The sequence below is a fragment of the Methanolinea sp. genome, from assembly GCA_030055515.1.
In the GTDB taxonomy this organism is placed as follows: domain Archaea; phylum Halobacteriota; class Methanomicrobia; order Methanomicrobiales; family Methanospirillaceae; genus Methanolinea_A.
In genome coordinates this window covers 109,382-165,078 of the sequence record JASFYI010000003.1, presented here as the reverse complement: position 1 = coordinate 165,078, position 55,697 = coordinate 109,382, and the positions used below count along the sequence as shown (strand labels likewise).

The 55,697-nt window shown below is 64.3% G+C and carries 59 protein-coding genes and 1 tRNA gene (2 of these 60 running past the window's edge); 23 read left to right on the top strand and 37 right to left on the bottom strand.

Going from position 1 to position 55,697, the window contains the following annotated elements; all coding sequences use genetic code 11:
* On the bottom strand, nt 1-96 hold the 5' portion of the coding sequence (ftsA, locus tag QFX32_07100; GenBank protein MDI9633808.1) for a coenzyme F390 synthetase. 1,254 nt of this gene lie to the left of the window's left edge; 96 of the gene's 1,350 nt are visible here — the first part of the coding sequence; it begins with the start codon at nt 94-96; the stop codon falls past the left edge of the window.
* Nucleotides 97-279: 183 nt separating this feature from the next.
* Between ftsA and QFX32_07095 the strand changes: the two genes are divergently transcribed.
* Nucleotides 280-687 (top strand): rubredoxin, encoded by a 408-nt coding sequence (locus QFX32_07095; GenBank protein MDI9633807.1) that lies wholly within the window; start codon nt 280-282, stop codon nt 685-687.
* A gap of 37 nt (nt 688-724) precedes the next feature.
* On the opposite strand, the gene QFX32_07090 is transcribed toward QFX32_07095, so the two are convergent.
* Nucleotides 725-979: a hypothetical protein gene (locus QFX32_07090; GenBank protein MDI9633806.1), complete on the bottom strand. Its 255-nt coding sequence runs from the start codon at nt 977-979 to the stop codon at nt 725-727.
* A 125-nt stretch (nt 980-1,104) separates the two neighbouring features.
* Between QFX32_07090 and QFX32_07085 the strand changes: the two genes are divergently transcribed.
* Nucleotides 1,105-2,280, top strand: a complete 1,176-nt coding sequence (locus QFX32_07085) for a TIGR04083 family peptide-modifying radical SAM enzyme (GenBank protein MDI9633805.1) — start codon at nt 1,105-1,107, stop codon at nt 2,278-2,280.
* Between the two features lie 654 nt (nt 2,281-2,934).
* Here QFX32_07085 and mtrH read toward each other — a convergent pair.
* The 23 genes from mtrH to QFX32_06970 form a co-directional block, all read right to left on the bottom strand.
* On the bottom strand, nt 2,935-3,972 hold the full coding sequence (gene mtrH / locus QFX32_07080; protein ID MDI9633804.1) for a tetrahydromethanopterin S-methyltransferase subunit H: 1,038 nt from the start codon (nt 3,970-3,972) through the stop codon (nt 2,935-2,937).
* A gap of 18 nt (nt 3,973-3,990) precedes the next feature.
* On the bottom strand, nt 3,991-4,731 hold the full coding sequence (gene mtrA, locus QFX32_07075) for a tetrahydromethanopterin S-methyltransferase subunit A (GenBank protein ID MDI9633803.1): 741 nt from the start codon (nt 4,729-4,731) through the stop codon (nt 3,991-3,993).
* 5 nt (nt 4,732-4,736) lie between these two features.
* Nucleotides 4,737-4,943 (bottom strand): tetrahydromethanopterin S-methyltransferase subunit F, encoded by a 207-nt coding sequence (locus QFX32_07070; GenBank protein ID MDI9633802.1) that lies wholly within the window; start codon nt 4,941-4,943, stop codon nt 4,737-4,739.
* A 7-nt stretch (nt 4,944-4,950) separates the two neighbouring features.
* Entirely contained in the window at nt 4,951-5,676 is a 726-nt protein-coding gene (gene mtrA, locus QFX32_07065; protein MDI9633801.1) for a tetrahydromethanopterin S-methyltransferase subunit A, read from the bottom strand.
* A 10-nt stretch (nt 5,677-5,686) separates the two neighbouring features.
* Entirely contained in the window at nt 5,687-5,968 is a 282-nt protein-coding gene (mtrB, locus tag QFX32_07060) for a tetrahydromethanopterin S-methyltransferase subunit B (protein MDI9633800.1), read from the bottom strand.
* Nucleotides 5,969-6,817, bottom strand: coding sequence for a tetrahydromethanopterin S-methyltransferase subunit C (mtrC, locus tag QFX32_07055; protein MDI9633799.1), 849 nt, complete (start codon nt 6,815-6,817; stop codon nt 5,969-5,971).
* A 10-nt stretch (nt 6,818-6,827) separates the two neighbouring features.
* Nucleotides 6,828-7,664: a tetrahydromethanopterin S-methyltransferase subunit D gene (gene mtrD, locus QFX32_07050; protein ID MDI9633798.1), complete on the bottom strand. Its 837-nt coding sequence runs from the start codon at nt 7,662-7,664 to the stop codon at nt 6,828-6,830.
* 4 nt (nt 7,665-7,668) lie between these two features.
* Nucleotides 7,669-8,568 carry a tetrahydromethanopterin S-methyltransferase subunit E gene (mtrE, locus tag QFX32_07045; GenBank protein MDI9633797.1) on the bottom strand — a complete coding sequence of 300 codons (900 nt, stop codon included), beginning with the start codon at nt 8,566-8,568 and terminating at the stop codon, nt 7,669-7,671.
* Between the two features lie 304 nt (nt 8,569-8,872).
* Complete coding sequence (mcrA, locus tag QFX32_07040) at nt 8,873-10,576, bottom strand: coenzyme-B sulfoethylthiotransferase subunit alpha (GenBank protein ID MDI9633796.1); 1,704 nt, start codon at nt 10,574-10,576, stop codon at nt 8,873-8,875.
* Nucleotides 10,577-10,582: 6 nt separating this feature from the next.
* On the bottom strand, nt 10,583-11,347 hold the full coding sequence (gene mcrG, locus QFX32_07035; GenBank protein MDI9633795.1) for a coenzyme-B sulfoethylthiotransferase subunit gamma: 765 nt from the start codon (nt 11,345-11,347) through the stop codon (nt 10,583-10,585).
* A 13-nt stretch (nt 11,348-11,360) separates the two neighbouring features.
* On the bottom strand, nt 11,361-11,981 hold the full coding sequence (gene mcrC, locus QFX32_07030; GenBank protein MDI9633794.1) for a methyl-coenzyme M reductase I operon protein C: 621 nt from the start codon (nt 11,979-11,981) through the stop codon (nt 11,361-11,363).
* 3 nt (nt 11,982-11,984) lie between these two features.
* On the bottom strand, nt 11,985-12,455 hold the full coding sequence (gene mcrD, locus QFX32_07025) for a methyl-coenzyme M reductase operon protein D (GenBank protein ID MDI9633793.1): 471 nt from the start codon (nt 12,453-12,455) through the stop codon (nt 11,985-11,987).
* A 13-nt stretch (nt 12,456-12,468) separates the two neighbouring features.
* Nucleotides 12,469-13,782 carry a coenzyme-B sulfoethylthiotransferase subunit beta gene (gene mcrB / locus QFX32_07020; GenBank protein ID MDI9633792.1) on the bottom strand — a complete coding sequence of 438 codons (1,314 nt, stop codon included), beginning with the start codon at nt 13,780-13,782 and terminating at the stop codon, nt 12,469-12,471.
* 369 nt (nt 13,783-14,151) lie between these two features.
* Nucleotides 14,152-14,952 carry a formylmethanofuran dehydrogenase subunit C gene (locus tag QFX32_07015; protein MDI9633791.1) on the bottom strand — a complete coding sequence of 267 codons (801 nt, stop codon included), beginning with the start codon at nt 14,950-14,952 and terminating at the stop codon, nt 14,152-14,154.
* A gap of 12 nt (nt 14,953-14,964) precedes the next feature.
* Nucleotides 14,965-16,674 (bottom strand): formylmethanofuran dehydrogenase subunit A, encoded by a 1,710-nt coding sequence (locus QFX32_07010; protein MDI9633790.1) that lies wholly within the window; start codon nt 16,672-16,674, stop codon nt 14,965-14,967.
* On the bottom strand, nt 16,675-17,994 hold the full coding sequence (locus QFX32_07005) for a formylmethanofuran dehydrogenase subunit B (protein ID MDI9633789.1): 1,320 nt from the start codon (nt 17,992-17,994) through the stop codon (nt 16,675-16,677).
* Nucleotides 17,995-18,396, bottom strand: a complete 402-nt coding sequence (locus QFX32_07000) for a molybdopterin dinucleotide binding domain-containing protein (protein ID MDI9633788.1) — start codon at nt 18,394-18,396, stop codon at nt 17,995-17,997.
* Between the two features lie 19 nt (nt 18,397-18,415).
* The gene (locus QFX32_06995; protein ID MDI9633787.1) at nt 18,416-18,841 is read right to left on the bottom strand and encodes a hydrogenase iron-sulfur subunit; all 426 of its coding nucleotides are present in this window, start codon (nt 18,839-18,841) and stop codon (nt 18,416-18,418) included.
* Nucleotides 18,841-20,946, bottom strand: coding sequence for a CoB--CoM heterodisulfide reductase iron-sulfur subunit A family protein (locus QFX32_06990; protein ID MDI9633786.1), 2,106 nt, complete (start codon nt 20,944-20,946; stop codon nt 18,841-18,843). The genes QFX32_06995 and QFX32_06990 overlap by 1 nt, the downstream gene beginning before the upstream one ends.
* A gap of 13 nt (nt 20,947-20,959) precedes the next feature.
* Entirely contained in the window at nt 20,960-21,850 is an 891-nt protein-coding gene (gene hdrB, locus QFX32_06985; protein MDI9633785.1) for a CoB--CoM heterodisulfide reductase subunit B, read from the bottom strand.
* Nucleotides 21,851-21,856: 6 nt separating this feature from the next.
* Nucleotides 21,857-22,438 (bottom strand): CoB--CoM heterodisulfide reductase subunit C, encoded by a 582-nt coding sequence (gene hdrC / locus QFX32_06980; protein ID MDI9633784.1) that lies wholly within the window; start codon nt 22,436-22,438, stop codon nt 21,857-21,859.
* A gap of 10 nt (nt 22,439-22,448) precedes the next feature.
* Nucleotides 22,449-23,612, bottom strand: coding sequence for a 4Fe-4S binding protein (locus QFX32_06975; GenBank protein ID MDI9633783.1), 1,164 nt, complete (start codon nt 23,610-23,612; stop codon nt 22,449-22,451).
* A 34-nt stretch (nt 23,613-23,646) separates the two neighbouring features.
* Entirely contained in the window at nt 23,647-23,910 is a 264-nt protein-coding gene (locus QFX32_06970; protein MDI9633782.1) for a 4Fe-4S binding protein, read from the bottom strand.
* A gap of 411 nt (nt 23,911-24,321) precedes the next feature.
* Here QFX32_06970 and fhcD point away from each other — a divergent pair, with 411 nt between their 5' ends.
* The 15 genes from fhcD to pheT all read left to right on the top strand — a co-directional run bounded on the left by fhcD (nt 24,322) and on the right by pheT (nt 40,025).
* The gene (gene fhcD / locus QFX32_06965) at nt 24,322-25,206 is read left to right on the top strand and encodes a formylmethanofuran--tetrahydromethanopterin N-formyltransferase (protein ID MDI9633781.1); all 885 of its coding nucleotides are present in this window, start codon (nt 24,322-24,324) and stop codon (nt 25,204-25,206) included.
* A gap of 222 nt (nt 25,207-25,428) precedes the next feature.
* Complete coding sequence (locus tag QFX32_06960; protein MDI9633780.1) at nt 25,429-26,340, top strand: DUF1743 domain-containing protein; 912 nt, start codon at nt 25,429-25,431, stop codon at nt 26,338-26,340.
* Nucleotides 26,322-27,296: a radical SAM protein gene (locus tag QFX32_06955; GenBank protein ID MDI9633779.1), complete on the top strand. Its 975-nt coding sequence runs from the start codon at nt 26,322-26,324 to the stop codon at nt 27,294-27,296. The genes QFX32_06960 and QFX32_06955 overlap by 19 nt, the downstream gene beginning before the upstream one ends.
* On the top strand, nt 27,293-28,579 hold the full coding sequence (locus QFX32_06950) for a thiamine pyrophosphate-dependent enzyme (protein ID MDI9633778.1): 1,287 nt from the start codon (nt 27,293-27,295) through the stop codon (nt 28,577-28,579). The genes QFX32_06955 and QFX32_06950 overlap by 4 nt, the downstream gene beginning before the upstream one ends.
* Nucleotides 28,551-29,681, top strand: a complete 1,131-nt coding sequence (locus QFX32_06945) for a homocitrate synthase family protein (protein ID MDI9633777.1) — start codon at nt 28,551-28,553, stop codon at nt 29,679-29,681. Before QFX32_06950 ends, QFX32_06945 begins: the two co-directional genes overlap by 29 nt.
* Complete coding sequence (locus QFX32_06940; GenBank protein MDI9633776.1) at nt 29,678-30,892, top strand: aconitase/3-isopropylmalate dehydratase large subunit family protein; 1,215 nt, start codon at nt 29,678-29,680, stop codon at nt 30,890-30,892. The genes QFX32_06945 and QFX32_06940 overlap by 4 nt, the downstream gene beginning before the upstream one ends.
* Nucleotides 30,889-31,359, top strand: a complete 471-nt coding sequence (locus QFX32_06935) for a 3-isopropylmalate dehydratase (GenBank protein ID MDI9633775.1) — start codon at nt 30,889-30,891, stop codon at nt 31,357-31,359. Before QFX32_06940 ends, QFX32_06935 begins: the two co-directional genes overlap by 4 nt.
* Nucleotides 31,356-32,162, top strand: coding sequence for a hypothetical protein (locus tag QFX32_06930; GenBank protein ID MDI9633774.1), 807 nt, complete (start codon nt 31,356-31,358; stop codon nt 32,160-32,162). The genes QFX32_06935 and QFX32_06930 overlap by 4 nt, the downstream gene beginning before the upstream one ends.
* On the top strand, nt 32,159-33,130 hold the full coding sequence (locus QFX32_06925; protein MDI9633773.1) for an isocitrate/isopropylmalate dehydrogenase family protein: 972 nt from the start codon (nt 32,159-32,161) through the stop codon (nt 33,128-33,130). Before QFX32_06930 ends, QFX32_06925 begins: the two co-directional genes overlap by 4 nt.
* A 59-nt stretch (nt 33,131-33,189) precedes the next feature.
* Nucleotides 33,190-33,561, top strand: coding sequence for a response regulator (locus QFX32_06920; GenBank protein ID MDI9633772.1), 372 nt, complete (start codon nt 33,190-33,192; stop codon nt 33,559-33,561).
* 149 nt (nt 33,562-33,710) lie between these two features.
* Nucleotides 33,711-34,553, top strand: a complete 843-nt coding sequence (locus QFX32_06915; protein ID MDI9633771.1) for a deoxyribonuclease IV — start codon at nt 33,711-33,713, stop codon at nt 34,551-34,553.
* Nucleotides 34,554-34,646: 93 nt separating this feature from the next.
* Nucleotides 34,647-35,648 (top strand): tRNA-intron lyase, encoded by a 1,002-nt coding sequence (gene endA / locus QFX32_06910; GenBank protein MDI9633770.1) that lies wholly within the window; start codon nt 34,647-34,649, stop codon nt 35,646-35,648.
* Nucleotides 35,649-35,660: 12 nt separating this feature from the next.
* Complete coding sequence (locus QFX32_06905; GenBank protein MDI9633769.1) at nt 35,661-36,917, top strand: tryptophan--tRNA ligase; 1,257 nt, start codon at nt 35,661-35,663, stop codon at nt 36,915-36,917.
* Nucleotide 36,918: 1 nt separating this feature from the next.
* Nucleotides 36,919-38,379 carry a phenylalanine--tRNA ligase subunit alpha gene (locus QFX32_06900; protein ID MDI9633768.1) on the top strand — a complete coding sequence of 487 codons (1,461 nt, stop codon included), beginning with the start codon at nt 36,919-36,921 and terminating at the stop codon, nt 38,377-38,379.
* On the top strand, nt 38,370-40,025 hold the full coding sequence (pheT, locus tag QFX32_06895) for a phenylalanine--tRNA ligase subunit beta (GenBank protein ID MDI9633767.1): 1,656 nt from the start codon (nt 38,370-38,372) through the stop codon (nt 40,023-40,025). Before QFX32_06900 ends, pheT begins: the two co-directional genes overlap by 10 nt.
* Here the strand turns inward: pheT and hisF are convergent.
* Nucleotides 39,967-40,773, bottom strand: coding sequence for an imidazole glycerol phosphate synthase subunit HisF (gene hisF / locus QFX32_06890; protein ID MDI9633766.1), 807 nt, complete (start codon nt 40,771-40,773; stop codon nt 39,967-39,969). The two genes, pheT and hisF, sit on opposite strands and share 59 nt — an antisense overlap.
* 130 nt (nt 40,774-40,903) lie before the next feature.
* Here hisF and QFX32_06885 point away from each other — a divergent pair, with 130 nt between their 5' ends.
* Complete coding sequence (locus QFX32_06885) at nt 40,904-42,130, top strand: adenosylhomocysteinase (protein MDI9633765.1); 1,227 nt, start codon at nt 40,904-40,906, stop codon at nt 42,128-42,130.
* Nucleotides 42,131-42,146: 16 nt separating this feature from the next.
* Here QFX32_06885 and QFX32_06880 read toward each other — a convergent pair whose 3' ends face one another.
* Nucleotides 42,147-43,016 carry a DNA glycosylase gene (locus QFX32_06880; protein ID MDI9633764.1) on the bottom strand — a complete coding sequence of 290 codons (870 nt, stop codon included), beginning with the start codon at nt 43,014-43,016 and terminating at the stop codon, nt 42,147-42,149.
* A gap of 135 nt (nt 43,017-43,151) precedes the next feature.
* Between QFX32_06880 and QFX32_06875 the strand changes: the two genes are divergently transcribed.
* Both QFX32_06875 and QFX32_06870 read left to right on the top strand, forming a co-directional pair.
* Nucleotides 43,152-43,478, top strand: a complete 327-nt coding sequence (locus QFX32_06875; GenBank protein ID MDI9633763.1) for a hypothetical protein — start codon at nt 43,152-43,154, stop codon at nt 43,476-43,478.
* Nucleotides 43,479-43,648: 170 nt separating this feature from the next.
* Nucleotides 43,649-44,140 carry a hypothetical protein gene (locus QFX32_06870; protein ID MDI9633762.1) on the top strand — a complete coding sequence of 164 codons (492 nt, stop codon included), beginning with the start codon at nt 43,649-43,651 and terminating at the stop codon, nt 44,138-44,140.
* A gap of 85 nt (nt 44,141-44,225) precedes the next feature.
* Here QFX32_06870 and nifB read toward each other — a convergent pair whose 3' ends face one another.
* Nucleotides 44,226-45,119 carry a nitrogenase cofactor biosynthesis protein NifB gene (gene nifB / locus QFX32_06865; protein MDI9633761.1) on the bottom strand — a complete coding sequence of 298 codons (894 nt, stop codon included), beginning with the start codon at nt 45,117-45,119 and terminating at the stop codon, nt 44,226-44,228.
* Nucleotides 45,120-45,289: 170 nt separating this feature from the next.
* Here nifB and QFX32_06860 point away from each other — a divergent pair, with 170 nt between their 5' ends.
* Nucleotides 45,290-45,901, top strand: a complete 612-nt coding sequence (locus tag QFX32_06860) for an FKBP-type peptidyl-prolyl cis-trans isomerase (protein MDI9633760.1) — start codon at nt 45,290-45,292, stop codon at nt 45,899-45,901.
* Nucleotides 45,902-46,672: 771 nt separating this feature from the next.
* Here QFX32_06860 and QFX32_06855 read toward each other — a convergent pair.
* The 9 genes from QFX32_06855 to QFX32_06815 all read right to left on the bottom strand — a co-directional run bounded on the left by QFX32_06855 (nt 46,673) and on the right by QFX32_06815 (nt 54,601).
* Nucleotides 46,673-46,747, bottom strand: a tRNA-Val gene (locus tag QFX32_06855).
* A 103-nt stretch (nt 46,748-46,850) separates the two neighbouring features.
* Nucleotides 46,851-47,534, bottom strand: a complete 684-nt coding sequence (locus QFX32_06850; GenBank protein ID MDI9633759.1) for a class I SAM-dependent methyltransferase — start codon at nt 47,532-47,534, stop codon at nt 46,851-46,853.
* A gap of 127 nt (nt 47,535-47,661) precedes the next feature.
* A complete protein-coding gene (gene mch / locus QFX32_06845) occupies nt 47,662-48,606 on the bottom strand; it encodes a methenyltetrahydromethanopterin cyclohydrolase (GenBank protein ID MDI9633758.1) in 945 nt (314 codons plus the stop codon).
* 76 nt (nt 48,607-48,682) lie between these two features.
* Nucleotides 48,683-49,816, bottom strand: a complete 1,134-nt coding sequence (locus tag QFX32_06840) for an ORC1-type DNA replication protein (protein MDI9633757.1) — start codon at nt 49,814-49,816, stop codon at nt 48,683-48,685.
* A gap of 34 nt (nt 49,817-49,850) precedes the next feature.
* Complete coding sequence (locus tag QFX32_06835; GenBank protein MDI9633756.1) at nt 49,851-50,318, bottom strand: hypothetical protein; 468 nt, start codon at nt 50,316-50,318, stop codon at nt 49,851-49,853.
* A 101-nt stretch (nt 50,319-50,419) separates the two neighbouring features.
* Nucleotides 50,420-51,952, bottom strand: a complete 1,533-nt coding sequence (locus QFX32_06830) for a beta-ribofuranosylaminobenzene 5'-phosphate synthase (GenBank protein ID MDI9633755.1) — start codon at nt 51,950-51,952, stop codon at nt 50,420-50,422.
* Nucleotides 51,953-52,020: 68 nt separating this feature from the next.
* A complete protein-coding gene (locus tag QFX32_06825; protein ID MDI9633754.1) occupies nt 52,021-53,193 on the bottom strand; it encodes a cofactor-independent phosphoglycerate mutase in 1,173 nt (390 codons plus the stop codon).
* A gap of 7 nt (nt 53,194-53,200) precedes the next feature.
* On the bottom strand, nt 53,201-53,668 hold the full coding sequence (locus QFX32_06820; protein ID MDI9633753.1) for a small multi-drug export protein: 468 nt from the start codon (nt 53,666-53,668) through the stop codon (nt 53,201-53,203).
* A 3-nt stretch (nt 53,669-53,671) separates the two neighbouring features.
* A complete protein-coding gene (locus QFX32_06815) occupies nt 53,672-54,601 on the bottom strand; it encodes an NAD-dependent epimerase/dehydratase family protein (GenBank protein ID MDI9633752.1) in 930 nt (309 codons plus the stop codon).
* A gap of 42 nt (nt 54,602-54,643) precedes the next feature.
* On the opposite strand from QFX32_06815, the gene QFX32_06810 reads away from it, so the two are divergent.
* Entirely contained in the window at nt 54,644-55,525 is an 882-nt protein-coding gene (locus QFX32_06810) for a methanogenesis marker 12 protein (GenBank protein ID MDI9633751.1), read from the top strand.
* 59 nt (nt 55,526-55,584) lie between these two features.
* Nucleotides 55,585-55,697: the 5' end (the start) of a pyruvate ferredoxin oxidoreductase subunit gamma gene (locus tag QFX32_06805; GenBank protein ID MDI9633750.1), read on the top strand. Its footprint extends 430 nt past the window's final position; only the first 113 of its 543 coding nucleotides appear in the window; it begins with the start codon at nt 55,585-55,587; its stop codon lies off the right edge, out of view.

The window sequence follows — 55,697 nt, the reverse complement described above, 5'->3', positions numbered from 1 at the left end:
CGAGACGGTGTAGCGGACGCGCTCGTCGATGAGGGCATCGAGGTCCCCGCGGGACATGGTCTCGATGGCAGGGTCGAAGAATCTGCCCTTCTCCATGGAGTGTGTGTATGGTCGCCGGGGCTCATGAGGCTCGCGGTCCCCGTGTTCTTGCACGCGGGGAGGACCGGAGTTCACGCACGAGGCCGGGCGGCTCGGTGTACCCGCATTCCGGGAGAAATACTATTAACATCTCGCAGGGGGACTTTCGTAGTTGTCGGATTCGACGGACGTGGCAAGACCATGGCAAAGAGCAAGGAACCGGAAAAGAGAGTGAAGAGGTACAAGTGCCGGATCTGCGGGTACATCTACTCCCCCCTCCGCGGGGAGCCGCACAACGGGATCCCGGCGGGAACGCCCTTCGAAGATCTCCCCGAGACGTACGTCTGCCCCATCTGCGGGATGGAGGGGAAGGGGAAGATCGGGAAGTGGGGTTTCGAGGAGTGGGTCCCGACGAAGTACATCTGCTCTGTCTGCGGGTACGTCTATGACCAGGCGAGGGGGGAACCGCACAGGGGGATCAAGCCGGGGACCCCGTTCGAGGACCTCCCCGACGACTACACCTGCCCGATCTGCAACCTCGACCCGAAGATCTCGCTCCAGTTCGGGAAGGTGTACAAGCAGGGATTCGAGCCCCTCGACCTCCCCTGAAGATCCCGGGCAGGGGAGGAGGCGATGCCGGGGAGGATCACTCCCCCTTCTCTTCTTGGCGTTTCACGAGCTCGACGAGGAGGGAGAAGACTGCCGCCTCGAGGGGATCCCTGATGTGGGGCATCCTGTCCGTGGCGTGCGCCCGTATCATCGCGGCGAGGCGCTCTGCGTGCGGCCTGTCCGCGGCGGGGAGGGCCCGCGCCGCCCGGAGCCACCGGTCCGCCGTCTCGTGGATGTCCTCCCGCCCTTTCCTCCTCTCTCCCTCCCTGTTTGGCACGGTGCTGCCTGTCACCCTTTCCTCGCCTCCTCCCGGGATGTGCGCGTCCCCCCTGATGAAGGTGGGGCAGGAGGCGTGAAAGTGGGGGGGACCGGGCGGGGTAACCCTTAACTCGGACGTTGCGAAAGAGACAGGTACGCATGAAGAATCCGTTCCACGTGATGCTCGTCCCCACCCTCGGGTGCCCCGCGCGGTGCAGGTACTGCTGGAGCTCGGAGCCGGGCTCCGCCCGCATGGACATCGCGACAGTGAGCGACGTCGCGGAGTGGGTCTCTTCCCTCGGGAGGGACCGGGTCACGTTCACGTTCCACGGCGGGGAACCCCTCCTCGCCGGCGCGGCCTTCTACCGGGAGGCGCTCCCCATCCTCGCGGGGAGCACCGGTCGATCGAGGCCCGAGTTTGCGATGCAGTCCAACCTCTGGCTCCTCACCGACGAGATCGCGGAGATCCTCGCCGAGTTCAACGTTCCCATCGGGACGAGCATCGACGGGCCCCAGCCGATCTGCGATGCCCAGAGGGGCGAAGGGTACTTCGAGAAGACGATGAGGGGGTACAGGATCGCCCGGGATCACGGGCTGCGGGTGAGCTTCATCTGCACGTTCACATCCCAGTCCATCGGGAAGAAGGAGGAGATCGTCCGTTTCTTCAGGGAGAACGGGTTCGTGCTGAAGCTCCACCCCGCGCTCCCCTCCCTGCGGAACGACAATCCCGAGCCCTGGGTCCTCGATCCTGCCGACTACGGCGAGCTCCTCGTGTACCTCCTCGATGTCTCCCTCGAGAACCTCGGGACCTTCGAGATCATGAACATCAATGACCTCTGCAAGTGCGTCATCTTCCGGCACGGGACGGTCTGCACCTACGTGGACTGCATGGGGAGCACGTTTGCCGTGGGCCCGGACGGGACCATCTACCCCTGCTACCGGTTCGTGGGGATGCCGGAGTACGCGATGGGGCACGTTGCCGACCGCCCGTCCATCGCGCAGCTCGCGGATTCGCCCGTCGGCAGGCGGATGCAGGAATTCCGGGACCTCGTCGACAGGGCGTGCGCGGACTGCCCCCACATCCGGTACTGCAGGGGGGGATGCCCCTACAACGCGATGGTCCCAAACGGGGGCGAGATCGCGGGCGTCGATCCCTACTGCACCGCGTACGCGAGGATATTCGACGAGATCTCCGGGCGCCTCGAGAGGGAGATGCTTGAAAATCCCTTCTATGAGATGTTTGTGCCGGGACGGGGGCACAGGAAGGAGGGGAAACCCGGGATCATGGCGCTCGTGCGGTTCCTCGCAACGAGGGAGGGCAGGGGGAGGGGATAACGGGGGCAGCCCGGATCAGGGACACGAATCCGGCTCCCCTGCCCCTTTTCCCGATCGATCCGTTGCGGGTGTACCCGGGGAAGTGCACGGCCTGGACGAGTCCCCGGCTCCTCACCGCAAATAAATAACGTCACCGCTTTTTTTCCTCGCAAAACTTTTACACGGGGTTCTCCCGCGCCGGCAACGCGTGTCTTCCCCACGTCCCCGCGGTGGATTCACCGCCCGCGGCGCGGAGGGTCCAGTTCTTGCATATCGCATTATACAGTTTATAAAAGATTCCAGACCCTGGAACCACGGGTCCACGCGGCATTCCCCCGCTTCGCCTCCCACATCGCGCCCGGGACGGGGGGACGACAACCTGTTTTCTCCAGATGTTTTCTCCCGCTTGCCCGGAACAAGGGGAACATCCCGGCACGCGTGGCAGGGGCATGGAGAGCAGGCCGCGCGGGGGGACAGGGAGTGTCCGTCTTATCGAACGGGAATGCACTGGGGGGCCGAGGGAGGATTGCCAATCCAAGTGCTGTCTTTCCGCGGGAGGAATCGCCGCGTGGTCCGGGTTACCCTCGAGACCTCCGGGGAGAGGGGGAAGGGCGCACGAAGCGAAGCTTCAATCGAATGTGCCCGGGGTTTTCCGTGACCGCGGGAAAAAAAGGTTTAGATGAGTTTGAAGAACGGGTGGTTCTCGGACTTGCACTCGATTCCCAGCGGCCGCATCGCCTCGAGCGTGACGATGTCCATGTATGCCTGGGCAGTGATCATCGGCTCGACGTTCTCGATCGGGCCGTACATGATGAGGTCTGCGCCGAGCGTGCTCGCGACGAGGTTGCACCCGATGTCGGGGGCTGACCATGCCGCCTGGACAACTCCCTCGAGACCGCCGAGGTAGTGGTGGAGGAGCTGCTTCACGTAGATGTCCTTGCCCTTCAGGGACTCGAGGAGCTGGGACGGGTTCTTCTTCGATCCCTTCCAGCGCTTGAGCCAGGTCCACGCGACCGTCATGTTGTGGTACGCACCGCCGGTCGGGAGCCCGTGGATCGCCTTGCAGGCGAGGATCTCGCGGTACGCGCTCCCGGACCCGAGCCCGAGCGGGGTTGCCGCGGTGTCGAGGATGGGCCTCGTGATCCCGCACTCCTCTGCGATCTGGAGCATCCCCTTCGCCTGCCCGGCGACACCGCCCTCGACGAGGACCTTCTCCCTCCCCTGAACGGTCGGGTCCGCGGGGTTGAACGCGAGGACGATCGCGGCATCGACGTCGCTGTTCTTGAGGGCCTCGATGTTCTCCGGCAGGATCGACCCGTTAATCGAGTTGTAGATCGCGCGGTGCGCGAGGCCCACCTCGGTCACGAACTTGCAGGCGTGCGCGAGGCACTGGGGAACGGACGAGTCCATGAGGAACGCCGTCTTGTTGTCGATGCTGTCAAACCACGTGAAGTAGCTCTCGAACGCCTGCGGGTACTCGGCGAGGATCTGGATGAAGTGCGGGATACCCACCATGTCGGAGAGCTCCTGGCACCTGTTCCAGAGCGCCTCCGCAGCCGCTTTGTCGATCTTTCCGGTCTTCTCGTCAAGCACGATCTCGTGCTTGTTGTAGAAGATTGAGCACGCAAGTACGGTCGGGTACTCTCCAGGCTGACCACCAATCTTGGTGCCGTTGAAGTCCCAGACTTTCTGTTCTTTCTCAAACCTGAACATTCGAATTCACACCTCCTTTCAGATCATCATATTCAGCTTCGGGAGCAGGACGAGCAGCATCACGAACACGGTCAGTCCGGCGACCAGTCCGTAGAGGATGCCGATGTCCCTTCCGATCTTCCTTCCCACGCGCTGCGCAATCTCGGCATCGGCAAACTCGATCTTCTTCTCGATCTTGTCCAGCCTCTTCTCGATCTCGAGGAACTGCGGGTTGACACCCGCGGCCGCGACCTCGACGCCGCCGGCTGCAGCTTCCTTGACCTCGACGACCATCGGGTCCGCGGGGAAGGCGCCCGGGTCGCGGGCCTTGAGTTCCGCGATCTTGGCCTTGATGGTCCCGAGGTCCTCGGTCTCCATGATGTTGACCAGTTCGACCTGCTCCTGGAAGCGCTTGATGGCGTCGTCCTTGAGGTTCTCGATGAAGGGGATTGCACCCTCAGCACCGACGACCCTCCCGTCCTTGACGCCGTTCTTGTGGAGTGCAGCCATCGTCTGGCCCGCGAGGTGGCCCTTCACCTCGGTCCCGCAGAGCAGGAGGAACCGGATGTTGGGGTTGGAGATGATGTTCGCGATGACCTTCTCGAGGCCGAGGTTCTCGGTCTTGCAGGACCCCGCGATGGCGGCTCCGCCTTCGCAGATGGCCTTCTCGTCGAGGTGCGACCCGCATGTCATGACCGCGACCGGGCTCTGGGGGTCCCCCGCGTGGAAGTCTCCCTGGACGACCGGCCACCCGCTCGCTGGTGATTTCTTCTCTCCCATCTCTCTCACCTCATGACAAGGGCAGGCACCACGATCAGGACCAGCGCGGTCAGCAATCCCGCGGCGAACCCGACGAGGCCCATGCCGAGGATCGCGGAGTCGTACTTGTTCGACCTCGCGATCAACTGCGCCTTGTACCGGATGTTCTCCATCATGTTCTCGATGGCGACCATCCGGATCGGTCCTGCCATTTTCTGTCCTTCTTCTGCCATTCTTCCCTCACCCCATCAGCATGAAACCGAGGACGGTGAACGACACGATCAGGCCGATCATGATCCCCTCGATCTTGCCCGCGTACACTCCGGCAGCGAACTTGTCGCGGTACCCTATGTCCGTCACCATCTTCTCGATGATCTTCATCCGGGCGTGGATCAGGGCGAGTTCCCCGGAAAGCGGCCGGATAACTCCGCCGGCCTCCTCCGTGCCACCCGCGGCGGCCTCCTTGACCTCGACGACCATCGGGTCCGCGGGGAAGGCGCCCGGGTCGCGGGCCTTGAGTTCCGCGATCTTGGCCTTGATGGTCCCGAGGTCCTCGGTCTCCATGATGTTGACCAGTTCGACCTGCTCCTGGAAGCGCTTGATGGCGTCGTCCTTGAGGTTCTCGATGAAGGGGATTGCACCCTCAGCACCGACGACCCTCCCGTCCTTGACGCCGTTCTTGTGGAGTGCAGCCATCGTCTGGCCCGCGAGGTGGCCCTTCACCTCGGTCCCGCAGAGCAGGAGGAACCGGATGTTGGGGTTGGAGATGATGTTCGCGATGACCTTCTCGAGGCCGAGGTTCTCGGTCTTGCAGGACCCCGCGATGGCGGCTCCGCCTTCGCAGATGGCCTTCTCGTCGAGGTGCGACCCGCATGTCATGACCGCGACCGGGCTCTGGGGGTCGCCCGCGTGGAAATCTCCCTGGACGACCGGCCACCCGCTTGCTGGTGATTTCTTCTCTACCATCTCTCTCACCTCATAACAGGTGGAATACGTACACCCCGGCGATCAGGAGTCCCACCGCCAGCCCGTACCAGTAGGCCGTTGCAGCACCCGCCGTGGGGAGTGTCTTCTCCCTGTTCGGGAACGACGCGAGGAAGTTCCCCTCCGCGGAGAGCATGTTGACGAGGTCATCTGCGATCGCCTCGAGGTCACCTATCTTCTCGATGATGGGTGCATACGATTCACCCGCAGTGGTCACGACACCGATCATCGGATCGCAGACCAGTCCGAACTCGGGAAGAACCTCGACGTACATCTAGTGTCCCTCCAGTTCCGGAATCGGCTTTGCATCGAGCCAGGCTGCCGCGTCCCTCTTGGCAAGGCCGATGTACTTCGTGTACGTGTAGTACCAGCCCACGATTGCCACCACGAGCGAGACGAGCGCGGCCGAGAGAGACAGGAAGACCATCGACATGACCGCGGCCGTGATCATCGAGAGGAACCCGCACTCCTGCGCGAGCGTGAGCATCCTGTCCTGGGTCCAGTTCGGGCCGAGGCACGCGTTGAACGGGTGCTGGACCGCGATCCCGCCGAGCATGAAGACAACTGCGATCAGGGATCCCCCGATGAAGGATGCCTGGTAGCTCGGCAGGGAGAGCCCGAGGATGGAGACGGAGCCGGACGTCAGGGCGTGGAACTCGAACGACCCCGTTATCATCGCTGCGAATCCCATGAGCACGAGGGCCCCCACGATCGCCATCTCGGTGAGCGACTGGATCATCACGGGAATCCTCATGTTCAGGACGTTGTTCGAGAGGAACCCGAGGACTGCACCGATGACCGCGGCGAGGACGACGGCGACGATCGGCGAGGCGACCCCGAACTTCGTCGCGAACAGCATCGCGATGACACCGGACCCGAATGCCATCATCCCCGCGGACGGGACACCCGTCCCGATACCGTAGCTGCACAGGTGTTTGATGGTGTGGCTCCCCCACGTGATCGCGGCAACGGCAGCGAGCCCCCCGAAGAACGAGAAGAGCTGGGTCTGCGTGAGCACGTTCGCGTAGGTCAGGTACACGAATATGACCGACGCGACGAGGCCTGCTGCCATGATCGTGTTGTGGGGAATTCCTCCCTCGACTACTTCGACTTTGACTGTCATTTTACGCACCTCACATGGCCACGATCAGGATTGCGACCATCCCGCAGAGGGCCGATGCCACCGCGGAGGCGACGAGTGCCCGGGGGAAGCGCTTGAACTTCGGGTCGTGGGGGCCTTCGATCGTCCCCGTGATGTTGTACGCCGTGAGCACCGCGTTCACGAGGAACATGCCGATGGCGAAGATCCCCGCGAGGCTGACCGCGATCGGGACGACCTGGGCGGCCTGCGCCTTCATCATGGCGGGGAGCGCCTCCTTGTAGACGTCGAGGAGCATGATGTAGATCAGCGTCCCGCCGCCACCGCCGAGGATACCTCCCGTGACGCCACCGACGTAGGAGACGAACGGGAGCCCGTGTCCCTCGGTCCCCTGGGACTTGTATTCTGTCTGCGTGTCACCCGTGATGGGGTCCTTCGCGACTTTTCCGGACGCGGAGGGGATGCCCATGCCAAAGACGTAGATGAAGGTGACGAACATGCACGTGATGGCCATCATCAGGCCGCCACCCACGGCACCCGTGATGACGGCGACGGCGAGGCCCTGTTCCGCGGCCCACGCGCCACCGAAGAGGCCCGCGAGACCCGCACCGGCAGCGAGCATCGCGACACCCGTCGCGATCCCCGGCGCCTGGCCCATCGCGGCGGGCGCACCGCCGACGGGGACGAAGTGGACGCCGAACGATATCAGGAGTCCGCCGATTATGACGCCGAGGAGGGCGTAGAACATCATTCCCGGCCCGACGAGGAAGTACGTCGCTCCCACGATGACGATCAGCAGGATGATCCCCGCGATCGTCGAGGGGATGTCCATCGTCGCACCGGCAGCCGGTTTCGCACCGATGGCTGTCATGGTCTCACGATCCCTCCTTCGCGGGCTCGGTGTACGGCCCGTAGGTCTTCCGTGCCCAGACCTCGATGTACCGGTCGATCACGGTGAAGATGAGGATCATGATGATACCCACGACGATCGCTCCCCACCCCGCACCGACCTTCTCGAAGAGGACTGTGCGCCAGAGCTCGAGGAAGACGATCAGCCCGAAGCAGAGACCAGAGGCGGGACCGCCAAGCTTCGCAGAGAACCAGCCATTGTCGAGGGAGTTCCTCTCCCCAGCCTCGGCGTAGCGGACGATGTTCCCGGACGCGGCGATGGGTACACCGGCCCCGAACTTCTGGGTCTGATACTGCCTCTCCTTCCCGTAGAACGGGTTTCCTGTCGCGGAACCGGCTGCACCGAGCGCGATACCCCACACGAGCCCGAGCAGGGGCAGCGGGAACGGGTGGCCGAGTGCGGCGTTGATCAGGTGGCAGATCGTCACGGTCGTGAATATCGCCACGAAGGCGTGGGCCATGGTGACCGTGGTCATCGATTTCAGCACGTCGATGAAGACGGGCTGGCCGAACTTCGAAAGGCTCGCGATCCTGCCCAGGTACGCGGTGGTCGCGTACACGCCCTGCACGAATACGGCGAGGGCACACCCGAGCACGATGGCGAGTATCGGGTTCACGTGCATTGCCATGAAAGCCCATGCGAGACCGGCACCGAGTGCGACCCACAGGCCGTATGCCGGCGGTTCACCGGCGATGGCCTTGTTGAAGATGCGGTGCAGGTACCCCATCTGCGGAGCGAGCTGGACCTGTGAGTTCGGGTCACCCTGCGACCCGATATCGGACTCAGTGTTCTCCGCTGCACCGGCCACGGCGGCAAGAGCTCCTGCCAATGCAGTTATTCCAATGCCAAACGCAATACTTTCCATTTAGCCTCCTCCCTGCGTGCGTAGAAGAGTGCACGAGAGTGTTCAATCAGCATTGCCACTCACATCGAGTACAAACCCTTTGTGGTTCATCTAACAGTTGATGATGAAAGAGTTAAATGTTTCGAAACAATTGCGTATATAAGCGATTTAAATGGCGTAAATGCCAAAAAAATACATTTACGGGATAATTAAGAATAAATTATTTAATTAAATCAAGTATGTTTGATCTCTTCTCAATTGAGAAAGATCTCCCGCCGTTGGGAAACTGGGAGTAGCTACTGCGGAAAAAAAGGTTTTTGGGGGTTTACCGTGCGGGGATGATGAGGGAGCGCTCCCCGGCCGGCATGAACTCCCTGATCGCACCGCGGGCGAACTCGCGTCTCGGCTCGGCGAAGTCGAACTTGAGGGACGGGTCCGCGAACGTGATCTTGATCAGCGGGTTGAGAGTCCATGCATCGCCGCGGGTGTAGTGCGCTGCACCGCAGATCGCGGCGTACTCTCCCTGGTGACCGACGTTCATCGCGTAGTTCGGGTAGTTCGGTCCGCGGAGTTCGCCGACACAACCCTCGTCTGCGCGGATCGACTCGGTGTTCGCCGAGCCGCACTGGTCCTGGAGGTCGTATCCGTAGAACCCGAGGCGTGACCAGCCCTCCTTGTGCAGGAGCATCGAGAGGTACCAGCCGTTCAGCCCGGCATTCGAGTTGCCTGTTGCGATCGCGGTTGTGAGACCGGACGCAGCGGCGAGGACCGAGGCACGCTGGGAACCGCCGAAGTGGTCTTCTAGCATGGTCGGGAAGTGCTCGTACTGCTCCATCCCGTAGAGGGTGACCTCGGTTGCGATGTCGTTGATGACATCCTGGCTGGGCTTGACCTTGTCCTTCTCGTTCGGGTTCTGCCAGTCGACCTTGTACTTGTCCTTGATATAGTCCATCCCGTAGTACGTGAAGTCGTCGAGGATGTTGTCGGTGTAGGCGGCTGTGGCGTACTGCGTGAACCCGACACCGCCGGACATGTAGGACCCGAGCCAGATCTGGTCAAAGAGCATCGTCCCTGCAGCGACGACCTCGAGAGATGCGCGGGCGGGGTCGTTCGGGTACTTCCTGTCGGTCTGGATCATGTCTGCGAAGTGTCCGAACTTGATACCACCCGGCTCGTTCGGGCCACGGGCACGGCGGGCAGGCAGGATCTCGGCCATCTGGATAACGCCCGCGTGCTTCGCGGCGAACGCGAGGTCGGCGACCGCGGCCTCACCGGCGCACATGCGGTACGCACCGATGAAGGACATGCCGAGCTGCATCGCAGACCAGCGGGACGTCGTCCCACCGTCGCAGGTTCTCGAGACGATGGTCGGGATGTGGATGGCCTGCCACATGGACTTCCCGACGGCTGCCTTCAGCTGGGCGGCCTGCTTTGCCGGGAAGAGCTTGTCGATGTTGATGACGAACTGGGGCTCGAGGTCGTCGACCATCTCGTCGTCGCCGGTGAAGACCTTGAGGTAACAGTCATCGACGAGGCCGGGGTGGGTCTCGACCATGTGCTCCTGGACCACGGCTGCACCGGGCATCGCGTGGTTGACCACGTGGAGGTACTCGTTGATGGTCTCGGGGGTGACTTCCTTGCCCAGCCTCTTCTGGAGCGTCTGGTGGGCGAGGTCCATGTTGACGATGATTGTCCTGCGGATGTCGTCCCACATCTGCTGCATTGCAGCGTTGTTGACGAAGTGCAGGTCGTCACCCTCCACGAACACGCCCGTCCCGGAGACCTCGTAGGTCATCAGCTGGCGCTGCCCGAGGGGGATCCCACCGAGGTGGCAGCGCACGGGGTCGTACATGGCGATTCCACGGGACATCTCCGCAATCTTCCCGGCCTTGACGAATTCCATCTTCCTTGGAGATTGCTTGAGACCTACCCTGGAATACACCGTGGTCGTGCTCTGCGGGTCCTCTGCGAATTTGTTCTTGAGGGCCTTCAGGAAGAGTTTCTGGGTTCTCTCAATCTTCTTTGCCATTGCGCATCACTCCGTCGGCATGAATCCATACTTTGTCCGCAGGGAGTGCACCCTCTGGACATATTCGATATACTCCTGGTCAGACCGGAACGGCTCTCCCACGAGCGAGTGGAAGATCGTGCTGTGCTGCTTCAGCCACTTCTCGTCCATCGGTTTTCCGACCTTGACCTCCTTGTCCAGCGGCTCCCCGATCTGGTTCTTCACGTACTTGACGACGCCCGACTTCTTGTCGAGGATGCACCTCTGGAGCATGTCGAACATCATCCCGTCCTCGGAAAGCCTGAGGGAGTGCCCGTGCACGGTCGCGCCGCGGATACCGGTGCGTGCGGGGTCGAAGATCTCGGTCGCAACGAGCTCTTTCGCGATCTTCTCGAGGTCACGCTCGCGGCACTCCACGATCTGGCGGCCGGAGAGGGTACCCGGGTCAACACCGCGGTAGCGGTATGATGCGAGATAAGAACGGAGGTATGGCTGGCACGGGCCGTTGTACATCGAATCGGCAAACTGGATGTACCTTATCCTGTCCCCGTGCTTTGCTCCCTCGATAGGAGTCACCAACTTCCTTATGGGGCAGTCTGGCTCCTGCTGCTCGGTGAGCGGTGGGTGACATGTGGGATACGCTGCACCGGGTGCCCTGTGTCCCATAAGCAATACGATATCCTCGTCAGAGATGTCACGGACCTTCTCCAACTTGTAGTTGGGGTCCATCACTCTGCGCCTGTTCTGAGCAACGGTGGAAGTTCCGGGCCCAAATTGTGGTTTGTATGCCATTTTTTTATCACTCCTAGTTTTTGATCAACCGCATTACGGCGTGAATGACTTCTGCCATTTTTTCCCGGGTCGGTGTCTGGCCACGGGTCACCCCGCTCACTATTGCCATCACCGTTCCCTTTGTTTTTACCTTGTCCGGAGGTGGCATCACGAGAGCGGTTTTCACACCTTCCCGGGCAAAATCCTCGAAGTCTACAGGTGCCTGCGACACCACGACGGCCTTCACGTCACAGGCCTGCAGGATGAAGCGGACCTTGTGCACCACGTGGGAACGGACATTCCCGTGGTGGAGGATGGCGACGCGGTGCTTCTCGATCTGGCTGATTTCCTTGTCGGTCAGGCCGAAGTATGCCCCGAGGACTGCACCCCCGATGTTCGCGGCATCGGGGGGAACCCCTGAGCCCGCATTCAGGACGAGCGTGCTGATGCCGTACTCGATTCCCTGTTGCCGGAGTGCAGACGTGATGTCGCAGACGGGTTTCGTCACGTGGCGTCTCCCGGGGGACATCCCCACCACGATGACATCGGGGTACCGGCACTCCGAGATCGTCCCGCGCTGGGCGATCCCTCCGCCTTTCCCCATCCCCATCGTCTCCCTGCAGTCGACAACCTGAGTGACTCGTCCCATGGGCATAGGTCACTTGTTCCCCTGGAGGATGATCAGACCTGACTTTCTCCCCGGTTCGGTCAGTCCTATGATGTTCTTGTCGGCATCGGGTCCGTACTTGGCATAGTCAACGAGAGACGGCTCGGTCTTCATGAACCTGCCCTCGTTGAGGCTCCAAGAGAACTTCGTGATGCCTTTCTCGCAGGCTTGCCTTACCGCGGGGATATAATCCCTGTTTTCGAGTTCGAGCACGATGGTCCCGACGTGGACTTCCAGTTCCACCTCCTGGCCCCCGATCTTGATCTTCCTCCTGTATTCCGTGGGATTGGGAAGACCCCTCGCAGGACCGTAGGGGACGGTGGCGGGGAGCCGGGGGCCATTCAGGATGACCCTCCGGACCCCACCTGTCTCGATGATCAGGTTCATCACGCGCTCGACTGTCTCGGGATTCATGAGACGCTCGGTCACGATCCTGACTTGAGGATATATGGCATCCGTCATTTTATCGTCTGTTTTATACGGCCTTTGCGATAGACTGGATTGGCTGCTTGAAGACGTCGATCTGCCCGAACGTGTCCTGGTAGACCTTGGACGTCTGCTCGGGTCCGAACATCTGGGTCCCTGCGTCAAGAGCACACGCGACACACACGCACGGCACCGCGACACCCGCTGCGTGCCTCGTCACGACGTGGTTGCCGTTGAACACACCGGGGCCTCCACCACCGTAGATCGAGTGGCTGAAGAAGGAGAACCCGACGGCAGTTCCCATGACACGCCCGTAGTCAGCACTGGTGAGACCTGTCTCGTGCTCGAGCAGGTCGTTGAAGTAGAGCAGCGTGGAGGAGACCGCCTGTGCGAACCGCCCGGCACCACAGTTGACCATCGTGGCCGCCATCGTGCCTGCACATGCATAGGCATTCCAGAGCATCGGGTCCTTCGTCTCGTAGAAGATGAACCCGCTCTTGCCCTTCTTGCCGGGCTTGATGACCTTGTCCTCGATGGCCCTCTCGACGAGGCTCTGGACGACAGTACCGATGGTCCCTGTCTTCCCGTTTGCCTTGACGAGGTCGTAGACGAGGTTGTTCGCGTTCAGGCCCTGGTACGCGTAGGCGAGGAGCTGGGCGCGCTCGAAGGGACCGATCGCCATGCCCATCTCGAATTCACCCGCCTGCTCGTACGTGCACGAGAGTGCCGCGGTCTGCATGGCGTTCCGGTGGGTCATCATGGCCACATGGTTCGCCGGGATGTTCCTCAGCGCGTACCCAAGACCCTCGTTGTTCTGCGGGATCGAGAGCACGGAGATGATGTTTCCGCCCTGCATGTCCATTGTGACAGGGTATGAACCCCATACCGCGGACTTGACGTAGGGAGCATCCCACATTCCTACTTTGTAGTGCTCCACGAGCGCAAGGGTAGTCGCCGCGGCGACCGCTGTCGACGCAGCATCATAAGTGGCTGCTGCGTTCATCCGGGCGGTGGGAACTTCGACAAGGAGCATCTTGCCGCCTGCAACCTTCATGACCTTTGTGTCGTCTCCCTTTGTGACAGAGACGTACTCGGCAATCTTCTCGGCGAGGGCGTCGACATCCTTGACGCAGTCGCACTTGATTGCCCGTCCAAGGATCTGGTTGTTCTTCCCTCCCATCGCACCGGTTTTGAGCGCGTTGTCAATCCCGGCGATGTTTACTGCGACGGTCCTCTTCGTGAGATCGATGATCTTGAGGATGCCCGCATTTGTGAGAGGGCTTATCTTGTCGAGGCTGACCCCGCTCTTGAGCAGCTTCCCGTTGTCATCGTACAGATCGATGGTGTCTTTGTATTTCGCCATTTTTTATCCCCTTTTGTGATTTCTACGAGTCGCGTGACAATACGTTTTCTGAACTATGGCATCCGCTATAAGGAACACTGATGATGAATGTCGGTCACTACTGCACGTCCCCTCACGGGACAATCTACTATACTAGCTATCTCCATAAAAGGTTTCTGATTTGATTTGGCAATTTTAAAATATAAAAATAAATGAATAATAACCCATCTTTGGGAAAAATTACAAATAATAAACCGTTTCAATCTTTTCACATATATACTGGTACTAAAAATATCCAGTAAAGTAACACTCTTGTTACTATTTATACAATAATTTTATGAAAACCGCACGCGCTCCTGAAAAAGGTTTAGATAAAGAAATGGTATTGGTTTATATTTTCAGGTAGAGTTTCCCGTACACGAGCTGCCCTTTCCTCTTGGGGTGCCGCTCGCCGGTGTCGCCATAGTAGAGGGCAAACTTCGCCTTCTCCCCGTCGACCTCGACCTCCTCGTCCTGGACGTACTTGAAGCCGGGCATCATGACGTCTATCTTTCCAAAGACGAAGATCTCCCCAGTGACCATCTGGCCGCCGACCTTGCTCGGCACGTTCCCCTTTATGACGATCCTGCCGCCGTCCATGTGGGTGCCCACGTGGACGTCCGCGTCACCGTGGACGATGATCGTGCCACCGTTCATGTAGTACCCCAGGTCAGCGCCGGCATTCCCCTTCACGCGGATGAGGCCGCCCTGCATGCCGCGCCAGTCGCCGCGGTACGCGGCGCCGAGGTAGTCGCCCGCGTTGCCCTCGATGAGAAGCTCGCCGCCCTTCATGCCGATCCCGGCGAAGGAGTTGACGCTCCCCTTCACGACGAGCCTGCCGCCTTGCATCCACGCACCGGTGTACATGTCGGGACTCTGCTCGACGAGGATCTCTCCCGCCGACATCTTCATGCCGATGTACTTGACCCTGCTCACGTCGCCCTTGATGACGATGCGGGTATCCGCGGCGGTCGCCCCTGCCTCTCCCGAGACCTCGAAGTACTTGCCAAGGGTCGTCTGCTCCCGCCCCTCGTAGGCGTGGAGTGCTGCGATCTCGGATGCTTTCTTCCCGGCGAACTTGTCAGGCGAGATGTTGTCCGCCTCCAGATAGAGTGCGGGCTGGTTCTTCATTGTGAGTGTGACAGTCTCCATCTCTCCCCCCCCTCAGTGCGTCGCGTCGACCTCGATCACGTGGGGATTCGGGACGAAGTGCGAGGACACATCGTAATTCGCCTGCGTCACGCTGTAGTACTTCAGGAACTTGTCCCGGATGTCCCTCATGACCTGCGGGTTCTCGTTCACCTTCGCCTTGACCCAGATCGTCCTCTTGTTGCCGTTGTTCACGACCTCGCCGTCGACGACGACCGGGACGCCGGTCTTCATGACGAATGCCGCGGCGGAGAACGCCTTCTCGATATCCTCGGGCTTGTGCGGTTTCTCCGGGTTTAGGTCGTAGATGGCGATGTCCGCGTCCATGCCGGGTGCGAGCCCGCCGTACTGGTGGGAGAGACCGAGCGCCTTTGCCGGCCCTGCCCTCGTCATCTGCGCGATCTCGTAGAGGGAGAGCTCGCGGTCGATGCCCGCGATGTGCGTTGCCTCGATCATCTTCTCGCGGTGCTTGAAGGACTCGATCTGCTTCTTGCGCGCCTCTTCGCTCATCAGCCACTTGAATATCCGCGGGTACCTCGTGAACGGCCCCGCGTTCGGGTGGTCGGTCGTGATGAAGCAGCGCATCGGGTCCTTGGCCATCAGCGCGAGCTCGAGCCCGATCGCCCACTGGATCTCGCAGACCTTGATGTCCGGGCTGTAGATGTAGGGGACGACCCCTGCCGCAGTCTCGAGCTCGACGTCCACGTTGGCCCACTTGAGGTGGTTCAGCTCGGTGAGGTGGTGCTCGAACGGGCCGTCGGCGGTCATCGTCGTGGTCTCGTCCAGCGTGACGCAGCCCGTGTCCACAGTGATGTTCTTCTGCTTGTTGACGTAGTCCATTATCTCCTTTGACTTGGACTCGAAGTTCGCCCAGCTGTCACCGCCGTACGAATGGAACTGGAGGTGCGTCGAGTGCATGACCTGCTCGCGCCCGAATTTGTTCTTCGCCTTGAATCCTTCCGCGAGCCTGAGGGTGTCGAGTGTCACGGTGTAGTTCCCCGGGTTGCCGAGGCTGTTCTGGTGGATGTGGATGGAGTGGGGAAGCCCGAGATACTCGTTTGCCTCGATGAGGCCGGTCACTATCTCGCGGGGGGTGATGTCGAAGTATGGGACAGGGTCGTCGATCGTGAGGCAGTTGAGACCCCACCCCCACGCCTCCGTGCCGCCGGGGTTGACGAGCTTGACCGCGTAGCCCTTCGAGGCCTGGAGGAGCCAGGAAATGTACGCGGCAGTGTTCTCGATCTCCCTGTTCTTCAGGTACTCGAGGACGAACCAGTTGTTCCCGAACACCGGGTATGCGCCCTCGTCGATGATGGGGGTGTCCCTGATCTCCTCGTGGACGTGCCGGGCGTAGAGGGGCGGCATCGCGGCCTCCATCGCCGTCGTGTAGCCCATCCGCGCGTACTCGTACCCTGTCTTGAACGTCGTCGGGATCGAGAACCCGCCGGCCATGCGGACGGACCCTTTCTTCGGCCGGTACTGGAAGAGCTTGTCTTCCGGCCTGTAGTTCCTCCCCTCGTTGACTTTGGGGCCCGCGATGTGGGCGTGGATCTCCACGGCGCCCGCCATCACGGTCTTTCCGCTCGCGTCGATGACCTTTGCCTTGGAGGAGACCTCCGTCGACTTGACGATCTTGCCGTCCTTGACGGCGATGTCGGCCTTGTCCCCCTTGATTCCCTGGACGGGATCGAAAACAAACCCGTTCTTGATGATGTATTCTGCCATCTACTTCCCTCCTGCCATCAGCTCGTCGAGGCGGGCGTTCACGCGCGTGAGGAATTCCACGTCCGTCAAGACACCCTCCGGCGGGTCGACGACTTTCCGGGCCTCGATCGGGACGTTGTCCATCCGATAGCAGTTCCCCGCGACCTCGACGCCCACGAACGCCACCGGGACGTGGAGCTTGGATATCTCGGTCGTCGGGGTGATGTGCGGGTCGACGCAGACGGAGGGGAGCTTTGCGATCTGCTTCACCGAGCTTATCGGGAAGTGCGCGCCGGGGTCGCTCCCGATGACGAAGACCGCGTCGACCTCGCCCCTCACGAGCAGGTCGTTTGAGCTCGTCTCCCCGGGGTTGTACCGCGCAAAGCCGCGCGAGAGGTCAACGGAGAACGGGAACCCGAACTGCCACCCGAGGACCTGGCCCGAGCCTGTCACGTTGTAGTGGCCCCGCATCGCCATGATGCTGAACTTCGTGAACTCGTTGAGGTCCTTCGTGAGGCTGATGGCGTTGTCGATGTTGTGGTTCTTGGAGAGCGACTGGGTCACACCCATCCCGAAGAAGATGATCCCGAACCGGCCGCTCTTCATCACCTCTGCACCCTCGATGATCTTCTCCCGGGGAATGCCCGCGACGACCTCGGGGAGGGGCTCGTTCCGGAGTGCGACGCGGAAGGCGGAGAGGAGCTCGTAGTCGCGGCCCTGCTCGACCTGGTAGTGGTAGTCGGCGAGCTTCGCGGTGTCCGTCACCCTCGGGTCAACGACGATGACCTTCCTGTTCGTGTGCCCCTTGTTCGTGAAGAAGCCCCTCGGGAAGACGGAATAGCGCGACTGGTGGCGGGGGTGGGCATGGCACGGGTTGCAGCCCCAGAAGATGATCCTGTCCGCCCTGTTCTTGATCTCGCCCAGGGTACAGCTTGGGATCCCGACGTCCTGGACCGCGATCAGCGTGGTCCCGTGGCAGACGGTGGCCGTGTTGTCGACGACGGCCCCCACCTTCTCCGCGATCTCGTGCCCGATGCTCTGTGCCTCGCAGCTCGTGGAACTCCAGCCGTACATGAGGGGTTTCTTCGCCTTGTACAGCATCTGGGCTGTGTATTCCACGGCCTCGTCGTACGAGACCTCCTTGTAGGACCCGTCGGGCTGCTGCATCCGCGGCCTCTTGACCCGGTCGGGGGCCTGGGCATGGAGGAACTTCTCTGCGCCGATGGCGCAGGCATTGTAGACATCTTCTATCTTCTTCCCGTCATCCGAGACGACGACCTCGATGTCGTCACAGAGCGTTCCGCAGAACGGGCAGATCACGTCGGTCACGACTTTGGACATTCAGGCCTCACCCCTGCACTTCTTCTGCACGAGCTGGATTGAATTGAGGACCGGCTCGTTTATTGCGGGTTCTACTTCGATGGGGACTCCCTTAAATGTCGGCATCCCGGTAGAGTACGTCTTGGGATTGACGACCGCGTTCGCCCACGGTCCCATGGGGATGAAAGCGAGCCCGGGGTGGGGCCCCTGGGTTGCCTCCACGGCTTTCACGACCACGCTCCCCCACTCGCTCGTGACACGGACGTTCGTCCCCTTCCAGATGCCCAGCTTTTTCATGTCCGACGGGTCCATCTCGATGATCCCGCAGGCCTTCGTGTAGGCATCCTTCTCCTTTCCGCCCTCCATGGCCACGCCCTGGTGGATGGTGCGGCCGGTAATCAGGTTCAATTTCAGTTTCGCCAAGGTAGGATCCCCCTGATGGTCAGCGCGTGATCTCCTTGAGCGGGCTTGGGCCCAGGCTCTTTATGGTGTCCACGACGTCCTTTACCACCACTGCCCACTTGGCACCCTCGGATGCGGAGACAAACGTCATCCGCAGCCTCTTGTCCTCGAGGCCGATGTTCCGCAGGAGGCTCTTGAGCAGGAACATCCTCTTTGCTGCCTTGTAGTTCCCCTCGAGGTAGTGGCAGTCCCCGAAGTGGCAGCCCGAGACGAGGACGCCGTCCGCGCCGTCCACGAAGGCCTTCAGGATGAAGAGGGGGTCGACCCTCCCCGTGCACATCACCCTGATGATCCGGATGTCGGGGGGATACTGCGTCCTCGCGCTCCCCGCGAGGTCGGCCCCCGCGTACGAACACCAGTTGCAGATGATCCCGAGGATCTTGGGTTTCCACTCGCCCTCTGCCATCACTGCTCACCTCCGAGGAGGAACGCGTCGATCTGCGCGATGATCTGCGGTGTCGCGAAGTGCTGCATCCAGATGGCCCCGCCGGGGCAGAACCCGCCGCACGTCCCGCAGCCCTTGCACTTCGCCTCGGTGACCTGCATGACCTTCCTGCCTTCCTTCTCGACGAGCGAGAGCGCCTGGTACGGGCAGAGGTTCACGCACATGCCGCAGCCCGCGCACTTCTCCTCGATGCACTGGGCGAAGTACGGCTCGAGCTCGACCTCTCCCATGTGGATCGGGATGCTCGCCGCCGATGCCGCACCCTCGGCGGACGCGACCGTGTCGGGGATGTCCTTTGGTCCCTGGCAGACCCCGGCGAGGAATACCCCGGCCGTCGTGGTCCCGCAGGGGTTGAGCTTCGGGTGTGCCTCGAGCAGCCACCCGTCGAGCGAGCAGGAGACACCGAAGAGCTTGCGTGTCCTGTCGGTGTCCGCGGACGGCTGGACTGCCGCGGCGAGGACGACCATGTCGACCTCGAGCTGCATCGGCCGGTCGAGGAGGGTGTCCTCGGCGTTGATGATGAGATTCTTCGTGACCGGGTCCTCGAGGATGTTTGCCACGCGCCCGCGGATGAACTTCGCCCCCTCGTCCTGGATGCGGTAGTAGAACTCCTCGTACATCTTCCCGAACGACCGTATGTCCATGTAGAAGATGTAGGGCTGGGCGCCGGGGATCTTCTCGATGATCTGGTGGGCGTGCTTGAGCGAGTACATGCAGCAGAACCGCGAGCAGTACGGCTTGCCGATGCCCGTGTTGTCACGGGAACCCGCGCAGAGTACGAACGCGACCTTCTTCGGCGTCTTGCCGTCGCTGGGCCTCACGAGGTGGCCGCCCGTCGGGCCGGACGCGCAGATGAGCCGCTCGAACTCGAGGCTCGTGACCACGTTCTCGTACTTCTTGTAGCCCCACTCCTCCTTCTTCTCGACGGGGAAGATGTCGTATCCGAGCGCGAGGATGACCGTCCCGACCTTGATTTTCACGAGCTCGTCCTTCATCTCGAGGTCGATTGCCTTCTTCTCGCCACACGCCTCGACGCAGAGGCCGCACTTGACGCAGCTGTCGAAGTCGATCGTGTAGATGAGGGGCACGACCTGCGGGTGGTAGATGTAGATTGCTTTCCGGGGCTTCATCCCCATCTCGAACGGGTTGGGCTTGATGACGGGGCAGACCGTGTCGCAGTCACCGCAGCCGTTGCACCCTCCGCCGACGATCCCCCGCGCCTCTGCCTCGGCCGGCGTGAGGACGCCGCGGGCCTTCTTCCTGATGGTCACGTCGAAGTTCCCGATGTACCCCTCGACCTCCTCTATCTCGGAGTAGGTCATCAGCTGGATGTTGGGGTTCCTCCCGACGTCCACCATCTTGGGCGTGAGGATGCACTGGGAACAGTCGAGCGTCGGGAACGTCTTGTCAAGCTGGGACATGCGCCCGCCGATGGTCGGCGATTTCTCGACGAGGTAGGTCTTGATCCCCGCGTTGGCGAGGTCGAGCGCGGCCTGCATCCCCGCGACGCCGGCCCCCACGACGAGCGCCGCCTTCGTGACCGGCACGCTCTTCGGGACGAGGTCCTGGAGGAGGGCTGCCTTCGCGACGGCGATCCGGATGGCATCCTTCGCCTTCTCGGTCGCACCCTCGCGGTCGTGCATGTGGACCCACGACCCCTGCTCGCGGATGTTGGCCATCTCGAAGCGGAACGGGTTTAAGCCTCCCTGCTTCGTCGCGGTCCTGAACGTGGGCTCGTGGAGGCGGGGAGAGCACGCCGCGACGACCACGCCCGTGAGATTGTGTTCCTTGATGTCGTTCTCGATCTTCTTCTGGCCGGGCGTCGAGCACATGTACTGGTAGTTGTCCACGTGCACCACGTTGGGGAGCGTCTTTGCGTACTCCTGCACGGCGAGGATGTCCACGGAGCCGGCGATGTTCGTCCCGCAGTGGCAGATGTAGACTCCTATCCGCGCGTTCTTCCCGAGGTCCTTGTCAGGCGTCTTGGCAGCATGTGCAGCCTTTGCTGCAGCCGTTTTCGTGTCCTTCTTCGTGGGATGCTCTTTCTTGGTCTTCTTCTCAGCCATCTTCTCCCTCCCCCTAGAGCACCTTCTTCAGGAACGGCTCGCAGCTGACCGCGTGGAGGTCGAGCCCGAGTTCCTGGGGTGACATGCCCTGGGCGAGTCCCAGCAGTTCGCAGTAGTGGAGCACAGGGAGGTTGTACTTTACGCCGAATTTCTCCTCTATCTCGATCTGCCCGCGGTCGAACTGGAGCTGGCAGAACGGGCAGACTTCCGTGAGGGCATCGACATTTGCCTCCTTGAGGTTGATCAGCTTCTCGTTCGTGATGTCGAGGGAGTGCACGAGGTCGTACCCGCGGACACCGCCGCCGGCACCGCAGCAGAGCATTTTATTCTTGTACTCGACAGGCTCTGCGCCGAGGGCGGCGACCATCTCCTCGAGCCACGTCGGGTGCTCCGTCGATCCAAAGTGCCTCTCCTTCTTGGGCTTCATGAGGTGGCAGCCGTAGTGGACCGCGATCCGTGCGCCCTTGAGGGGGACTTTCACGCTGTCACGGATTTTATCAACACCCACGATGTTGGGATCGTAGAAGAGCTCGGCGAGGTGCCAGACATCGATCGTCCCCTTGAACTCCATGTCGATGCCCTTGAGGACCTCGTTCACGCCGTCCCTGAGCTCCTTGTTGTGCTTCAGCTTGTGGTTGACTTCCCAGATGGACTTGTAGCACCCGTTGCAGATCAGGGCGATGTCCTTCTTCATCTGCTCCGCGAGCACGAGGTTCCTCGCGGCCATGGCATACCAGACGTTCAGGTCGATCGAACCGAATGCACCCGGTGCCGGGCAGCAGCTTGCTCCCTCGAGGTCGAGGAGCTTGATCCCGAGTTTCTCGGCGGTCTTGTACGATGCCGATTCAGCTCCCGGGTAGCGGTTCGGAGCGATGCAGCCGAGGAAAAATGCATATTCGCGCATGAGTCCTCACCCCTCCCTTTCCTTGACTATCCGGTCGGCATTCTTCTTGAGCTCGAAGTGGTCGAGGATGTACTGGATCCCCTTCACGTATTTCGGGAACGCGTGCGTCGTGGGCGGGTCGGCGGGGAGCCCGAGTTTCTTGCGGGCCGCGCGGTTCACGTCGTTGTTCGGGACACCGTGGCCCGTCGTGTAGATGGCCTGGACCGTCTTGAGGAAGTTGACCGGCACGATATCCCTCTTGAAGGCGAGGTTCCTCATGGCCATGATGACATCGGTCGGGGCGATGTCCCTCGGGCAGCGGTCCGTGCAGCTGTAGCACGTGGTGCAGAGCCAGAGGTCGGGGTCGGTGAGGGCCTCCTCCTCGAGCCCGAGGAGCGCACGCCGGACGAACTTGCGGATGCGGTAGGAGCTCCGGGGTGCCGACGGGCACGACGCGGTGCACGTCCCGCACTGGTAGCACATGTGCGGGATCGTCATCGAGATCTTCTCGACGGTCTTCGTGAACTGGGGGTTCCTCTCGTCCTCGAAGAGGCGCGTGTCCCTCAGTTTCTTCTCGAGTGGTTCGGGGTATCCTTTCGTTCTGGGCATGTGTGGTACCTCACGCCTTCTCCATCATCTTGAGCTGGACGCTTCCGGGGATCTCTTCCTTCACCTTCGAAGTCCGCGGGGTGAAGAGCTTCTCCTTGATCCTCTTGAAGAGGTCGGTCTCCTTGCCCTTCATCCGGATACCTGTCCTGTGCAGCCTGATGATGTCCTCGCCCGGGCAGGCGTTCACGCAGGCACCGCAGAGGATGCAGTAGTCCTTGTTCACCGCGATGGTGGGCTCAAGCGTGCCCTTGAGCTCGCTCGCCTTGGGCGGGGTGGGCAGGTAAATGGCATTTGCGGGGCAGACCTCGACGCACGTGGAACACCCTCCCGGGCACTTCTCCGGGAAGAACTCGATGTCCCCCTCGAAGATCTTCTCGACGGTGATCGCCTCGGTCGGGCAGTTGCGCGAGCACCACGTGCATGTGCAGCACATCTTCTGGTCGATGTCCACCTGGCCCGGGAGCTTCTTGCCCTCGATGACCTCGCGTTCCACGGTGATGCACTCTTCAGGGCAGAGCTCCACGCAGACCTTGCAGGCATCGCAGCGGCTCTCGTCCCACAGGACCTCCCCCTCGACCTTCCCGGTCTCCGCGGTGAACGGCTTGTGCTTGACCGTGATCGCCGGGCACACGGCCCCGCAGATGCCGCAGAGCGTGCACTTCTCGTCGTCGACCTTGAAGGTCGTCTTGCTCTTGAGGGCCGTCTGGCGTTCCTTCCCGCCTTCCTCTGCACCCTCGTAGACCGGGACGTCGCGGACGATCGCCTCGCGGGGACAGACCTCGTCGCAGATGGTGCACCGCACGCACTTCTCGTCGTCGATGTCTGCGACCATGTCGTACTGCGGGAATCCGTCCTTCTCCACGATCGGGAGGCGCTCTTCCCCGTCGATCTTGAGGGTTAGCGCATTGAACGGGCACATGATGACGCAGACGCCACAGTACGAGCACTTGACCTCGTCGATGTCAACGGGAGCTGCATACGTGACGGCTCCCCTCCGGGTTGCACCCACGAGCCCGAGCGCGATGGCCTCTTCCGGGCACGCCTCGACGCAGATACCGCAGCCGGTGCAGATCTCTGAGTTGAGCACCAGGTTGTTCACCTGCTGGAGGAGCCGTTGCTCGCAGATGACATTTGCTCCATCCCGGAATTTCTTGAACTTCGGAAACAGTGTCATTTGGTGTCCTCACGCATCTCCATTGGTCATACGTTCATACCTTGGCCTCGTGGGGCATCGCTCCACGGCCTGCCAGCCGTATGACATCGTGCGGGCATGCTTCGACGCAGACGCCACAGCCGGCACACAGCTCCTGCTTGACGTCAAGAACCATGGCCTTGCCGTGCCGCACCTTGTAGATCTTCTCGTTCGTTACGGGATCCACGGTGTAGAGCTCCAGTGCATCGACAGGGCATGCCACCACACAGTTGTTACAGCCGGTACACCGGTCCATGTTCACGTGCAATGCAAATGCCATTCTCTTTCACGCACCATTCCAATCGATTGAAAAATCGACTAAAAGAACAGTGGTGACCGTATATAGATAAATCTGTCTGATTTTTCCGGGCGCGAACGGCACCCGCGGGCAGGTGTTGTTAACAGGTATCCATTTACATTATGTCCTTGTAAATGAATCGTGTCTCAAAAAACGCGAAATTTCCCTGCGTTTCCCCGCGTTCCGGGAGGGGGGAAAAACAAATAAAAAGACTTATTTCACCGTTAACTATTGGTAAAGGAATTTTTTTGAATGCCGGTGGAAACGGGAACGGTCCCCGCAGGACGGGCCCGGCGGGGGGAACTCCCGCGCTCCGCTGGTTTATCGGCGCGTGATTTCGAAAATTTCTTCTGCAATCACCTTTGTACACCTCCTCCACACGGAGAATTCCAAATGCAGCTGAACGGAGTGACCATCGACGACACTTACGCGGAGGCATTCCCCACGTGGATTGCCCGCGTCATCATCACCGCTGTGACCCTCGAGTGGGCGAGGAAGGCCGCGACGGAGGCGACGGGATTCGCGACGTCGGCCATCGGCTGTCCTTGCGAGGCGGGGATAGAGTGCGAGCTCTCGCCCGAGGAGACGCCGGACGGCCGGCCCGGCGTCGCGATCCTGATCTGCGCCGCGAAGAAGAAGCTGAAGGAACAGGTCGTCGAGCGCCTCGCGGAGTGCGTCCTCACGTCCCCCACCACCGCGGTCTTCGACGGTCTCCCGAACGCGGAGGAGAAGATACAGGTGAAGCTCCACTTCTTCGGGGACGGCTACGAGTACCAGAAGGAGGTAGGCGGGAGGAAGTGCTGGGTCATCCCCATCATGGAGGGGGAGTACGTCGGCGAGGAGGAGTTCGGCATCGTCAAGGGCGTTGCCGGCGGCAACTTCTTCGTGATGGGCGAGAACCAGATGGCCGCGCTCATGGGGGCGCAGGCCGCGTCCGACGCGATCGCCCGCGTTCGCGGCGTGATCACGAGCTTCCCCGGCGGGATCGTGGCGAGCGGCTCGAAGGTCGGCTCGAAGAAGTACAAGTTCATGCCGGCGAGCACGAACGAGAAGTACTGCCCCACGCTGCGGGACAAGGTCCCGGACAGCAAGGTCCCGCCCGGGGTGAACGCGGTCTACGAGATCGTCATCGACGGCATCGACGAGAAGGCGGTCGCCGAGGCCATGGCGAAGGGGATCAGGGCCGCGGTGAAGGTTCCCGGCGTGAAGTACATCAGCGCTGGGAATTACGGGGGGAACCTCGGGCCTTACAAGATCGAGCTCCACAAGATCCTCTGATTCCCTTTTTTTCCCCTGGCAGGGGCGCACGAAAGGCCGGTCTTCCGGTCTCCTCGCGCGGGATGCCCCGCTCGCGCACCGCCCGTGGAGTCCCGGGAACAGGACCGATCCTTATAAATAATTGATAACGGATATTTTGTTCACGAAATTTTCGTTGACAAAATATCGGTGACGGAGTCCCGCCGCGGTGCCCGCGGCCCGTTGCCGGGAGGAGAGGAAAAAATGGAAGGAGGCGCCACCCCCGATATCCCCGACCCTTACGTCATCAGGTACCCCGAGATAGTAGCCGTCGCGGACGGCGAGGGCAGGGAGGTCGAGCTCGTGGAGTTCTTCGAGTGCACCGGCGGGGCCATGTGGGTGAAGGAGCACTACGCGCGCAGCCCGCTCGTGCGGTCGATCCGGACCGTGGGATCGACGACCCGCTACCTCCTCTCGCTCGGGAAGGTCTCGCTCGAGCTTTCCGGGTCGCGCTTCGCGGCGGGCATCTCGGGCGTCGAGGTGGAGGGGGACGAGATCGCGATATCGTACGTCGGGCTCGGGGGCGGGGGCGTGGGCGCGTCGGGGTGCCGCTCCCTCGCGGGCGGTGTCACGAGGGCACGCTGCGACCGTTCCGGAGGGGGGAGGAAGGCGGGTGCGACGATATGGGTTCCCCGGAGGGAACGCGTCCTCATCGGCGTCGACGATACCGACAACCCCGAGGAGGGGGCGACGTGGACGCTCTGCCACAACATCGCCAAGGCGGTGCAGGATGCGGACTCGCGGTACCTCTCCCACACGATTGTCCAGCTCTTCCCGGTCCCCTACAGGACGAAGAACTGCGTCGCGGTCGTCTGCGAGTTCGCTTCGAGGGCCCCGGACCGGCTCGTCCGGTCATTCGAGGAACTCCTCTCCAAGTACACGCTCTCCCGCGAGACGGGGATGGCGGTCTACAGGGGTTTCCACCCGCCCCGCACCCTCGAGGAGTTCGGGTGGGCGGTGAAGACCGGGGAAGTCAGCCGGGAGAGACTCCCCCTGCTGGAAGGAGACGGGCTCTCGTTCGTCCTCCGGGGGAGGGGGCTTGTAGGGGCCGTTGCATCGATCCCATTCTACACGCGCTACGAGGAGGCGCTGGAGCTGTGCGGTGGAGGGAACTGAAGGCCGAACTCCTCTCCGCCGGGACCGTGCGCCTCGCGGGCGAACCCGCGGGGGAGTACATCGCGCGCTCGGCCGCGGGCCCCGGTGCGGGAGGCACCGGCTCGGTGTTCTTCTCCCTCGGGGGAAAGAGGGTCAGGCTCTCGGTCGACGGGGAGAGCCCCCTCACCCTCACCCACCGCGGGGGCGGCAGGGCGTTCCTCGAGATCGGGGGAAGAAAGATCGAGGGGATCCTCGAGGAGGTCGCCCTCCACTGCCCGCGCCAGGCGTACGTGACCGTGAGCACGGGGTGCATCTTCTCGTGCCGCTACTGCGGTGTGCCCGGCGGGAAAGCGGGGAGGAAGTCCCCGGGCGAGATCGTGGAGATGGTCAGGAAGGTTGCGGGTAGGATCGACGCGATCTCCCTCACGAGCGGGGTCGTCGGGTCCGTGGAAGAGGAGGAGAGGTACGTTCTCCGCGTCGTGGGAGAGCTCCGCAGGCACTTTTCGCTCCCCATCGGCGTCTCCATCTACCCGTCGGAGGGAACGGCGGAGCGCCTCTCTGCCCTCGGCGTGAGGGAGGTGAAGTTCAACGTGGAGACGGCAACGGACAGCCTGTTCGCCGAGATGTGCCCGGGGCTCTCCCGCGACGCCATCTGGGATGCGCTCCGCCGTTCCGTCCCGCTCTTCGGGAGGAACCACGTCTTTTCGAACCTCATCGTGGGTCTGGGGGAGACGGACGAGGAGGCGGCCCGGTGCATCAGGAGGCTCGCGGGGATGGGTGTCATCCCCATCGTGCGCCCCCTCACGCCCGCGGGGGCCTGCCGCCACCTGCCCCGCCCGTCCGCGGAAAGGCTGCTCGCGCTCTTCGAGGTCCACGCGGAGGCGCTGCGGGAGAGTGGCCTTGACCCGCGGGGTGCACTCTCGATGTGCGCGGCCTGCACGGGGTGCGACCTCGTGCCGGGGAGGGATGACGCGTGAAGGGAGAGGAAGCACTCGCGGCGGCACTCCTCGCGGCGACGGACCGGCGCTACGCGGTCCCGGGCTACCCGGTGACGGAGCTTGCCGCGCTCTGCGGCGCGGAGACCGTCGTCAACGAGAAGACGGGCCTCGAGTACGCGCTCGGGGATTCGCTCTCCGGGCGGCGTGCCGCCCTCGTCGTGAAGAACGTCGGGGTCAACGCCTGCGTCGACCCGCTCGTGCAGGCAACGGCCCAGGGCCTCCGCGCCGGGGTCCTCCTCGTCTGCGGGGACGACCCGGAAGCGAGGGGATCGCAGACGAGCCAGGACACGCGGATCGTCGGGGAACTCGCCGAGATCCCGGTCCTCGAACCGGGCCCGGAGACGTGTTTTTCGGCAGTGGAAGCCGCACTCGAGGCATCGGAAGAGTTCTCGCGGGTCGCGATGCTGCGGGTGACGCCCGCGCTCCTCGGGGCGGAGGTAACGGGCGCGCCCATCCCCCGCGCGGAAAGGCAGGGCAGGCTCTCCGACAGGAGCTACACCATGCACGGGAGGATGGCCGCGTCACGCCGTCTCTTTTCGAGAATGCGGCAGTGGGCGGATCGCTCCCCGCTCAACGCGTGGCGGGGAGGGGTGGCCGGCGTGGGCCCGGCACCCGGGGAGACGAGGATCGTGACGGTCTTCCCGCCACCCGCGAGGCTCGCGGGGTACTCGGTCATCAACGAAGAGGGGCTGCCTTTCGCGGCCGACCACTGCGGGCACCGCTTCCTGCCGGGAACACCGGAAGAGGAGCCCGAGACCATCGAGAGCAGGGGGTTCTACAGGACGTTCTGCCGGGACTGCCCGTTCAAGCCCGTGATCTCCCTCATGCGGGAAGAGGGGATGAGGCCGGTGGTCGACGCGGGGTGTGCCGTCCTCGCGATGAACCCGCCGTACAGGATCGGCGTTGCGAGCTACGGGATGGGCTCCTCGGTCGCGGTGGCTGCGCGGAGCACGGCCGTCGCGCTCACGGGGGACTACGCGCTCCTCCACAGCGGGCTCAATGCCCTCATCGACGTGTACGAGAAGGGCCTCCCCCTCCTCTGCGTCGTGCTCGACAACCGCTGTGCCGCGATGACGGGGAGGCAGCCCGCGATCCCGCTCGAGCCGTACATCGGGTGGGCGAATCCCCGTTTCGTGGAAGCGCGGGACACTGGGAGGATCCGCGAGCTCTTCCGGACCGCGGAGCGGCCGGCAGTCATCGTGGTGAGGGGAGAATGTCCGGGGGGACAGGAGCATGAGATCGTGGAATGTCGAGATATGTGACGTGACTCTCCGCGACGGGGAGCAGACGCCGGGGGTCTCGTTCACCTGCGAGGAGAAGGTGCGGATCGCCGAGGCCCTCGACGAGGTGGGAGTCGAAGTGATCGAGGCCGGGTTTCCCGCGACCTCGAGCTACGAGAAGAGGTGCGTGAGCAGCGTTGCCGCCCTCGGGCTGGAGGCGCGGATATGCTGCCTCGCGCGTGCGAGGAAGGCAGACGTCGACGCCGCGATCGACGCGGGCGTGGACATGGTGAGCATATTCATCCCCACGTCGGAACTCCACGTCCGGCACAAGTTCCACGCGCCGCGGGAGACAGTCCTCGCGGAGGCTCTGGAAATGGTCGACTACACCCGCGACCACGGGATGCAGGTGAGGTTCGCCGCGGAGGACGCGTCGCGGACCGACCTCCCGTTCCTCCTCGAGGTATACAGGCAGGGCGAGGAGCACGGGGCAGACCTGCTCTCCTTTGCCGACACGGTCGGTGCCCTCACGCCCCTCGAGATGTACAGGACAATGCGGAAGATCGTGAAGGCCGTGAAGAAACCCCTCTGCGCCCACTGCCACAACGACATGGGGATGGCGACCGCGAACACGATCGCGGCGGCACAGGCCGGTGCATTCCAGCTCCACACGACCGTGAACGGCATCGGGGAGCGGGCGGGAAACGCGGCACTCGAGGAGGTCCTCGTCGCGCTGTACATGAAGGGGAACGTGAGGAAGTACGACCTCTCGCACCTCGTCTCCCTCTCCTCGATGGTCGCCCAGTACTCCGGGATACACGTGGACAAGCTCAAGCCCGTCGTGGGGGACCACGCGTTCCGCCACGAGAGCGGGATTCACATCGCGGCGATCCTCGAGGATCCCTCGACCTACGAGTACTTCCCGCCCTCGCTCGTGGGGGCCCAGCGGAGGTTCGTCCTCGGCAAGCACACGGGCAAGAAGGCGCTCGAGCACGAGGTCTCCCGGCTCGGGTACTCCCTCCCGGAGAAGGACCTCTGCCGCCTCCTCGAGCTCGTCAAGGACAGGGGCGAGAAGAAGGCCGAGCTCACGGACGAGACGCTGATCGACCTCATCAAGATGGTGATGGGGGGACCGCCGCTGTGACGACGCTCTCGGAGAGGATCCTCGGTGCACCGGCGGGCAGCTACGTGGACTGCAGGGTCGACCGCGCTTACGTGCACGACGGGACGGGGGTGCTCACCCTCGAGGCGTGGAACGCGATGGGCGCGGGGAGGCTCGCGGGGAAGGAGAGGACGTACGTCTTCTTCGACCACATCGTGCCCGCGAACAATTCCGAGACGGCCGTGCTGCAGGCCGAGCTGCGCCGTTTCGCGAGGGAGCACGGCCTCCCCTTCGCCGACGTGGGCGAGGGGATCTGCCACCAGCTCATGGGCGAGGGGATCGCCCTCCCCGGCGAAATCATCGTGGGGGCAGACTCGCACACCTGCACGCTCGGGGCATTCGGGGCATTCGCGACGGGGGTCGGCGCGACCGACATGGCAGCCATCTGGGCGGACGGGGGGACGTGGTTCCGCGTCCCGGAGACCATCGGGATTTACCTCGGGGGTTCCCTGCGCGAGCCCGCGGAGGCAAAGGACCTCGCCCTCACCTACGTCGCCCGCCTCACGATGGACGGCGCCACATACATGGCGCTCGAGTTCCTCGGGGAGTGCGTGCCCTCGCTCCCGGTGGAGGACCGCATGACCCTCTCCAACCTCGCCGTCGAGACGGGCGCAAAAGTTGGCCTCTTCTACGCGGACGAGAAGACGTGCGCTTACCTCCGCGCGCACGGCCACTACGTCGAGCCGCAGGTCCCGGAGGACTGCGGGTACGCGCGGACGCTCGAGATAGATGCTTCCGATGTCGTCCCCGTCGTCGCGGTCCCCCACCGCGTGGACACAGTGAAACCCGTCGAGGATCTCGCGGGGCTCCCGGTCGACCAGGTCTTCCTCGGGACGTGCACGAACGGGAGGTATAGCGACCTCGAGAGGTTTGCCCGGGTAGTCCGGGGCAAGAAGGTCAGGGTCCGCACGCTCGTCGCCCCCGCCTCGCGCCGCGTGCTTGCCCGGGCGGCAGAGAGGGGAGTCCTCTCGTGGCTTATCGAGGCGGGGTGCACCATCCTCCCGCCGGGGTGCGGCCCGTGCCTCGGGGCCCACCAGGGCGTCCTCGGCAAGGGCGAGGTCTGCGTCTCGACGGCGAACCGGAACTTCAGGAACAGGATGGGCGTCGGGGGCGAGGTCTACCTCGCGTCCCCATCGACTGCCGCCGCGAGCGCGCTCGCGGGTGCCCTCGCGGTGCCGGGGGTGCCGCGATGAGAGTGGAAGGCCACGCGGTCTGCCTCGGGCCCGACATCGATACCGATCTCATCATCGCGGGGAGGTACCTCCGGACGAAGGACAGGTCGGTCTGGGCGTCCCACGTCTTCGAGGACCTCGACCCGTCCCTCGCCCCCCGGCTCCGGGGCGCGATCATCATCGCGGGGAAGAACTTCGGGTGCGGGTCGTCCCGCGAGCAGGCCCCCATCGCGCTCCGGGAGGCGGGTGTCCGCTGCGTTGTCGCGCCCTCCTTCGCGCGCATATTCTTCCGGAATGCCATCAACACGGGCCTTCCCGCCATGGAGTGCGCGTGCCCCTGCGCGGAGGGGGAGCTGGTCAGTGCAGACCCCGCGACGGGGACGATCGTGGTGGGCGGGAGGACGTACACGGCACGCCCGCTCTCCCCCCGCATGCTCGCGATCCTCTCCGCGGGCGGCCTCGTGGAGTACTGGAGGAGCAGGCAGTGATATTCCCGCGCGAGTGCAAGGTCGTCGGCTACGCGAGGGGCAGGCCCTGCGGGGAGAGGGTCTACTTCCTCACGAGGTACCTCATCCGCGAGACGGGGAGCGGCCTAGAGCTCCTCGAGGTCGAGACGGCCCCCTCGGCGGGGGGAACGATGCGCCCCGTCACGGCGATCCGCGTCCTCGCGGCAGCGGGGGAGGTGAGCGCGTACCCCGGGGAGGTCTGCATCCACGACAGGGCCCGGCTCGTCGACCTCGCGTTCGGGAGCGGGACGCGGTGCACGGTCTTTTTCGGGCGCGACGGCCACGTGACATTCGTCCTCGACCCTGACCCCTCGGCGTTCCGGAAGGTGCACGTGTACGACGTGTCCCCGCCCCTGCCGAGCCTCTCCTCCACGATCCGGGAACTCGAGGGCGCGGGCATGTTCGGGGAACTCGACGTCGCGTTCGTCCACCACGTCGTCGACATCTCGCGGACCGGCGCGGACGTCTTCCCGTGCAGGGCCGCGGGGTTCCCGCGGACGCTCGATGCGGACCCGGTCTTTCCCGGAGAGAGGGTCGCGGGCTGCCAAACGGGCGCGGAGATCGCGCGGGAATGCTACGGGGAGGGGATAGAGTTCATCGACATCTGCCCTCTCCGGATGGTGCGGGAAGAGCCCTTCATCACGCGCTGCTGCAGGAAGGAGCGGGGCGGGGAGAGGACGGTCAACGGGAAGAGGGGTACAGTCGTCCACTGGGGCGCGGGTCCCGCGGAGATTTACCGGGCAGTCGTCGGGCTCGTCGGGAGAGCGGGGGGAGGATCCCCGTGAGGATCGCCGTCGTCGAGGGGGACGGGATAGGCCACGAGGTCATCCCCGTCGCGAGGAAGGCCCTCGAGATCCTCCGGCCCGACTTCGAGTTCTTCGAGGTCGAGGTGGGGTACGGGAAGTGGCAGAGGACCGGCGAGGCGATCACCCCGCGCGACATCGAGGACCTCGCCTCCGCGGACGCGATACTCTTCGGCGCGGTCACGACCCCCCCCGACCCGGGGTACCGCAGCGTGGTCGTGCAGATACGGAAGGCCCTCGACCTCTACGCGAACATCAGGCCCGTCCGCGGCGAGGGTTTCGACATCGTCATCGTCAGGGAGAACACGGAAGGGCTCTACTCCGGCGTGGAGAAGATCGACGGGGAGTCCGCCTGCACCCTGCGGTGCATCACGCGGAAGGGGAGCGAGCGCATCGCGAGGTGCGCCTGCCGGCTCGCGAAGAAGAGGCGGCACCTGACGATCGGCCACAAGGCGAACGTCCTCAAGGCGGACGCGTTCTTCAGGGACATCTGCCTCGCCGAGGCGCGGAAGGCAGGGGTTCCCTGCCGGGAATGCTACATCGATGCCCTCTGCCTCGACATCCTCCAGCACCCCGGCAACTACGACGTCATCCTCACCGAGAACATGTTCGGCGACATCATCTCCGACGTCGCGGCATTCCTCGTCGGCGGGCTCGGGATGCTGCCGAGCGCGAACATCGGGGATCGCCATGCCCTCTACGAGCCCGTGCACGGGAGCGCCCCCGACATCGCCGGGAAGAACCTCGCAAACCCGGTCGCCGCGCTCCGGAGCGCGGGGATGCTCCTCTCGTACAGTGCCCGCGACCCGGAATCCGCCCGTGCCCTCGAGGAGGCGATCACCCGTGTCCTCGCGAGGGGCATCCGGACGAGGGACCTCGGGGGGACCGCGACGACCACGGAGTTCGGCGCGCACGTCATGAGGGAGCTAGGGGCCCTCGCGGGGACATGACCCCGCGCGGCGATAAGGGCATTTTATATAGTCCCTCCCTCTACTCTAGGTGATGGAAAATGGGGAGAATACTCCTCGTCGATGACTCCCAGATGACGCGGTTCCTCCTCGCCCGGATCGTCAGGGAGGGCGGCCACGAGATCGTCGGCGAGGCGGCCGACGGGATCGAGGCGGTCCGCAAGGTCAGGGAGACCTCGCCCGACCTCGTCATCCTCGACCTCATCATGCCGCACATTAAAGGCATCCAGACCCTCGAAGAGATAAAGAAGGAGAGCCCGGGGACGAAGGTCATCATGTGCACCGGGGACCACCAGGAATACACCGTCAGGGAGGCCGTGAAGAAGGGAGCATCGGGGTACATCATCAAGCCGTTCGATAAAAAGGTCGTCCTCGAGGAGATCGAGACGGTCCTCGGCGGGAAAGAGCCGTGACCCACGGTATCCCGCGGGGCGATACCCGCCGGGGATGACCACGGGAGACCCGTTCCCCCCCTTTGAACGCGGGGCAAGGATTTTTCCCGCCGTCCATTGATATTCTAACGACATAGGTTCCCCGGAGGGAGGGGTGGGAGGAGAGGCGAATGGTGAAGGTGGGGGTCCACATCTCGATCGCGGGATCGATTGCCCAGTCCGTGGAGAGGGCAAGGGCGATCTCGTGCGACACGTTCCAGATATTCTCGCGGAATCCCCGAGGTTGGACGTACAGGGAGATCCCGGAGGATGAGTCGGGGGCATTCCGTTCCGCGCTCGCTGCATCCGGGATCGCGCCCGTCTTCGACCACATGCCCTACCTCCCGAACCTCGCGAGCCCTAGGGAAGACATCTACGAGAAGTCGAGGGCAGCCCTCACCGCGGAGCTCGACCGGTGCCGGCAGCTCTCGATACCCTACCTCGTCACGCACCTCGGCCACCACCTCGGGGCAGGGGTGGATGCGGGAAGGAGGAGGGTGATCGAGGCCGTGAACGCCGCCCTCTCCACCGCGCCACCCGGCGTCACCCTCCTCCTCGAGAATACCGCGGGGGAGAAGAACAGCGTGGGCAGCGCGTTTGAAGACCTGAGAGCGGTCCTCGACGGGATCGAGTACCCGTCGAGGGTGGGGGTCTGCTTCGACACGTGCCACGCCTTCGGCGCGGGGTACGAGCTCCGGACCGCGGAGGGGATCGAGGAGACGGTCGGCGCGATCGACGAGATGATTGGGCTCCCGCTCGTCCGCCTCATCCACCTCAACGACTCGAAGGGGGAGAAGGGATCCGGCCTCGACCGCCACGAGCACGTGGGGATGGGGGCCATCGGCGAGGAGGGCTTCTCCCTCATGCTCCACACCGACTTCTTCAGGGAGAGGCCCCTCATCTGCGAGACACCCGTCGACGGAAGGAGGGACGACGCGGGGAACATCCGGAAGGTGAGGGAACTTGCGGAGTGACTGTCCCCACCCCGCACGTATCCCGCGCGGGAATCCGCCACACGGGACCATGAACCCCCCTCCCGTGGAACACACTCTCCCGCGGGTGCACGCGTGAAGGCAGTATTCGACGGAAGGGATGTCCGCCTCGGCCCTGAAGGGCGGGTCCTCTACGAGCAGAGCGGGTACGGGCGGCCGGAGGGAAACGGCCTCCGGCTCTCTCCCGAGGAGGCGCTCTACCTCCTCCACAGGGGGCGGATCGAGGTCGAGGGCCATACCTTCGACACGCTCCTTGCCGCGCTCGCCTCCGGCTCGAACCGCATGCGGTCGTTCCTCGTCTACCGGGACATAAGGGAGAGGGGGTACGCCGTCCAGAGCGGTCCCCACGACTTCCGGGTCTTCCGCCGCGGCCAGAAACCGGGCGCGGGCCCGTCCCAGTACAGCGTCTCGGTCGTCTCGGAACGCGACCTCGTCGTCTTCGAGAAGGTCATCGGGGAAGTCTCGGCCTCCCGCAACATCCGCAAGCAGCACGTGCTCGCCGCCGTGGACGACGAGAACGAGCTCACCTACTACGAGGTGAAGGTCCAGGAGCCCGAGCGGGTGCCCGGCGGCGAGCCCCTGCCGGTGCTCGAGGGCGAACTCGTGGGGCGGTACGCGGTCGTCCGCACGGGGGGCAAGGCCCTTCCCGGCGGGTGGGGGATGCAGCTAGATCCCCTCCGGCTCGTCCTCTCCCCCCTTGAAGTCCTCTGCCTGATGCGGGCGGGGAACCTCGTCCTCGTGGACAGTGGGAAACGGCTGGATTACGAGTCGTTCCTCCACGTGGCCCGCGAGTCCGACCCGGAATTCCCCGAGAAGCTCGCCGTGTACGAGGACCTGAGGGGGAGGGGCCTCGTGCCCAAGACGGGGTACAAGTTCGGCCACCACTTCAGGGTCTATACCGGGAAGAAACCCCATTCCGAGATGCTCGTCCAGGCCCTCCCCCTCGCCGCGGCGCTCCCCATGAGCAGCATCTCGAGGTCCGTCCGCCTGGCCCACAGCGTCAAAAAGAAGATGTTGTTTGCGTGCGTACACTCCGGGGGAATCCGGTACGTGGAATTCGCCCGGATCAAGCTTTAGGCCAGGAAGAGAATGGACGCGCCGATCAATCCATGGTCCTCCCAGCAGGCGGACGACATAGAGAAGCTCTTCTCCCTCTTCGGTATCGAGCCCATCCACACGGTCGCGGGGATACTCCCCCGGGTCCCCCCGTTCATCTCGCGAGGGGTGGTCGTGGGCCACAGGGATTACAGGGCCATCGCCGAGGCCATCAGGGACGGGAAGCCTTTCCACGTCCTCACGGGGTTCATGCCGTCCGGCCACCCGCACCTCGGGCACCTGATGGTGATGAAGGAGGTCGTCTGGCACGTGCAGCAGGGCGGGACGGGGTACATCACGATCGCGGACAGGGAGGCCCACGCCGTCCGGGAACTTTCGTGGGCGCAGTGCGACGAGTACGGGCGGGAGTACCTCCTCTGCCTCTATGCCCTCGGGTACCGGGGGAAGACGTACTTCCAGAGCCGGAATAACGCCTTGAAAGACCTCGCCTTCGAGGCGGCAACGAGGGTGAACTTCTCCGAGCTCCAGGCGATATACGGTTTCTCGGACGAGACGACCCTCGCGCACGCGGAGTGCGTGATCACGCAGGTCGCCGACATCCTCTTCCCGCAGGTGGACAGCTTCCCCGCGCCGACGATCGTCCCCGTGGGAATCGACCAGGACCCCCACATCCGTCTCACGCGCGGGATCGCGCACAAGCTCCGGATGTTCACCGTGGAAGAGCGCGACGGCTACGTCAGCGTGAGGTCGAAGAATGCCCCCGAGCAGGCGCTCGCGGCTGTCCACGAGCGGTTCCCCGGCTCCCGCAGGTACCAGGGGCACGTGGACATCCCGGGTGCCCGGTGCGCGGAGGTGAGTGCCGCGGTCCGCGAGGTCGAGAGGGCGCACGGGGGGTACGCATTCCACACCCCCTCGTCCACGTACCACAGGTTCATGCCGGGCCTCCAGGGAGGGAAGATGTCAAGCAGCGTCCCCGAGAGCACGATCACGTTCTTCGAGCCGGACGACGTCGTGAGAAAGAAGCTGATGAACGCGTTCACGGGCGGGCGGGCAACGCTCGCCGAGCAGAGGGAACTTGGGGGAGAACCCGAGAAGTGCCCGGTCTTCCTCCTCAACCTCTTCCACATGGTGGAAGACGACAGGGAGCTTGCCGACATCCACAGGCGGTGCCGGGAGGGGGAGCTCCTGTGCGGGCAGTGCAAGAAGGAGACGGCGGAGAGGGTGCTCGCGTTCATCCGCGATTTCCGCGAGAAGATGGAGGCCGTGGCGCACATGGTGAAGGTGGAGTGAGATGGACCTTTCAGCGAACGAAAAGAGGCTCCTTGTGGTCCTCGCGAGGGTGAAGTCCGGGGACCCGGCCACCCTCGCCGCCGAGCTGGGCGTGGCCCCGGAGTCCGTCATCCAGTATGCCTACCTCCTCTCCGACCGCGGCCTCTGCGAGGTGGAGAAGGAGGTGAGGACGACGTATGCCCTCACCGAGGAGGGGGAGAGGTACGCGAGGGAAGGCCTCCCCGAGAGGCAACTCCTCGAGAGCTTCTCGGGGAGGATCCCCGTGCAGGAACTCTCCCGCCACCCCCTCGCGAGGATCGGGATCGGCCAGATGAAGAGGAAGGGCTGGATCGTCGTGAGGGACGGCATGGTGGAGAAGACCGGGAAGGACGCCCCGGGGGAGGACGAGCTTGCGCTCCGCGACCTCTCCCGCGGCGGATCCGGCCTCGAAGAGCTGAAGAAACGCAACCTCGTCGTGGAGAACAACGAGACCCGGTACAGGATCAGTATCACGCCCCGCGGCCTTGCGTGCGCAGAACGGGGTATTGACGCGCCGGGGGAGGCAGGAACGCTCACGCGGGAGCAGATCGTATCAGGCGCGTGGAAGAACCTTAGGCTGCGCGGGTACAACCTCAAGGCCCCGCCGCGGAGGGTATACCCGGGGAAGATCCACCCTTACCAGCGCGTGATAGAGGAGATGCGAAAGCTCCTCCTCTCCATGGGCTTCTCGGAGATCTACGGCGGCATCGTCCAGAGCGCGTTTTGGAACTTCGACGCCCTCTTCCAGCCCCAGGACCACCCCGCCCGCGAGATGCAGGACACGTTCTACCTCGCCGAGAAGTTCCCCCTCCCCGAGGGCTGGGAACGCGTCAGGGACACGCACCTCTCCGGCGGGGATACCTCCTCGACGGGGTGGGGGGGCCGGTGGTCGAGGGAGAAGGCCGAGCAGTGCGTGCTCCGGACCCACACGACGAGCCTCTCCATCCAGCACCTCGCCGCGCACCCCAAACCGCCCGTCAAGGCCTTCTGCATCAACAGGGTCTACAGGCGCGAGGCCATCGACCCGACCCACCTGCCGGAGTTCGAGCAGCTCGAGGGGATCGTGATGGACGAGGGCGTCACCTTCCGCCACCTCCTCGGGTTCCTGAAAGAGTTCTACCGCAGGATGGGATTCCCGGACGTGAGGTTCCGGCCCGGCTACTTCCCGTACACCGAGCCGAGCGTCGAGCCCGAGGTGTACGTCCCGTCCCTCGGGTGGGTGGAGATGGGCGGTGCCGGGATCTTCCGCAGGGAGGTCACCGCCCCGTTCGGCATCGTCCACCCGGTGCTCGCGTGGGGGCTCGGGGTGAGCCGCATCGCCATGCTCCGGCTGGGCCTCTCGGACCTCCGCCTCCTCTACAAGAGTGACATCGGGTGGATCAGGGACACGCCCTCGTGGCTCCCCGCATCGGGCGGAACAGGGGGGGACCGGCCGTGCCGGTGATAAGGCTGAACTTCCGGTACCTCGAGGAGCTGACCGGGGAGGGGAGGGAGACGATCCTCGCGCACCTCCCCATGATCGGCTCGGACATCGAGCGCGTGGAGGAAGACCACGTCGACGTGGAGTTCTTCCCCTGCCGCCCGGACCTCTTCTCGGTCGAGGGTGTCGCGCGGGCGATGAGGGGATTCCTCGGCAAGGAGACGGGACTCCCCCGGTACTCGGTCACGCCCTCCGGGATAGAATTCGCGGTCGACCCCGCCCTCGCGGCGATCCGCCCGTGCCTCGGGTCGGCGGTCATCAGGAACGTATCCCTCGACGAGGAGGCGATTCTCTCCCTGATGGGGCTGCAGGAGGCACTCCACTGGGCCGTGGGGAGGGGGAGGAGCAAGGTCGCGATAGGGATCCACGACCTCGACGCGGTCACCCCGCCCTTCCGGTACATCGCGGCGGAGAAGTCGCGGTCGTTTGTCCCCCTCGACTTCGACCGCGAGATGACCCTCGAGGAGATACTCGACCACCATCCGAAAGGGCGCGCCTACGCCCACATTGTGAGGGACTTCCCGCTCTACCCCCTCATCGTCGATGCCGAGGACAGGGTCCTCTCGTTCCCGCCGATCATCAACGGGGAGCTCACCCGCGTCACGCGGCAGACGAGGAACCTCCTGCTCGACACCACGGGAACGGACGAGCGCGCCGTGATGACCGCGGTCAACATCATCTGCACGGCACTCGCCGAGACGGGGGCGACGATCGAGAGCGTCCGCGTCGGGGGGCGGGAAGTGCCCGACCTGCTCCCGTCGGAGCGGACCGTGAGCGCGGAGGACGCGTCCGCCCTCCTCGGCGTGAGGCTCGATCCTGCAACACTCGCGGCCCTGCTCGAGAGGATGCGGTACGGGGCGGAACCCGAAGGGCCTTCCCGCGTGAGGGTCCTCGTCCCCTGCTACAGGGCCGACATCATGCACGACTGGGATATCTTCGAGGATGTCGCGATCGCCTACGGCTACGGGAACTTCGAGGCCGAGATACCGCCGACGTTCACCATAGGGGCCCCCCACCCCGTGATGGAGATCTACGCGGTCACGCGGGAGATCCTCTGCGGCCTCGGATTCGCCGAGGTCCTCCCCTTCTCCCTCACGAGCGAGGAGGTCCTCGCGGAGAGGATGCAGCGGCCCCTGAAAGAGACGGCGCTGCGGGTCCTGCACCCGATATCCGAGGAGCAGGCGGTGGTGAGGACGGACATCCTCCCCCTCCTCCTCGAGGCGTGCGCGCTCAACCGGCACAGGGAACTCCCCCAGAGGATCTTCGCGGTGGGGGACGTCGTCGAGGGGACGGAGACGCTCCCGCGCGCAGCCTGCGCGAGCATCCACGCTTCCGCGGATTTCTCCGAGGCCTACGCGGTCGCGGATGCCCTCTGCAGGGAACTGGGGATCGCGTATGGTGTCGAAGAATCGGACGATCCGGCCTTCATCCCCGGCAGGCGCGGGGCGCTCACGTGCGGGGGGGAGAGGATAGGCGTCTTCGGGGAGATCCACCCCGCCGTCCTGAACGCGTGGGACCTCGAGCACCCCGTCGCCGCGGTCGAGATCGACCTCACAGCCGTACCGGGATACCCCGGGCGGCAAGGTACTCCTTCACCTGCCGCACCGTGAGCTCGCCGTAGTGGAAGACGCTCGCCGCGAGGCAGGCGTCCGCCTTGCCGCGCACGAACCCCTCGTAGAAGTGCTCGAGGCACCCCACCCCGCCGCTCGCGATCACCGGGATCCCGACCGCGTCGGATATCGCCGCGGTGATGGGGATGTCAAAGCCGCTCTTCGTCCCGTCGGTCTCCATGCTCGTGAGGAGGATCTCCCCCGCGCCGCGTTCCTCCGCCTCGATCGCCCACGATACCGCGTCGATCCCCGTGGGGCGCCTCCCCCCGTGGGTGACGACCTCGTACCAGCACTCCCTCCCGTCGGGGAGCACGATCGTCGTCGCACCGGGATTTTCCGAGAAATTCCGCCGGACGTCCTCGGCGAGAACGATGCACTGGGTCCCGAACTTCTCCGAGGCCCTGTCGATGAGCGAGGGGTCCTGCACCGCGCTCGTGTTGATGCTCACCTTGTCGGCGCCCGCGCGGAGTATCTGCTGGATGTCGTCCACGGACCTGATGCCGCCGCCGACGGTGAGGGGGAGGAAGAGCTGGTCGGCGGCGCGGGTGATCACGTCGAGGATGATCCCCCGCGCCTCGACGGAGGCGGTGATGTCGAGGAAGACGACCTCGTCTGCCCCCTGCTCGTTGTAGCGCTGGGCGAGCTCCACGGGGTCTCCCGCGTCGCGGAGCCCGACGAAGTGCGTTCCCTTGACGACCCTCCCGTCTTTCAGGTCGAGGCACGGGATGATGCGGCGGGTGAGTGTCATGGGAGAAGGTAAACCAGCGGGGGATATCATGCTTGTGGAGCGGCGTGCGCCGGGTTTTAAGAGAGTTGGCCGCCGAATCCTTATGGAACCGGGGAAACAAGCGCGGTTACCCGCGACCGGGAGTGTTCCAATGGATACCGGGAGAAGGAAGATCTCGTGGGCGAAGCAGTACATGACCGTCCTCTCCTCCATCGCGGAGGAGTTCCGCGGGGAGAGACCCCTCGAGGGGATTCGCATCGGGATGGCTCTCCACGTCGAAGCAAAGACGGCATGCCTCGTGGAGACGCTCGCCGCGGGCGGGGCCCGCGTCTCGATCACGGGGTGCAACCCGCTCAGCACGCAGGACGACGTCGCGCGGGCCCTAAACGACGTCCCGGGCGTCGAGTGCCACGCCCGGAGGGGCGTTAGCGCGCGCGAGTACTACGAGGCCATCGACAGGGTGCTCGACTCGCGCCCGGAGATCGTCATCGACGACGGGATGGACCTCATCCACAGGCTCCACACGGCGAGGAGGGACGTCCTCCCCCACGTCATCGGCGGGTGCGAGGAGACGACGACGGGCGTCCACCGGCTCCGCGCGATGGCGAGGGAGAAGAAGCTCGCCTTCCCCGTGATCGCGGTGAACGATACCCCCATGAAGAGGCACTTTGACAATGTGCACGGGACGGGGGAGAGCGCGATCGCGGGCATCATGCTCACGACGAACGTGCTCGTCGCGGGCAAAGCGGTGGTCGTGGCAGGGTACGGGTTCTGCGGCAGGGGACTCTCGCGGAAACTGCACGGGCTCGGCGCGAGGGTCATCGTGACGGAGGTCGACGCGAGGAGGGCACTCGAGGCGTACATGGACGGGTTCTCGGTCATGCCGATGGAAGAAGCAGCCGCCGTGGGCGAGATATTCATCACCGCGACGGGGAACACGTCCGTGATCACGGCCCCCCACTTCCTGCGGATGCGGCACGGTGCAATCCTCGCGAACGCGGGCCACTTCAACGTGGAGATAGATATCGGGTGGCTCGAGGAGAACGCCGAGAGGATCGTCAGGGGCGAGGGGATAGATACCTACACGGTCCACGGCAAGGACCTCCACGTCCTCGCGGAAGGCAGGCTCGTCAACCTCGCGGTCCCGAAGGGGATGGGACACCCCATCGAGGTGATGGACCTGAGCTTCTCGCTGCAGGCACTCTGCGCCCTCCACATCGCCCGGAACGGGCGCTCCATGGAACCGGGGGTCCACGAGGTCCCCGGGGAGATCGACGAGATGGTCGCCGCGAGGAAGCTTGCCGCCCTCGGACTGCGCATCGACACCCTCACGGACGCCCAGAAGGAGTACCTCTCCGGCTGGGAGTCGGGCACGTGAGCGGGCTTGGGCGCCCTCACCCGGGCGCGCCCATCCCCCGTTCCTCCCCCCTCCCCGCGAGCTCGTGCCGCATGCAGTAGAGGTACTCCTGGGCGTATCCGGCATACTCCCCGAAGTACGCCCTCCCGAACCTGCTCACCTGCTCGTACTTCCGGAAGTCCCTGCACGCGGGGTAGTACGCCCGCATGATCCTCTCCACCCATACGTCGACCGGGAAGACGTCGTACCTCCCGAATGCGAAGAGGAGCACGCAGTCAGCGACCTTCTTCCCGACGCCGGGGAGTTTCTGGAGTTCCCTCCTCGCCTCGGGCGACGGGAGGGATGCGATCTCCTCTGCCCACCCGGGCCGCCCCGAGAGGATGCGCGCCGTCTCCGCGAGGTACCGAGCCCTGTACCCGAGCCTGCACCGGCGGATGAGATCGTCTCCCGCGCGGGCGACCGCGTCGACGGAGGGGAACGCGTGGAGGCCGGGTTCCCCGCCGGGGACGGGTTCGCCGAGGTACTCGCGGAGGAGGGAGACCCTCTTCCTTATCCCCGGGATGCTCGCGTACGTCGCGCATATGAAGGACGCGAGGCATTCCCACGGGGGTTGCCGGACGATGCGCAGCCCGGCACACCGGGAGATCGCGCGGCCGATGACGGGATCGATGTCGATCTCGGAGAGGATGGAGGGCAGGTCGACGTCGAGCGCGAAGTAATCCCGGACGAACCGGCGCGGAACACCGGAGTACACGAGCCGGTCGCCGCGCTGCGCGACCCGTACAGCGTTTCCCCCCACGACCCCTCTCCACGTGTCCCCGAACTTCTCCCAGGAGAACACCTGCCCGCACGAGAGGGTGAGATCGAGGTCGAAGGGCTGGCCGGGATCGAGGGCGAGCGATGGCATGACAGGTCGTTCTCCGGATCAGTTGGGTTTTCCCCCGATATCAGCGTGCGGGCCCGGGAACATCCCCGCGGGCGCGCGGATTTTCGCACCGCGCACCACAGCCTTTTTTATCATTGGTCTTCTGAGAGTTACTCCATGGATTTGGTCGATGTCCTGCGGGCATTCCTCGAGACCGGGGAGGACTGGGAGAGGAAGAACACCTCGTTGAACGGCGTCTCCATCATCAAGCTCCCGGGGACGAAGACGCGCCCTCCCTCGCTCGCAATCGAGGTCAACCCCGTCAACCAGAAGGGTGTTCCCATGAAGAAGAAGGGCGTCATGGTCATGAACACGGCAGAACTCGCCGCGTTCCGCGAGATCTTCTCAAACCCGAAGGTCGACGCGCTCCTGCGGGCAATCGAGGAGGTCGCGCCCGGGAAGAAGGACCAGAAGGGTGGCCCGGACGATGTCCTGATGATATGAGGGGTGCGCGTCCCCCGTCTCCCCCGCGGGAGGGGCCCGCCGACCCGGTCTCCACGCGCGCGACGCCGGTCGCGTGGACGGGGGCACGCGGGAGGCCAAATCCGGGGTTCCGCGCGGGATCAAAGATATATCTGGGCGCAGTGAGAACAGAGGAGAGAGGATACACACCCATGGGGTCAGGAACACCGCGGGTCCGCGATGAAAAGGGCACCGGCGCCGGCCCGGTCGTCCTCCTCCTTTTGCTCGTCATCCCGATTGCATTCACCGCCGGCTGCACCGGTGACCAAGGCGAGAGGCCCCCCGTCGTGGGAGCCCCCCCGCTCCTCGTGGATTACTCGCGCACCGGGGGTATCGCCGGGTTTTCCGACCGGATGGTGATCTACAGCGATGGCCAGGCAGTCTACCAGACGCGGCAGAAGTCGGGGAGCTTCGTGCTCGATCCCGACGAGATGGAGAGGCTGGAGAGGCTTCTACGGGACGTGGAGGCCGCAGGCCTGAACGGGACGTACCCGGCCCCGTCCCCGGGGGCAGACTACTTCACCTACACGCTGGTCATCGGGAACCGCACCATCGTGACAGAGACGACCGGTGTCCCGGACGCGCTGGCCCCTCTCCTCGAGTTCCTCGAGCAGGTCCTCGGGGAGAACAGGAACAAGGAATAATTTTTTTGATTGTTCCGCGCGCCGGTCCCACGTGCTTCGCGGGATCCTCTCGGATTACTTCGGGAAAAATGGGGGGTTTCCCCATTCAGTCGGAGTACAGGCAGGACTGGACGTCCTTTCCGAGCCGCCCTATCGCGTCTGCCCTGCACCGCTGGCAGTGCCTCATCTGGCGGACGTACTTCGCGCACTCGTCCTGCATCTTCCTCTTCATCTCGGGCGTGGGCGGGGCGATGTGCGAGAACTTGTACTGGGAGATTAGGGGGATGATGTTGAAGGTGTAGACGCCCATCTCCCCGACCTTGCGCGCGATCTCCGGGATGTGGTCCTCGTTTATCCCCGGGATGTACACGGTGTTCACCTTCACGATCATTTTCCGCTCGACCGCCTTCCTGATGCCCTCGAGCTGGTTCTTGATCAGGATCTCTGCGGCCTCGCGCCCCTCGTACCTCTTCCCCTTGTAATCCACGAACTGGTAGATCTTCGCGCCGATGTCGGGATCGATCGCGTTGAGCGTGACCGTGATGTTCCCGACGTCGTACTTCTGGAGGAGATCGATCTTCTCCGGGAGGAGGAGGCCGTTCGTGCTGATGCACTTGATGACGTTGGGGAATTCCTCGTGCAGGAGCCGGAGCGTCTCGAACGTCTCCTCGTTCGCGAGGGGTTCACCGGGCCCCGCGATCCCGACAACCTTTATGTAGGGGAACTTCTCGATCGCCCTCCTGACGAGGTCGACCGCCTCGCGGGGGGAGAGGACCTTCGTCGTCACGCCGGGCCTGCTCTCGTTGACACAGTCAAAGTCCCTTATGCAGTAGTTGCACTGGATATTGCACTTGGGGGCGACCGGGAGGTGGCACCTCCCGAACGCGTGGCATGCCTTTTCAGAGAAGCACGGGTGTTCCCGGACCTTGCGGAGCTGCGCGGGATCCCACTGGACCTCCTTCCCGCCGACACTGGCGACCCTGTACTCGTCTTCTGCCATTGAAAATACCCCGGAACGCGCGTCTTACCCGTTTTATGGAAGCTTGGACGTTAAATAGAATTCGATTCGGACACGGTTTCACAGGTTTTTCCGGAAAGACAGGGGACGGGCACGGGTGGCGCACTCGATTCCGACGGTGTTATCTCCAAACAGGCACATACCCCGATCCCATGGAACGGGGGTGGAATAAGACGCAGGGCACGCACCGGGAGGCCGCCCTGCCCTTCGCGTGCATCGCGCTCGCGCTCGTGCTCATGCTCGCGGTCGCCGCGTCAGGCTGCACTGCGGCCGAGAAGACGCCCGCCCGCGGAGCCGCGCCCGGCGACACCGTGAGGGTCACGTACCGGATGGCATTTCCCGGCAGCGCGCCGTTCGAGAGCAACGAGAACGCGACACCCCTGGAGTTCGTCCTCGGTTCCGGCGTGATGATCGAGGGGTTCGACAGGGCGATCGTGGGGATGCACCCGGGAGAGACAAGGACGGTCCTCATCCCGGCCGAGCTCGGGTACGGCCCGCGCGACGAGAAGAAGGTGGGTGTCGTGAGCACGCCGCTCCTCACGAGGAAACTCGACGAGCTGGAACAGAACGGGACGTTCACGAAGGTGGAAATCCCCGGTGTCGAGGGCCTCATCCTCAAGTACAGGCTCCCGGACGGCAAGGTCGTGTTCTACGTCTTCACGAATATCACGGCGGAGACGACGACGGTCGACCAGAACCACCCCCTCGCGGGCCGGGACCTCGAGGCGACGATCACGCTGGTCGACATCGTGAAAAGGGCGTGAGAACTGGTAAGGCCGTGACCCTCGCGGGTCGACCGCGGACCACCCGGTCCTCCTTGTCGGCCGGTTCCGAGGAATCTCCCTATAAAATCTCCTTCTTGGAAAAGCAGTCTTTTACGGTGAACTTTGGGATGCACCGGGGAACCTCCCCGGTGCGATCCGATACCTTTTTCACTCCGATGTGATATCTCATTCTGGTGTACCGGGAAGCGCCGCCACCTTTAAAGCCTGGAGTACTGCCTATATTGATGCCACCTTGATTGTATAGTGCTTTTTCAGGCAGGCGTCGCCCGCTGAACGGTGCACCAAAAAACCATTTTACGTTCTCCTATATAAATGCCATGGTCGAAAGGGTATTTTCCTCGCCCCTTTTGACATGCGTCAGACGTCTTGGAACGGAATTTCCGATTGGACCGAGATTATCCATCCACGTGGAAAAAGAATTATAATCGACCCAATTGAAAAAATAACCGCAATTATTAATTTTTCCGGAACGCAGGGGGAATCGTATACGGGACGGCTCCGGATCCCGGAAAGGGGTGTGTCTGACAGGGATCGCATAAAATGGGGTGAAAATCCGGCCCCCGCGGGGAGGGGTGCCGCAGGTACCCCTTAAATACTTTTCTATTGTGTCCCCTCCCTTCCCGGGAGCGGTCCGCGTGGCGGGGAGGGTGGCCGGCGCACCGGCCGAAAAGCAGGGGTCGGGATCCCCGGTGTTGTCGCCTGCACGTGGTGGCCGTGCGAAACAGGGGAGTGCCCGGGAACCCGTCGCCATGGGCCCGGCCGGATTCGAACCGGCGGCCTCCGCCGTGTAAGGGCGACGTCATGAACCGACTAGACCACGGGCCCAAGACAGCGAGAAGGGTTCACCTGTCAGGGTATTAAAGGCACCTGTTGGGACTCGCGGCGGGAATTCCGGGCCGCGGGCGAAGTCCCCGCGGGACCGTGCTGATCAGGGGGACCTCGCAAAGAGTCCCTCTATTTCCGCCCGCTTTCTCTGCCCCTTCCCGACACCCATCATCCACGAGACCTCGCGGAGCGTGACGGGGGAGAGATCGGGAAAGAGGTCGCAGATCTCGTCGCGGGAGAAGAAGTGGGTGGGAATCCCCGTCCCCCTCACCCGGGTCCCCTCCTCGACCTCCTCGCCCCGTCCCGCGCGGAAATCGGAGAGGGAAAAAACCCTGACGAATACCTCTCCCCCCATCCTCGCGACGCGGGCAGCCTCGCGTGCCATGCGCATTCTATCGGCGAGGAGCACGTGCCCGAGGACGTGGACGAGGAAGACCATGTCGAAGGACCCGTCCCGGAAGGGTAAGCGCATCCCGTTCCCGAGGACCACGTGGACGCCCGGTGCACGGGAGGAGATCTTCCGGCAGGACCGGAGCGCAGCCCTCGCGTGGTCGATCCCCACGTAGCAGGCAAAATATTTGCGGAGCTCCGGACCGCCGAGGCAGTGGAGACCCCTGCAGTCACCGCACCCCACGTCGAGGACCCGCGTGCCGGGGCCGGGCCACGGGAGGTCCCTTGTGACCCGCCCGTAGATGCGACCCTTCCGCGCGTATTCTTCTTCCCACGCTTCCCGGTATGGATCCCGGTATGGATCTTCCACGCTCCCGGTCACCAGCCTCGCGCGCAAGCCCGGAGAATCGCGGAGCGCGTGCTCCCGCCGGGGAATCGCGGGACGGGGCGGGGAGGAGCGGGAGAGGGGAGCGGTGGCCAGCCGGGAAAAAGAGGGGAAGTTCTCATTCCCTGCCCGTTTCGCGTCAGAGGAGACCGAAGGACTTCAGGGTCACCTCGGGATTCACCCCGCCGCAGTGGTACACCACGCCCTCCGTGATCTCGTTGATGACGACCTCGGCGGGGGAGAAGAGCGAGGTATCGATCTTGTAGAAGTCGTACCCCGCTTCCTTGAAGATCTCATTGAACGGCTTCCCGTACCCCTTCGACTTGTTGCTCGGGATCTTCTCGAGGTACTCGCGGATCTCGGGCGCCTTCACCGTGAGCATGATGCGGCCATGGTAGATGGTCGCGTCGTTCGTGACACCCATCGCGAGTTTCGGCCCCCTGACGGGGGGTATCGGCGCCGTGCCAATCGCCGCGGTGATCTTCCGCGTGTCGAAGTGGAGTTCGTTCAGCTTGTACACCGCGGTCTCCACGCACCGGCCGGAGACCTGGATGGATCCGACGATCGACGATGTCGGGGCAACCACGGCACAGACGTTTGCCACATCCACGTGGCAGTCCTCGGCGATCTTCTCCATCACTTGGGCGTTGGGGAGATGGTCGCTCTCGAGGGCAATCACCGCAGAATCGAAGTCATCCTCGTACTCGATGACCTCGTACGTGTGCTTCGGCTTGAGGGAGAGCGCTCTCGCGGGACCGCTGCCCATCGCGAAGTAATTGTTGTGCTTGATGGTCCACCCGGCCTTCTGCGAGCCAAGGCACGCGATGGAGGGGAAATCCGTGAACACGTCGATGAAAGGGACGGGGATGTCCCTTATGGACCCCATCCGGAAATTGACCTCGCCGAGTCCCCCCATGCAGATTTCTGTGAAGGCCCGCCCCGCGGCGTAGCCCCCGCGGGTGCTCACGCCACAGTCGATGATCCGGGCCCCGTTATCCAATTCGTGGTACGTGGCGTTGAATTCCTCTGCGTATTCCGCCAGGTTTTCAAATATCTCGAGAGCAAGTTCATTCACGCTGAGCACGTGGAGTACCCCCTTTACCATACAACATGGTCGGACAAGAGATAAGAGTTACCAAATGATTGTTTTATAAAAGGGATCAGGAGATATACTCGCAGATTTTCGCCGGATTGTAACGGAGCGTGATGACCCGCGTGCGACCCTTCCCGTCTCGGTACTCGAGGTTCACGAGGCGCATCGCGTCCAGCTTCCTGATGATCTCGTAGAACCGTGTGTACCCCATCCCGGACTTCTCCCGTACCGCCTTGTACACGTCCCCCGCGTGCATCTCGCCCCCGCCCTCCGCGTGGCGGGCGAGCGTGGCGAGAACCGCCTTCTCCTCCGGGCGGAGGGTCTTTACTGTGGCGGCGAGGTGGATGTACCGCGAGACCTCGTACGCGCTGCAGATGTCTTCCCGCTCGATCTTGCGACTCGCCCTCTTCTCCGCGTTCAGGCCGGCGCGCTTGAGGAGGTCGATTCCGACGCGGAGGTCCCCGCTCTTCTGTGTCTGCTCCACGACGAGGTCGAACATTTCCGGGGAGAGGCAGCCGGGGTAGAGGCCCTGCATCACGCGTTCCCCGATGATCTGCCTCACTTCGTCCACCGTGTAGGGCGGGAAGTAGATCTCCGTCGGCCGGAACACGGAGGATACCCTCGCGTCGACGACGCGCGCGAGGTCGATGTCCAAGTCGCTCATGATGACGATCACCCCCGTGCGGAGACCGGGGTAGACCTCGTAGGAGCGGAGGAGCGAGTAGAGGACCCTGTTGAACTCGTTCTCGTAGAGGAGGTAATTCGCGTCGTCGAGGGCGACGAGGAGGACCTGTTCCTCCTTCTGGAGGATCCTCGCGATCGCGTCGAAGACCTGCTTGAACGATGTCCCCGACGAGGGGGGGAGGTGCCCGGAGAGTTTCCTGTACACCTGCGCGAATATGGAGAACTTCGTGTTGTCGATCTGGCAGTTGACGTGGACGGGCACGATCTTCTTCGTCACCTCCTCGATCTCGGCGAAGAGCTTCCTCACGCTCGTCGTCTTCCCCGTGCCCGGGAGGCCCCTGCAGACCGTGTTGAGCGGCCGCCCCCCCTTCAGCGCGGGCCTGATCTGGAAGGAGAGTTCCCTCATCTGCGTCTCGCGGAAGTTGAACTGCTCGGGCACGTAGTCGATCTCGAAGACCTCGGGGTCGCGAAAGAGGGTCTCGTCCCACATGAGGAGGTTCTTCTTCAGGCTGCCCATCCCTGCCCCTCCCGGCGCGGGGGGTGTGCCGGGCCTACACGTTCCGCAGACATTTCCTGCACAGCGTCCTGCTCGCAAAGAGCATGCTCATCTTCCGGTCCGCCGGCTTGACGGGAGCGCCGCACGCCTCGCACGCGTGGAGTTCCTCGGTCTCCCTTTTCTCGGCCGCGGGCGCGGCCGCAGCCGGTTTCGCCGCATTCTCCGGCACTTGCGGGGATTCCTTCGGCTGGGAATCCGTCGTCTCGGCCCTTGAGAGAGGGGGTTCCGTCGCTACCACCCCCTCCTGCCGGGGGAGGATACGCCGCCTGAACGAGTCCACCCTCTCCCTCGAGGCCTCGTCGCCCTGGCCGAATTTCCGCAGGATGGAGTCGAGGAACCGCGCGAGGTCCATTGCATCCTCCTCGGTCTCCACGGGGCCGCTCACCTCGAGCCGGAGGTTCTCGTAGTTCTCGAGGTTCACGGTGACTCCGATCGAGAGGGTCCTCTGCCCTTGCCCATCCATCGTACCATACTCTGCGGGTGGTATCTAATGAATGATCCCCCGGCGGGCCGGGGGAGTCCCGGTACCCGTTTCGCGGGGGTGCGGCTTGCGGCCGCCCGCGGTCACGTCACGGTCACCTGCGCCCCCGTGTTGCACGCGCGCGTGCAGATCGTCTCGCCACCCCCGGCGCGGTCGAGGACCTCCCTGCAGGCCCGCTCGATCTCGCCCGCGTCCCCCTCGGCAAAGCCAAAGACGGTGGGTCCAAACGAGCTCAAGCCTGCACCCGCGGCGCCCGCGTCGCGCATCGCCTCCCGCAGCTCCCGCGTGACGGGCGGCGCGAGCATGTTCTCGACCCTCTTGAACCCGAGGTCCTGCATCCTCTCCACTGCCCTGCCGAAGAGCTCGATGTCACCCTCGACGAGGGCGGGGAGGAGCGCGACGAGGACGATGTGGGAGAGCTCCCGGACCTCCTCGAGGGGGACCGGGCAGTGCGAGGCAAAGACGTCCCTCTCCACGTTTCCGCTCGCCCCTCCGGCGGCGCGGGGGATGGCGAGGATGATCTTCCAGCCCTCGGGGAACGGGTGCCGCACGGTCACCTCGGGGGGCCTCACGCCGCGCGACGCGGAGGAAGGGAGGAACGCCGACTTGTCCCCCCCGTCACCGAGGCTGTGGCCGCCGTCGCATATGAACCCGCCGAGCGCGAATGCAGCCGTCCCGATCCCGGACGTCCCCCCCCTCCCCGTCATGCGCGCGGCCTCGCGCGGCGTGCAGGCCTGGTGGTACAGCGTGCAGAGGGCAGTTGCCGCGGAGAGCGCAAGCTGCGTCCCGCGGCCGAGGCCGACGTGGCCGGGGTAGATCGACCGGAGCGTGAACTCGGCCCCGCCGGGGAGCTTGAGCGCCGTCGCGACGGCCCGGGCTGCCGCGAGGACGCGGTGTTGAGCGTCCGCGTCGCCCCCCGTCACCGAGAAACCGCTGCCCCGGCGGGCGGAGAGGACGATCCCCGGCTCGGCGAGCGCAATCCCGATCCCGCCGTCCACGCGGCCGAGGCTCCCGTTCATGTCGAGGAGCCCGAGGTGGATGCGCGAGGGGGCACGGACGACGACGTGCCGCTCGCCCGAGAAGCGCGACGCGGGGAAGGTCTCCTCGATGTGCATGAGCGGGAGGTCCCTGTGGATGATCCTGTACCTGCGCGAGAGGAAGAGGGGGTTCCCGCCGAGGCCGAAGGCCTTTGCGACCTCCGGCGACCTCGGCCCCGCGGAGACCCCCATGATCTCGCGGCGGGTCTCGAGCCTGTGGTGCTCGAGGATCTTGCCGATGGGGATGTCCGCGCGCATGAGGTCGTCGCGGAAGGAGGGCGAGAGCCTCGAGAGGGGCGTGTAGGACTCGGCGTAGATGAGCGTCTCGCCGGAGCGCGTGTCCACGAGCTCGACGATCCTGTGGTTCACCTCGTCGCCCGGGTGGATCTGGAGCCTCTCGGCGACCTCGTCGTCGGCGGGGATGACCTCCTGGAGCCTCGTCACGATCGCGACGGGTGCGCCGCAGGCAAGCTCGAGCAGCCGCGTGACCGACCCGTCGGTCCCGAGGAGGACGCGCTGGAGGGGAGAGAGGGGCCCCGCGACCTTCTCGAGGTCGTCGCACAGGGAGAATTCCTTCATGTCACCATGGGCAGGTGGGTGTCGTCCCATACAAGCCTTTTGGGGGGGGGTCCGCGTCCCCGCCGCGGTCAGGGACCCTCGGCGCCGAGGAAGAGGGAGAGGAACCGTGGACCGTCGAGGGTGCCGAGCGAGCCGCAGGCCGCCTCCCTCTCGCAGAAGGAGCGGCACCCGTCGCGCCCTGCACCGAGGATCGCGAACGGGACGGGCTCGGCGGAATGCGTGCGCGTCCGGAGCGGTGTCGGGTGGTCGGGGAGGACCGCGACCCGCGCCCTGCAGCCGCGGAGGATCTCGCCGATCATCCCGTCAAGCCTCTCTATTGCCCGGATCTTCTCCTCGAGGCTGCCGAGGTGCCCCGCCTCGTCGGGGGCCTCGACGTGGACGTAGACGAAGTCGAGCCGGCGGAGCGCGTCGAGCGCGTAGCGGGCCTTCGCGTGGTAATCGGTGTCGAGGTACCCGGTCGCGCCAGGCACGATTATCACTTCCATCCGCGCGCACCGCGCGATACCCCGCAGGAGGTCGACCGCCGAGATCATGCCGCCGCGCACCCCGTACTTCTCCTCGAACGGGGGGAGGCTGGGGGTGCGGCCGCCGCTCCACGGCCAGACGTGGGTCGCGGGGGGAAGGCCGCGCGATACCCGGGAGAGGTTGACGGGGTGGCCGTCGAACACGCGCGCGGAAGCCTCGATGCAGGAGAGGAGGACTCCCGCGTCTTCGCCGGCCGGGAGGTGGGGCGCGATCTCCTGGCCCACGATGTCGTGGGGAGGGACGGTCCTTGCCCCGCGGGCGCCGGGGACGACGAGGACATTCCGGTAGCTCACGCCGGGGAAGAGGCGGGCCGGCCTGACCCTCTCCCCGAGGGCAGAGAGGAGGGCTGCCCCCTCCGCGCTCGAGATGTGCCCGGCGGAAAAGTCCCTCATGATCCCGTCCGTGATCGTGACGAGGTTGCACCGGTATGCAATCTCGGACGGCCCGAGCGGTATCCCCATGCTCGCGGCCTCGAGGGGTCCCCTCCCGGTGTAGTACACCCTCGGGTCGTACCCGAGGATCGAGAGGTTCGCGATGTCCGAGCCGGGTTCGCAGCCGGGGGGGATCGTGCGGAGCATCCCGCAGCACCCCTCGCGCGCGATGGAATCCATGTGGGGAGTCCGAGCGTGCTCGAGGGGAGTCTCCCCCCCGAGCTCGTCGAGGGGCTCGTCGGCCATCCCGTCGCCCACGACCACGACGAACTTTTTCTCTCCCATCTCCCCTTCACGCTCCCCCGAAGAGTTCCATCAACCCGAGCACGGGGAGGGTGGTGATGAGGGCCGCCACCACTGCCCCTGCTGCTATCGCCGCGAGGGCGTCCCTGAAACGGACCCGGAACACGAAGGCCGCGGCGCAGCCGGTCCACGTGCCCGTGACGGGGACCGGCATCGCCACGAAGAGGAAGAGGGCGGGAGCCCCGTAGCGCCGCACCATCGCCTCGTGGCGCCCCGTCCTCGAAAAGAGCCACGAGAAGAACCTGTCCATCGCGCGGGAACGGGCGCGGAGCCATCCCGAGACGGGGTCGAGGAGGAGGAGCAGGGGAACGACGGGGAGGAGGTTGCCCGCGATGCCGAGCGCGAACGCGGTCGCGGGGGGAAAGCCGTAGAGGATGGCGAGGGGGATCGCGTACCGCGCCTCGAAGAACGGGAGCGCACCGAGAACCACGACGACGAGGGCCGAGACGACGTCCATCCTCTACTCCAGTATGGCAGAGATTGCCTTTTTTACGCTCTCCCGCGACCCGAGGGGCGGGTGCCACCCGAGCGCCTTCAGCTTTTCGACCGAGAGCTGCATCCGGGGGACGTCGCCCACCCACCCGCGCTCCCCGCCGGTGAACACGTACTCGACACCGGAGAGACCCATGCCCTCGGCGACGAGGTCCGCGATCGTGCGGACGTCGATCCAGTCCTCCGAGCCGATGTTGAAGGTGTTCACGGTTCCCGAGGAGTGGTCGGCCGCGTAGATCATCGCCTCCACGCAGGCCGTCACCTCGAGGTACGACTTCTTCTGCCTGCCGTCGCCGAGGATCTCGAGCCTCTTTGGGTTCTCGGAGAGTTTCCTGATGAAGTCGTGGATGACGCCGTGGGAACTCCTCGCCCCGACGATGTTTGCGAACCGGAATATCCACGACCTCATCCCGAAGCTATGGCAGTACGCGGATATCAGAGCCTCGCAGGAGAGTTTCGTCGCCCCGTACACGGAAACGGGCTCGAGGGGAGCGTAATCCTCCGGCGTCGGGATAATCCTCGCGTCCCCGTACACCGTGGACGTCGAGGTGAAAGCGATCTCGGGCACCCCGGCCGCGCGCATCGCCTCGAGGACACGCCACGTCGCGAGGATATTGTTCTGGACCTGCGACTCCGGGGAGAGCGCGCCCGCCCGGACGTCGGGATCGGCCGCGAGGTGCCACACCCTCTCTGCCCCGGAGAGGCAGTCCTGCCAGCCGTCCCCGAGGAGATCCTCCCTCACGAGCCGGACCCTCCCCCCCGCGATGTGGCCCGCGATGTTCCGCTCGGATCCCGTCACGAGCGAGTCGATGACGCAGACCTGCTCCCCGCGGGCCACGAGAGCGTCCACGAGGTGCGAGCCGATGAATCCCGCACCCCCCGTCACGACGCAGGCCATAATACCCTAATATTTGGTTCTCCCACGTAAAGGAGTAGTGTTATGTTCATCGGGATCGACCACGGGACCTCGGCGATCAGGTTCTCCGCGGGGCCCGGCGGGCCGAGGTTCAAGGTTCCGAGGGGGGACGCCGTCCGCTTCACGCTCGAGGACATCGGGGCAATCTGCCCTGTCGGGGAGATAGAGGGAATCGCGCTCTCCTACTCGATGGGGGACAATTTCTCGGCCATCACCCCCGTGGGGAGACTCTCCCACAGGGGGGTCGTCAGCAGGGAAGGTGCCGGGAAACACACGGGTGGCGGGACGCGGGTCTTTGACGTCATCGCGGCGAGCGGGGTTCCCGCCGTCGCGGTCCCCGGCCTCCACCGCGGGTCCCCGACGGATCCCCGTTTCAGGGTCTACTCGCACCAGGCGAGCCCCGAGAAGGTCGGCATCGCCTACCTCGTGGCGCGTGACCTGGGCCCCGACGTGGTCGTCTCGGACGTGAGCTCGAACACCGTCACGCTCCTCGTGCGGGAAGGGAGGATCGTCGGCGCCATCGATGCCTGCATTTTTGCCCCGGGGACGGAACACGGCGCACTCGACGTGGATGCCATCCGGAGGATAGACCGCGGGGAGATCACGGCGAACCAGGCGTTCCTGCAGGCCGGCGTGAACCACACGCTCCCGCCGGGGGAGAGGCTGCCCGCGCTCGCCCTCTTCGCCGCGATGGAATGCGCGGCCCTCCTCCTCCTCGCCCCCCGTGCCCGGGTCGCCGTCGCGGGGAGCATGGCTGCAGCGGTGGGGGAGGGCGTCGGAGCGCTCCTCGGGAGGGACGTTGCCATCTACGACGAGTGGTGCGCCGCGGATGGCCTCTCGCTCATCGCAAGGGAGGTCTTCTCCCGCGGCGCGGACTCGGTCCTCGGGATCCCGGTACAGCGGTGAAACGACCGAATCGCACCATTTTATTATGATTAATAATGTAAAATGATACAGTGATTTCCTTGCGCGAGCTGCGTATTCATGGTCGTGGCGGACAGGGATCGGTCACGGCCGCGGAACTGATCGCCGTGGCGGCCTTTGCGGGCGGCGTCTACGCGCAGGCGTTCCCCGCATT

Excerpts from the sequence above, each read along its gene's own strand:
- QFX32_07095 (MDI9633807.1), top strand. The coding sequence starts at position 280 with ATGGCAAAGAGCAAGGAACCGGAAAAGAGAGTGAAGAGGTACAAGTGC.
- QFX32_07085 (MDI9633805.1), top strand. The coding sequence starts at position 1,105 with ATGAAGAATCCGTTCCACGTGATGCTCGTCCCCACCCTCGGGTGCCCC.
- mtrH (MDI9633804.1), bottom strand. The coding sequence starts at position 3,972 with ATGTTCAGGTTTGAGAAAGAACAGAAAGTCTGGGACTTCAACGGCACC.
- mtrA (MDI9633803.1), bottom strand. The coding sequence starts at position 4,731 with ATGGGAGAGAAGAAATCACCAGCGAGCGGGTGGCCGGTCGTCCAGGGA.
- QFX32_07070 (MDI9633802.1), bottom strand. The coding sequence starts at position 4,943 with ATGGCAGAAGAAGGACAGAAAATGGCAGGACCGATCCGGATGGTCGCC.
- mtrA (MDI9633801.1), bottom strand. The coding sequence starts at position 5,676 with ATGGTAGAGAAGAAATCACCAGCAAGCGGGTGGCCGGTCGTCCAGGGA.
- mtrB (MDI9633800.1), bottom strand. The coding sequence starts at position 5,968 with ATGTACGTCGAGGTTCTTCCCGAGTTCGGACTGGTCTGCGATCCGATG.
- mtrC (MDI9633799.1), bottom strand. The coding sequence starts at position 6,817 with ATGACAGTCAAAGTCGAAGTAGTCGAGGGAGGAATTCCCCACAACACG.
- mtrD (MDI9633798.1), bottom strand. The coding sequence starts at position 7,664 with ATGACAGCCATCGGTGCGAAACCGGCTGCCGGTGCGACGATGGACATC.
- mtrE (MDI9633797.1), bottom strand. The coding sequence starts at position 8,568 with ATGGAAAGTATTGCGTTTGGCATTGGAATAACTGCATTGGCAGGAGCT.
- mcrA (MDI9633796.1), bottom strand. The coding sequence starts at position 10,576 with ATGGCAAAGAAGATTGAGAGAACCCAGAAACTCTTCCTGAAGGCCCTC.
- mcrG (MDI9633795.1), bottom strand. The coding sequence starts at position 11,347 with ATGGCATACAAACCACAATTTGGGCCCGGAACTTCCACCGTTGCTCAG.
- mcrC (MDI9633794.1), bottom strand. The coding sequence starts at position 11,981 with ATGCCCATGGGACGAGTCACTCAGGTTGTCGACTGCAGGGAGACGATG.
- mcrD (MDI9633793.1), bottom strand. The coding sequence starts at position 12,455 with ATGACGGATGCCATATATCCTCAAGTCAGGATCGTGACCGAGCGTCTC.
- mcrB (MDI9633792.1), bottom strand. The coding sequence starts at position 13,782 with ATGGCGAAATACAAAGACACCATCGATCTGTACGATGACAACGGGAAG.
- QFX32_07015 (MDI9633791.1), bottom strand. The coding sequence starts at position 14,952 with ATGGAGACTGTCACACTCACAATGAAGAACCAGCCCGCACTCTATCTG.
- QFX32_07010 (MDI9633790.1), bottom strand. The coding sequence starts at position 16,674 with ATGGCAGAATACATCATCAAGAACGGGTTTGTTTTCGATCCCGTCCAG.
- QFX32_07005 (MDI9633789.1), bottom strand. The coding sequence starts at position 17,994 with ATGTCCAAAGTCGTGACCGACGTGATCTGCCCGTTCTGCGGAACGCTC.
- QFX32_06995 (MDI9633787.1), bottom strand. The coding sequence starts at position 18,841 with ATGGCAGAGGGCGAGTGGAAACCCAAGATCCTCGGGATCATCTGCAAC.
- QFX32_06990 (MDI9633786.1), bottom strand. The coding sequence starts at position 20,946 with ATGGCTGAGAAGAAGACCAAGAAAGAGCATCCCACGAAGAAGGACACG.
- hdrB (MDI9633785.1), bottom strand. The coding sequence starts at position 21,850 with ATGCGCGAATATGCATTTTTCCTCGGCTGCATCGCTCCGAACCGCTAC.
- hdrC (MDI9633784.1), bottom strand. The coding sequence starts at position 22,438 with ATGCCCAGAACGAAAGGATACCCCGAACCACTCGAGAAGAAACTGAGG.
- QFX32_06975 (MDI9633783.1), bottom strand. The coding sequence starts at position 23,612 with ATGACACTGTTTCCGAAGTTCAAGAAATTCCGGGATGGAGCAAATGTC.
- QFX32_06970 (MDI9633782.1), bottom strand. The coding sequence starts at position 23,910 with ATGGCATTTGCATTGCACGTGAACATGGACCGGTGTACCGGCTGTAAC.
- fhcD (MDI9633781.1), top strand. The coding sequence starts at position 24,322 with ATGCAGCTGAACGGAGTGACCATCGACGACACTTACGCGGAGGCATTC.
- QFX32_06960 (MDI9633780.1), top strand. The coding sequence starts at position 25,429 with ATGGAAGGAGGCGCCACCCCCGATATCCCCGACCCTTACGTCATCAGG.
- QFX32_06945 (MDI9633777.1), top strand. The coding sequence starts at position 28,551 with ATGAGATCGTGGAATGTCGAGATATGTGACGTGACTCTCCGCGACGGG.
- QFX32_06935 (MDI9633775.1), top strand. The coding sequence starts at position 30,889 with ATGAGAGTGGAAGGCCACGCGGTCTGCCTCGGGCCCGACATCGATACC.
- QFX32_06920 (MDI9633772.1), top strand. The coding sequence starts at position 33,190 with ATGGGGAGAATACTCCTCGTCGATGACTCCCAGATGACGCGGTTCCTC.
- QFX32_06915 (MDI9633771.1), top strand. The coding sequence starts at position 33,711 with ATGGTGAAGGTGGGGGTCCACATCTCGATCGCGGGATCGATTGCCCAG.
- QFX32_06905 (MDI9633769.1), top strand. The coding sequence starts at position 35,661 with ATGGACGCGCCGATCAATCCATGGTCCTCCCAGCAGGCGGACGACATA.
- QFX32_06900 (MDI9633768.1), top strand. The coding sequence starts at position 36,919 with ATGGACCTTTCAGCGAACGAAAAGAGGCTCCTTGTGGTCCTCGCGAGG.
- hisF (MDI9633766.1), bottom strand. The coding sequence starts at position 40,773 with ATGACACTCACCCGCCGCATCATCCCGTGCCTCGACCTGAAAGACGGG.
- QFX32_06885 (MDI9633765.1), top strand. The coding sequence starts at position 40,904 with ATGGATACCGGGAGAAGGAAGATCTCGTGGGCGAAGCAGTACATGACC.
- QFX32_06880 (MDI9633764.1), bottom strand. The coding sequence starts at position 43,016 with ATGCCATCGCTCGCCCTCGATCCCGGCCAGCCCTTCGACCTCGATCTC.
- QFX32_06875 (MDI9633763.1), top strand. The coding sequence starts at position 43,152 with ATGGATTTGGTCGATGTCCTGCGGGCATTCCTCGAGACCGGGGAGGAC.
- QFX32_06870 (MDI9633762.1), top strand. The coding sequence starts at position 43,649 with ATGGGGTCAGGAACACCGCGGGTCCGCGATGAAAAGGGCACCGGCGCC.
- nifB (MDI9633761.1), bottom strand. The coding sequence starts at position 45,119 with ATGGCAGAAGACGAGTACAGGGTCGCCAGTGTCGGCGGGAAGGAGGTC.
- QFX32_06860 (MDI9633760.1), top strand. The coding sequence starts at position 45,290 with ATGGAACGGGGGTGGAATAAGACGCAGGGCACGCACCGGGAGGCCGCC.
- QFX32_06840 (MDI9633757.1), bottom strand. The coding sequence starts at position 49,816 with ATGGGCAGCCTGAAGAAGAACCTCCTCATGTGGGACGAGACCCTCTTT.
- QFX32_06835 (MDI9633756.1), bottom strand. The coding sequence starts at position 50,318 with ATGGATGGGCAAGGGCAGAGGACCCTCTCGATCGGAGTCACCGTGAAC.
- QFX32_06830 (MDI9633755.1), bottom strand. The coding sequence starts at position 51,952 with ATGAAGGAATTCTCCCTGTGCGACGACCTCGAGAAGGTCGCGGGGCCC.
- QFX32_06825 (MDI9633754.1), bottom strand. The coding sequence starts at position 53,193 with ATGGGAGAGAAAAAGTTCGTCGTGGTCGTGGGCGACGGGATGGCCGAC.
- QFX32_06820 (MDI9633753.1), bottom strand. The coding sequence starts at position 53,668 with ATGGACGTCGTCTCGGCCCTCGTCGTCGTGGTTCTCGGTGCGCTCCCG.
- QFX32_06815 (MDI9633752.1), bottom strand. The coding sequence starts at position 54,601 with ATGGCCTGCGTCGTGACGGGGGGTGCGGGATTCATCGGCTCGCACCTC.
- QFX32_06810 (MDI9633751.1), top strand. The coding sequence starts at position 54,644 with ATGTTCATCGGGATCGACCACGGGACCTCGGCGATCAGGTTCTCCGCG.